This is a genomic window from Brevibacillus dissolubilis (assembly GCF_006170445.1).
Taxonomy (GTDB): domain Bacteria; phylum Bacillota; class Bacilli; order Brevibacillales; family Brevibacillaceae; genus Brevibacillus_B; species Brevibacillus_B dissolubilis.
The window spans coordinates 517642-575312 of sequence record NZ_VCNA01000003.1; the positions used below are offsets into that span (position 1 = coordinate 517642).

A 57671-nucleotide genomic window follows, 5' to 3' on the forward strand; every position below is an offset into this window, starting at 1 on the left:
ATGAACTCCGCTTCGGACAAGGCATCGACAGCATCGATGAGCTTTTGGCGGGTTTCTTTGAACTCGGCGATCAGCGCTTCCTTGGAGATCCCGGCGCGGGCGTATTCTGCGGCGCGGCGGTTGGTCTCCTGCTCATCTGAACTTACCTTGTGCAGGATTTCTCCCGGTTGGATATGCTGGATGCGCTCCTCACAGACGAAGCGGTCCCAGGCGATCAGGTGGGAGAGTACCTCGGCGATCGACCATTTGCCCGGCTTCATCGGGGTGAGCCATGTCTCGTCGTCGAGCTTGGCAAGGTCATCTTCGGCCCATGTGATCAGAGAGGTGTAGGTGGTGCTGAAGTGTTGTTTGGCGGTCATCGAATCGCTCCTTTTTGAAGATTCTTCGCTTTTTGTATCAAGCGGCTTATTTCATCCCCGCCGGTTACGGTTAGGGTTGCTTTACCGCCTTCCGGGTCATCTTGGTCATAGTAGTGTTGGTAGACGGTGGTACGCAGCTCTTTCACCAGCTGGAGCAGCTCCTTGTAGGTCTGCGCATCTTGTTGTGTCAGTTGTTTTTTGGCCGTGTATCTGTTCTCTAGCAAAAGGTTGACTTTTTCCAGCTCCTCCGCCAGCGTCTGCAGATGGTCTTGGCCTACGGCACTATCCACATTATAGGAATATTCTTTCATCTTGACCATGCTTTCTTTCACACGGTGGATGTGTTCAGACCCTACGGAATCGTTGTCGGTCTGGTTCATGATGTCCTCATACACCTGTGTCAGCAGGAACAGGTTATGTCCGGCGATCATTTCGAGTCTCATCTGTTGTTTGGCCTGTTGCTCATACTGGTTGAAGCACAAGAACCCTGTGGCGATGATCACCAGTACAAGTACCACTGGAACCCCTCTCTTATACATACGAACCCCTTCCGCAAAAAATCAATGTTTTTCGTGGTTGAACATGTCCTCTTTCCTCCGAGCAGACGCGCTTGACCTGCTATATGCATAAGGGATGAAAAAAGACGAACAACACTCGGTTGCTCGTCTATGTATTCTGACTCTGACTTCATCCCTACGCTTTCTTCGCGTACAAAATAATCCGTGGAGATTCCTTACAATCATACGGCCCAAACTCGTAGTTGCCGAACACCTGAATCTCAGAAAAACCAGCCTGGGTCAGCATCTCCATCATCTGCGGAAGCTCATATAGGCGCACCTGCTCCTGATAGCGGCGCGGTTCGTCTGACTCGGCGTCACGCACGATGATCTCTTTTTTGACGCAGCCATCCTCAATGCGGCGGTTCTCTTCGATTAATAGTCCGTTGCTCTCTCGCTCGGAGTGCGGGACGAGATTGGCGATGATATACGGCGGGTTGAGGTAATCGATCACTACTTCGCCGCCGGTACGGAGCGCCTTCGCCATATTGGCGATCACCTTGGCATTCTCCTCATCGGTGGAAAAGTAGCCGAAGCTGGTGAACAGATTCACCACGATGTCAAAATCGTCACGGAACGGAATCTCGCGCATGTCGTATTGATGAAACTGCAGATTCGGGTAGGTATTCTGCTCGTTGGCCAGCTGGAGCAGCACCGGGGACAGGTCAACGCCTACCACATCATAGCCGCGCTTGGCGAGAGCGCGGGAGTGACGGCCGCTGCCGCAGCACAGATCAAGCACCCGGCCCTCTCTTTTGATCGGGGAGCGATCCAGCAGGTTGGCGATCTCCGCATCAGCAGAAGCCTCGTCACGGTGCTGATAGACCAGCAGATAATCATCTAAAAAGCTTTTTTCAAACCAAGCGTCTCCCATGGGGTTCTCTCTCTCCTTCTTACGGTCACAGTTGATTTCAACTATTATACCATAGTTTGGTTGAGCGGGTTACGCTTTGAGACGGTTGCGTACGCCTGCGAGGAAAGAGAGAATCGTGTGGCACCCAGTCTTGACCGAGATCTGGGCGATGTCGCGGAACGGGTCCAGCTCCACTAGATCGAGTGCTTGGACTTTTGGCTCCAAGCCGAGATGATAGACGGCGTCGAACAACTCCCATGACATCATCCCACCCGGTGCGGCACCCGGAGAGCCTGGACAATGCGAGATATCCAGCACATCGATATCGACGGTGACATAGATGAGGTCGACACGCTTGGACAGCTCGGAGGCAGCCTGCTTGACCAGGGCTTCCGCACCCTTTTGCCGGACTTGGCGCATGGTGTAGGTCGTGATGCCCTGCTCACGCACATAATCACGGTACGGGGTCGCATTGGAGAAGCCGTGGATGCCGATCTGGACGATATTCTCTCCACGGATCACGCCGTCTTGCAGCAAGCCGCGAAACGGAGTGCCGTTGGAAGGTCCGCTGTCTTCGAGATTGCGCACGTCAAAATGGGTGTCAAACTGGATCAGTCCGATTGTCTTGCCCGGATTCGCGTTGGCAAATGCTTTGAGCGATGGACGGGTAATCGAGTGGTCACCACCGATGACGACTGGGATCATATCGGGGATATCCTGATACAGCTGGGTCAGGCCTGCTTCGATATTGGACTGGCATTGCAGGATGTCGGTGACGTGCATCTTGATGTCACCGATATCGCAGACGCGCAGGTCACACACATCGGTATCGTAATCAGCATACCAGGTGCCGAAGCCTTTCCACGCGAGGCGCATCGCATTGGGATTTTCACTGGCTGCTGATGCACTGATCGAGGAGCGGGAGAGCGGCACGCCGATCAATCCGACGTCAAAAGCCGCTCCTGCTGCATAAGGCTCGATCCACTGGCTGACTTTGCGGTCGAGCCGGTCTGCGCCCCCTGCCCGGTTGATGATGGAAGGCGCACTGATGTATGGGTTGGTCAGGTTATCGGCCATAGCAGAGCTGGCCTCCTTTTACGACGACCTCGCCTTTTTTGATCACGGTGTGAGCATGGTTGACACCGAAGTTGTAGGTGAGGAACTGGTAATTCGGCACATCCATGATCACGATGTCGGCTTGCTTGCCTACTTCGAGACTGCCTACACGGTCTGCCATTCCGATGGCGTGTGCGGCATTGATCGTGGTGGCGGTGATCACTTCGGTCGGGGTCATTTTCATATTGAGCACGGCGAGGTTCATGATCAGCTGCAGATTCTCCGTCGGGGAAGAGCCTGGGTTGCGGTCGGTGGAGAGTGCTACGGCTGCACCTGCGTCGATCATGTGACGGGCACGTGCATACTCAGCCATCAGGAAAAAGGCTGTACCCGGCAGCAGGGTCGCCACGACGCCTGCCTCTGCCATCGCGTGGATGCCTTCGTCAGAAGCTTTGAGCAGGTGGTCAGCGGAGATCGCACCTACTTTGGCCGCAAGCTCCGCGCCGCCCATCGGTTCGATCTCGTCCGCGTGGATTTTCGGGATCAGGCCGTGCTTTTTGCCTGCTTCGAGGATGCGTTCGGACTGCTCGACGGTAAATACTCCGTGTTCGCAGAAGACATCGTTGAAGACAGCCAGCTGCTCTTGAGCTACGCGCGGGAGCATCTCTTCGATGATCAGCGTGATGTAGGCTTCCGGATCTTCCTTATACTCAGGCGGTACAGCATGGGCCGCCATAAATGTTGAGACGATATCAACCGGATGCTTGGCATCGAGGCGCTTGGCGACACGCAATTGCTTCAGCTCATCTTCAAGCGTCAGGCCGTAGCCGCTTTTGGCTTCGACGGTGGTGACGCCATGCTTGAGGAACTTATCAAGGCGCTCAGTGGTTTGGCGGGCCAGCTCGTCTTCGCTGGCTTCACGGGTATGGCGGGTGCTGGAGAGGATGCCGCCGCCTTTTGCCAGGATTTCGAGGTAGGTCGCGCCGTTCATGCGCAGCTCCAGCTCATACTCGCGGGAGCCGCCGAACACGATGTGGGTATGAGGGTCGACGAGGCCGGGCATGACTGTCTTCCCGTCCGCGTCGATCACTTGCAGTTCTTCGATCTTGATGCCCGCTTCCTTGAGCATCTCTCTGATCTGGGTTTCCGTGCCGATTCCGGCGATGTTGCCGTCGATGACTGCGACGATCTGGCCTTTGCCTTCGATCAGGCCGATATCGCGCATCGCCTCACCTGTGCGGGGCTTTTCGTTGTTGCCGTGCATGGTGATGATCTGGCTGGCATTATGGATCAATAAAGATTTGGCTCGCATCACTCTACTCCTTCATCATCGGGATTCGGACGCCTTTTTCCTTGGCGGTCTTCACAGCGAGGTCATAGCCTGCATCGACGTGACGCACGACACCCATGCCTGGGTCAGAAGTGAGGACGCGCTCCAGTCGGCGTGCCGCATCTTCTGTACCGTCTGCGACGATGACCATCCCTGCGTGAAGCGAGAAGCCCATCCCTACACCGCCGCCGTGATGTACAGATACCCAGCTTGCACCGTTGACCGCATTGATCATCGCATTGAGGATCGGCCAGTCAGCTACGGCATCAGAGCCGTCTTTCATCGCTTCGGTCTCACGGTTCGGAGATGCGACAGAGCCGCAGTCGAGGTGGTCACGGCCGATGACGATTGGTGCTTTCAGCTCGCCTTTTGCCACCATCTCATTGATGATGCGGCCGAATTTGGCACGTTCCCCATAGCCGAGCCAGCAGATGCGGGACGGCAGACCTTGGAACGCGACACGCTCCTGCGCCATTTTAATCCAGCGTACCAGATGTTCATTGTCAGCGAATTCGCGCATGATCACTTCATCGGTTTTGTAGATGTCTTCTGGATCGCCGGAGAGTGCTACCCAGCGGAATGGCCCTTTGCCTTCGCAGAACAGCGGACGGATGAACGCAGGGACGAAGCCTGGGAAGTCAAATGCGTTGGTCACGCCTTCTTCGAGTGCCACTTGACGGATGTTGTTGCCATAGTCGAACGCAATCGCGCCTGCCTTTTGCATATCGAGGATCGCTTGGACGTGCACCGCCATGCTGGCACGGGAACGCTTTATGTATTCCTGTGGGTTTTCCTCGCGCAGCTTCGCGCCTTCTTCGAGCGTCATCCCTGCTGGCAGGTAACCGACGAGCGGGTCATGGGCAGAGGTCTGGTCGGTGACGAGATCAGGGATTTCCCCACGGCGTACCATCTCCGGCAGGATTTCCGCTGCATTGCCCAAGAGACCGATGGACAGGGCTTTACCTGCTGCCTTGGCTTCCTTCGCCAGTTGGAGCGCTTCGTCGAGTGTGTCTGCCTTGACATCGCAGTAGCGGGTCTCGATACGGCGCTGAATCCGCCATGGATCGCACTCGACCGCGATGACAACGCCTTCATTCATCGTGACAGCAAGCGGCTGTGCGCCACCCATCCCGCCAAGACCTGCGGTAACGGTCAGCGTGCCTTTGAGTGATCCGCCAAAATGCTGACGGCCCGCCTCCCCGAATGTCTCATACGTCCCTTGCAGAATCCCCTGTGTCCCGATATAAATCCAAGAACCAGCCGTCATCTGCCCGTACATCATCAGACCGCGCTTCTCCAGATCGCGGAACACATCCCAGTTCGCCCAATTCGGAACGAGATTGGAGTTGGCGAGCAGTACGCGTGGAGCATCCTTGTGTGACTTGAACACCGCTACAGGCTTACCGGATTGCACCAGCATGGTTTCATCATCTTCGAGATCTTTGAGCGTAGCCACAATCGCATCGAAGGACTCCCAGTTACGTGCTGCCTTCCCGATTCCGCCATAGACGACGAGGTCTTCCGGACGCTCAGCTACATCTGGATCGAGGTTGTTGTGAAGCATACGCAGGGCAGCTTCTTGTACCCAGCCTTTGCATTCTTTTTCGGTACCGTGTTTGGCGCGAAGTACTCTTGGTTGTACGTTGGTCATAAAAAAACCTCCCTTATTCTTCTTCCTACTAAGTACACCATAGTCTGCAAAAAACGGGCAAGTTCGCCTGCTACCACGTTAGTAATGTACCCATTTATTCGGATAAAGCTGTAAATTACGGGGTTTTCCCATACGTCCATCTCCGCCACAGCCATTCGATGGGGCCGAAGCGATGTCGGCTAAGCCAAAAGTTGCTCAACAGCACTTGATTCAGATAGATCAGCAGGCTCAATCCGAACACCACAAGCGGTGTCATCTCGTTGTACAGACCCAGCCCATAGTTGTAAAAAATCGTCGTCCCAATCAGCGACTGCATCAGATAGTTCGTAATGCTCATCCGCCCGACCGGCGCCAACCAACGAAAACGTTTTTGCCAATTCTCTCTTTGCAACAGCAGTGCAATCGACGCCAGATAGAACAAGCAGACAATCGGCCCGGACAACATGTGAAACATGATCAGCACATGATAAATCGACGGCACTTCCGGGTCAAAGCCCGCTATCCCTATGATATGAAGAATACTGAGCACAAGACCTGCCAGCAGAGTGTTGCGCCAGAGTTTTTTCAACCATGGTACATGCGGTTCAATATTTTGAAACACTTGGATTTTGGCCGCGTAGACACCGAACAGAAACATCGCCAGAATCTGTGGAAGCACCAAAACAAAGGCCGAATATTGCTCCCCCAGCTCAACTAGGCGCTGCTGGATCATCTCGACATACGTTCCTTCCCCGTACACTGCGATCTGCTGCTCGATTTGCAGCTCCCACTCTCGGGCAAAGCCCGCATTCGCCTCTGGGTCCACACCCGTTGCCAGCATGCCCATCACGGACAATACGAATAATAAGCCGGTCGGGATCAGCAAAAGCCCCCACGCCCAGCGAAGCACCGTCTCAGCAGGCTTGTTCCAGAACCAGATAAAGAAAAAGCCCGTAATGGCGTAAGTCAGCAGGATGTCGCCCGACCAGACGAGCACGGCATGGATCAAGCCAAATCCAAGCAAAATAAGCAGCCGACGCACGAGCAGGGTTACGGGATTGTATCCTTTTTGCTCTGCCCGCTGCATGAAGATGATCGTGCCTAAACCGAATAAGAAGGAAAAGATCGTGTAAAATTTCCCGCCGAAAAAAATTGCCGCAATCCACTCGATGGCGCGGTCTGAGGCATGGGGCCAGTCGTAGATGTCGCCCGTGGACATGTAGCTGTACGGCGAGCTGAAGTTACCCATGTTCATGATGAGAATGCCGAGGAGAGCGAAGCCACGGATGATGTCGATGGTGGCGATGCGCTCTTGGCGGGTGGTTGGGGTTGGTTGGTGGTTCGAAGTCAAGGTCGTTTCTCCTTTTTTTGTCTTTTTCCTATTATACATCGCATGGGTATGTATCACCCACCCCCAACAGGGTACAGTAATGAAAGCATCCCAGATGACTCTTCACCCCATATGGAGGTATGTCACCATGAGACGCATACACCCCCTCTTTCTCGCTTCCCTCCTGTTCTCGGCCACTCTCCTCTTCGGTTTTTCCGATGATGACGCCCCATCTCCCAAAAAACAAGTCGCTTTTGTCATAGATGATTTCGGCAACGGAATGGCGGGCACCAAGGAAATGATGGAGCTGCCGATCAGGCTGACCGTCGCAGTGATGCCTTTCCTGCCGACTACCAAGCGAGATGCTACCTGGGCTCATCAGAAGAACCACGATGTCTTCGTCCACATCCCCATGGAGCCTGTCAAAGGCAAGAAACGCTGGCTCGGCCCAGGCGCCATCACCACAGACCTGAGCAACGAAGAAATCGAAACCCGGATGCACGCCGCCATCGACGATGTCCCCTTTGCCATTGGGGTCAACAATCATATGGGGTCCAAAGTAACAGCCGACCGACGCGTCATGAACATCGTGCTCAAGGTCTGCCGCGAACGCGGTCTGATCTACCTCGACAGCCGGACGACCAACAAGAGCGTAGCCAAAGAAATGGCACAGAAATGGGACGTCCCTTATATCGCCAATGATATTTTCTTAGATGAAGTCTACAGCATGAAACATATCCTGAAGCAGATGAATACCGTGTGCAAAACCATCGCCAAAGAGGACTCCTGCATCGCCATCGGTCATGTCGGCCCTCCGGGGAAAAAGACAGCCGAGGTGCTGCGCAGATACATCCCCATCGTTGACGACACCGCAGTGATCGTCCCTGTATCCAAGCTGGTCAAGTCGCATTATCCGATCTCCACCTTCCCGCTTCCCTAACCCGATCCCCCCACTTCACCTGACAAAAAAAAGAGCCCGCCTTGAGGTCACAGCTGTGACACACCCCAAAGCGGACTCTTCTTTTTTTATCTACATCACGTCAAATAACGTCTAACGTCGCAGGTCACGCACCGTCTGAATCTTCTCCGACACACGCTGCAGGACAACCTCGACAGAACCCATATCTTCCATCAAATCGTACTCATTGATATTCACGCGAAGCACTGGACAAGCCGTGAACGCATTGATCCAGTTTTCATAACGACCAAACAGATCCTCCCAATACGCGACAGGGGTCTGCTGTTCCATCGGACGGCCGCGCTCCTTGACACGGTGCAGGACATCATCGAAGCCGCCTTCCAGATAGATGAGCACATCTGGGTGCGGGAAATACGGGGTCATCACCATCGCTTCGAACAGCTGCGTGTAGGTCTGGTAATCTTCCTCGGTCATATGCCCTTGTTCATACAGCATCTTGGCAAAAATACCGGTATCCTCATAGATCGAGCGGTCTTGCACGAACCCGCCGCCGTATTCAAACATACGCTTTTGCTCCTTGAAGCGCTCTGCCAAGAAGTAGACCTGCAGGTGGAAGCTCCAACGGGAAAAATCGTTGTAAAAACGGTTCAGATACGGGTTGTTGTCCACTTTTTCAAAGGATACGCGGAAACCCAACAGATCGGCAAGCGCACGGGTGAACGTAGATTTACCCACGCCTACCGTACCCGCAATCGTAATCACAGCGTCATGAGGTATCTGATACTTTTCACGTAAAGTTTGGTTTCGATTCGTTGTTGACATCATTGACTCCTTTATCATTCCTTTATTCCGTACTTCATCCTAGACCGGCTGCTTGAGAAACGGTTCAATCCGGCTCAAAACGTATTGGGTGTCTTCGCTGCGATGCACATAATCCAATTCGTCACACTCAATCGTCAGCACGGGGATGGACGGATGGGTGCGTTGGAACTCTTCCATGTACAGATCATAGTCTCTGATTAGGTTTTCCATATAACCACGATCCATATTGCGTTCGATATCCCGTCCGCGCATGGCAATTCGTTTCATCGCCGTCTCCACGGAACAGGAAAGATAAATGACCAGGTTGGCTTGCGGCATATCTTTTGTCAGAATATCGTAAATATTTAAGTATTTTTGTAGATTGTCACCTTCAATGGTTCGTTTTGCAAAGATGATATTTTTAAAAATATTATAATCGGATACCACTGAGCGTCCCTGTTGCAAGTAGTTCGTGCTGATATCCTGCAACTGCTTATATCGATTGCATAGGAAAAACATCTCGGTCTGGAAACTCCACTCGGCAATATTTTGATAGAAGTGTCCGAGGAACGGGTTTTCGTACACAATCTCCTGGAGCAGCTCCAGTCCGTAGGTTTTACTGATAATTTGGGAGAGTGAGGTCTTGCCCACTCCGATAGCCCCTTCAACCGTGATAAAAGTAGAATTCATGATAGCACTCGATCCCCCCCGCAAAATCCAAAAACGAACTTTATTTTACCACGCTCGTCTGAATTTGTCGAAAGACTTTATATAGAAAGTCGAGAAAAAGTTTTGGTACGTTTTTTGGTACACACATAATTCCGATATGATATGATGGATTTAGCTGTAAAACAAAAACCAAATCCCGTAATCAAGCAAGGAGCGTACCGATTATGCGAATTGTCTCTCATATAGCCGAGCTGATCGGCGAGACACCGGTCGTCAAGCTAAACCGCCTGGTCACCCCTGAGATGGCGGATGTCTATGTCAAGCTGGAAAAATTCAACCCAAGCGGCAGTGTCAAGGACCGCGCCGCCTACAATATGATTGTCACCGCTGAAGAACAAGGCCTGCTCAAGCCCGGTTCGACAATTATCGAGCCGACCAGCGGCAACACCGGAATCGGATTATGTATGGTCGCGGCCGCCAAGGGCTACAAGATCATCATCACCATGCCGGACAACGCCACCCGCGAGCGTTTTCTGTTGATGCAGGCTTATGGGGCAAAAGTCGTATTGACACCCCATGCTGAAAAAATGCCGGGTACGATCCGCAAAGCCGAGGAAATCCTCGCAGAGACCCCGGACGGCTTCATGCCGATGCAGTTCGAAAACAGTGCCAACCCAGATATCCACCGTGTCACCACGGCCCGTGAGATTCTGGAGCAGATGAATTATGATCTGGACGGCTTCGTCGCCACGTCCGGTACAGGCGGCACGATCACCGGTACAGGTGAGACGCTTCGGGAGCACCTGCCCAGCATCCATATCGCCGTTGTCGAACCGGCAGGCTCCCCTGTCTTGTCCGGTGGTGAACCAGGTCCGCATAAGATCGTCGGGACGAGCCCGGGATTTATCCCACCGATCCTCAATCAAGAGGTATATGATGAGATCATCCAGATTACAGACGAACAGGGTCTGGAGATGACCCGTCAGCTGGCCCGTCACGAAGCCATCCTGGTCGGCCCGTCTGCCGGTGCTGCCGTCTACGCCGCCCTTGAAGTAGCCAAGAAGCTTGGCCCGGGCAAAAAAGTGCTCGCCATCTGTGCAGACAGTGGCGAGCGGTATCTCTCGATGAGCGAGCTGTTTGGATTGTAATCCTACATGCGTGTTAGGGTATCTTCCCCCAGCACGTGTTCGAGATGATGCACATCGAATTCAAGCATCTGCAGCTGTTCTTTGAGCAGCTGCTCTGTTCCGAAATCTCCGCATTGCATGGACAGACGAATCATATCACGGTACCGCAAAATGATGTTTTGATACGCCCGCATGTCATGTAAGAGCATCGTGCGCAGATCAAACACACCCTCCTCCTCGATCGGAAACAACGCCATCTCCTGCTGTTTGCGCGGGGTGGAGATCGGGTAAGCGGCGAGTACCGTGATTCGTTCTGCCAACTGATCCCCCATCGTCAGACAGTGTGCAGCCAGCTCGTCCAACAACAGGTGCAGGTCACGGAAATCCGGTCCCTCGACCACCCAGTGATGCTTTTTCAACTGATGAAACAGCGTATAGACACTGCACAAGAGGACGTTACAGCCGTCACTTACCTGCTTGGCTACGCCCCGATCCAAAACCACCGGGTTCTCCTTCACTTCCCCCAGCTTATGAAGCAGCATGGTTTGCGTAATTCCCACCACGTTCGTTCACTCCTTTTGACTCACATACATACCCATAGCATGCACTTAGGTGAAATACTCAATGCGAGCCATTGGGAATAAGCGCTGGATTTCTTTTTCCATATGGGCTTTGAGCGCATGGGCCTTGAGGTCTGGATAGACGTATTTGCCTTTTCCGTATTTGCCCCATTTGTACTTACGCTCTTCTTCGTTCATCTCCAGCTTGGTTTTGGGATAGCGGGCGAGGATGAGGCTCTTGGCGATCTTGGTAAAACGGTGCTGGATCAGCTCAAAGGTCAGGTCTGACTTCGCTTCGTCACTCAGCTTGGAGCTAAGCCGCTCCAACAGATCGGTATAGCCCTCCTGCCAGCCTTCGAACCAGTACAGCGGAGCGAGGATAAAACCGAGCGGATAACCGGCCCGTGCTACTTTTTCCGCTGCTTCAATCCGCTGTTCGAAGGTGGACGTGCCCGGCTCGAAGTTCTTGATCACGTAGTCGGCGTTCATGCTGAAGCGAAAGCGCGTATGCTTGTTGTGCTTCGCATCGAGCAGTGAGTCAACATGGTGGAACTTGGTCACAAAACGCAGGCGTCCCAGCGGCTGCTCGCCCATGAATTCGATGGTTCGCTTCAGGTTGCCTGTGATGTGCTCGATCCCGATTGGGTCAGAGGTACAGGCGGCTTCGAAGCGGGTGATTTCGGGTTCGCGTTCTTTGATGTACTTTTGTGCTTGGGCGAGGATTTCATCCGTATTGACATAGACACGGATGTAGGGCTTGGTACCTACGTTGGTATTGAGGTAGCAGTAGTGGCAGTGGGCGGCACAGCCTGTTGCCAGTGGGATGGCATATTCGGCAGATGGTTTGCTCTGCTCGAATTTCATCGTTTTGCGGACGCCGACCACGAGTGTGCGCTTGGCGTTGCGGTATTGCTCGGTGTCGGTTTCGCCAGGGATACCGCGGACTTGGTTGTGACTGGTGGTCATTTTGATCGGGATGCCTTCTTGTTCATAGCGGGCGTAGAGTTCTTTGCCCAGAGGGTACTCCAATGCGCCGGGTTCGAAAAAAACCATGTCGGGGACGAACTTTTTGCTGCGCTGATCGGTTGCTTCGGCGGTCGCGTTGGTGATTTTGGTCACCGGATGATTGGCGGCGTCTTTGGTCGTTTCGACGGTGGGTCTTTCTAAGACGGCTGTAGGCATGTTGGTGTATCCCCCCTTAGGGTTTAGTATGACCTGCGGGCGGGAGACGGAGGCTTTTTTTCATTGGTGAAAAAGCCATCTGCTGGTGTGGAGTGGCGGCGGCTGGCAAGTGGCGCGCCTTGTTGAACCCCCTTCGTAAGAAGACTTGACTGGCCGCTGCGAGGAAGGAAAGGGCTTGTCGGGTCAAAAAGGGTTCGGCGAAGCAGATTCGAACGGAGGGGTTTGCCCCTGAGCTTATTCAGAGAAGCGGATACGCCCTTTCCTTCCTCTTCGCTGGGCAGGTGGTTCAAAGAGGCTTGCCTCTTGCCAGCCGCCGCCACTCCGACGTGCTTTTGCTGTTTGCCCACACTAAAAAAAGCAGACGTCGCTCCGCCTGCTTCGGAATACAAAAGATTGTCGAAAGCTACTCAGTCATTTTAACCATATTCAATCATTTGAGAACTTAACTCAATACAATCCAGCCTCACCTATGCCGATCCACCGCAGCCTAATCATCCCCACCCTACATCTCCCGCTTCTTATCCTTAAACTCCTCCAACAATCTCGCCGCATCATCCCGCTTATACGACGGGACCTGCACCTCATACGAATGGATCATCCCTTTTTTCTTCACCTTCAGTCGCACCCGTATGCCTTTATGCTCCAGCAGACGGCGGTACTCGTGGGCCACTCTTGGCAAACCATAGGACTTATGGACACTCACCCACCTGCTCCACAATCGGACCCGCTCCTTATCAAGGTTTCTTTACTAACCAAGATAAGCAAAAGCGGGGAAAATGGCACTGTTGACGGCCTACCCCACCAAAATAGATGCATGCAAAAAGCGGCCAGGCACAGACACCCTGTCCCAATCCATCGGGTGTCTGTTGCTTGACCGCTTTTTCATCCTGATCAAACCTTGGCCACGTATCTACATCTCCGCCCAATGATTCGTCGGCCCATGCCCTGCCCCAATCTCAGGCGCAGTCCGGATCGCTTCGATGATAAAAACCTTCGCCCGCTCGACCGCATGGATCAGCTCTGTGCCTTTTGCCAATTCGGCTGTGAGCGCTGCTGAGAACGTGCAGCCAGTCCCGTGGGTATGGCGTGTATCGAACCGCTTATGCGGGAAACGGTAAAATTCTTCGCCATCAAACAGCAGATCCACCAGCTCTTCGCTCTCCAGATGACCGCCTTTCATCATCACATGGCGAGGACCCATCTCGTGAATGCGTCGTGCAGCTTCCTCCATGTCCGTTTCAGAGCGGATCGTCATGCCTGTCAGCACCTCTGCTTCCGGCAGGTTAGGTGTGATCAGATAGCTGAGTGGCAGGAGGCTGTCTTGGAGGGCGGCGACTGCTTCGTCGAGCAGCAGCTTAGCCCCGCCTTTGGCGACCATCACGGGGTCGACCACCACTTTTTTGACCTGATGCTTCTTGATCACGGAGGCCACCGCGCGAATGATCTCGGCGTTGAACAGCATTCCTGTCTTCAGCGCATCTGTCCCGATGTCACGCAGCACCTCTTCCATCTGTTGCACGACAAAATCGGTCGGAACAGCATGCACGCCAGATACGCCCAAGGTATTTTGTGCAGTCAATGCCGTGATAGCACTGGTCCCAAACACGCCGAACTGATGAAATGTCTTCAAATCCGCCTGAATCCCTGCCCCGCCGCCGCTGTCCGAACCAGCCACTGTCATCGCGATTGCCCGTTTCTCCATGATAAAATCCCTCTCCTTGCGACTCAATCTTTTGCATGTTGAGTAAAGTATAACAAATCAAGTGTCACGTTGCCCAGATGCGACATATCGTAAGGCAGAGAATGTCGTGCTGCCTAATTGTTGCACAAGAGAAACTTTTTTAGGTAACCGAAAAACTGTTGCCTACAGGCACTTTTTTGTGTAAAATTTGCCCTAAGGCAAAACTTCTGCCTAAATAAAACTTAGTTGTGGAGGGACAACATTATGGCAACTTGGTGGAAAAGACCGTCGTGGCTCGTCTCAATGATCGGTATGCTGTTGGTATCAATGGTGGTCGCAGGTTGTGGAACCGGTACGACTCCAGCATCTCCAGCTGCAGCTACACCATCTGCTGACGGTGTGTGGCACGTAACCGTCACAACCGGGATGGTAGGCGATATCGTCAAGCAGGTAGGCGGAACCCATGTGGAAGTCACCCAGCTGATGGGCCCCGGTGTTGACCCGCACTTATACAAGGCGTCTCAAGGTGACATCAAGCGGATCGACGAGGCCGATCTCGTGTTTTACTCCGGTCTGCATCTGGAGGGCAAACTGGTTGATATTTTCGAAAAAATCGGCAGACAAAAGCCTGTGCTCAGCGTGACCGACTCCATCCCCAAAGAACTGCTGCACGCAAGCCCTGATGGTGTGACCAGCTATGACCCGCATGTCTGGTTTGACGTCACTCTCTGGATGAAAGCCACCGAGCGTGTCCGCGACGAGCTGATCAGGATCGACCCTGCGAATCAAGAGACCTATAAGCAAAACACAGATACCTATCTGAAAGAACTGGCCTCCCTGCACGAGTACGCCAAGGCACAGATCGCCACGATCCCAAAAGAACGCCGTGTGCTGGTCACCGCTCATGATGCTTTTGGCTATTTCGGCAAAGCATATGACATCGAGGTAATCGGTCTGCAAGGCATCAGCACGGCATCCGAGTACGGTCTCAAAGATGTACAACAGCTCGTCGATACACTCGTCTTACGCCAGATCAAAGCCGTATTCATCGAATCCTCTGTACCCAAACGCTCCATCGAGGCTGTCGTCGAGGGAACCAAGGCCAAAAACCATACGATCACCATCGGCGGTGAGCTGTTCTCCGATGCGATGGGTGAGCCAGGTACAGCAGAAGGCAACTATATCGGCATGGTGAGACACAACGTCGATACGATTGTGAAAGCACTGAAATAGATGTATCACCCACTTTTTTTCAAGAAGAGGAGGTATCCTTATGACAGATAAAAAGACGGCTCCCCCGCTGGCTGTACGTGACTTGACCGTCGCGTATCAGAAAAAGCCTGTCCTGCGCAACGTCAATCTGGAGATCCCCGAGGGCAGCCTGATTGGCATCGTCGGGCCCAATGGTGCGGGCAAGTCAACTTTTATCAAGGCGGTGCAAGGATTGATTCCCGTCGCCAGCGGGCAGGTAGAAATCTACGGCAAGCCATACCGTGCCCAACGAAAGCTGGTCGGCTATGTGCCGCAGCGGGAATCGGTCGACTGGGATTTTCCCACCGATGCGCTGGATGTGGTGCTGATGGGTACGTACGGCCGATTGGGCTGGTTTCGTCGCCCCGGCAAGCAGGATCGGGAATGGGCGCTAGAGTGCCTGCGAAAAGTGGGGATGGCTGATTACGCCACCCGGCAGATCAGCCAGCTATCCGGCGGGCAGCAGCAGCGTGTTTTTCTCGCCCGGGCACTGGCACAGGAAGCATCGCTCTACTTCATGGATGAACCGTTTGCCGGAGTGGATGCGGCGACCGAGAAAGCGATAATCCAGCTGCTCAATGAACTGAAAGCCCAGCAAAAGACCGTCCTCGTGGTGCACCATGACTTGCAGACGGTGCCAGAATATTTCGACTGGGTTGTGATGCTGAACCGCCGCGTGATCGAAAACGGGCCTACTCATGAGGTGTTCACTGCCGATAATCTCCAAAAAACGTATGGTGGTAGATTACAGACGCCAACCTCCCCCCATTTTGCAGCCATTAGTCCACGTTCAACGAGTGCTTCTAATAACCCAACTCCAACTGCCACAGGCATCACACTTGCCTCTAGCTTCTCAGGCACCAGCTGCACCACAAAGCAAGGTGATCAGCCATGACCGGGTGGGATGTGTTGCAAGACCCCAATACACAGTGGGTGTTGATCGGCTGCATGCTGCTTGGGATGTGCAGCGGGATGCTTGGCAGCTTCGCCTTTTTGCGCAACCGCTCACTGGTCGGCGACGCGCTGGCCCATGCCGCTCTGCCGGGAGTATGTGTGATGTTTTTGCTGACTGGCGCCAAGTCGATTGGGCTTTTCCTGATCGGAGCCGCAGTGGCGGGGTTACTCGCTATCTATTCGATTCAGGCGATTACCCGCTATACGCGGATCAAGGAAGACACGGCGCTGGCCCTGACTCTCTCTGTCTTTTTCGGTCTGGGGATTGTGCTGTTGACCTTCATCCAACACAGTGACAGCGGCAACCAGAGCGGATTGGATAAATTTCTGTTCGGTCAGGCGGCCTCGCTGATCGCAAGCGATGTGACAGCGATTGTCGTCGTGTCGGGCATTCTTCTCGCCGCTACCGGACTGTTGTTCAAAGAGTTTAAGCTGCTCGCCTTTGACCCTGGTTTTGGCCGTGGCTTGGGTTATCCGATGGGGCTGTTAGACGGTCTGTTGATGCTGATGCTTTTGCTCACGGTGGTGATCGGTCTGCAAGCCGTCGGGGTCGTGCTGATGGCCGCGATGCTGATCGCACCTGCTGTCACTGCCCGCTACTGGACGGATCGGCTCGGTCTGATGGTCATCCTCTCTGGTCTGTTCGGTGCGTTGAGCGGTGCGCTTGGGACATTGTTTAGCACCCAGATCGAAAACCTGCCGACCGGCCCGATGATCGTGCTTGCGGCTACGTCCTTCTTCCTCTTTTCTCTTCTGTTCTCACCTCGCCGCGGGCTATTGTCGAGAGTCATCCGGTTCCTTCGCCTGCGCCGCAAAGTCCTGCACGAGGATGTCCTGCAGGCTCTCTATGAACTGCACGAGCAACCACACGCACAGCTGACTGCCACCAGCTTCACCGCAGAGCATCTGTCCCAAAAAACCGGCAAACCACGCCGCCGTATCCAATCCGCCTTACGTGCACTGTGGCGACTGGGCTTACTGGACGGTTTGGAGTCCGACACGATCCGCTTTACCGCAGATGGACTGGTCGCGGCGCACCAGATCGTACTGAATCAGCGCCTGTGGGACATCTACCACATGAATGAGAATCAATACCAATCGGCAGGCATCGATAAAAACCTGGAAGAGATCACCCCACAGCTCTCCCCAGACACGCTCGCCCAGATGATGAAGCAGCTCGACGACTACGACCTCACCCCGACCCTTTTGCAAAAACCAAAACCAGCCGTGTCGGTTCCTTACACGAAAAAAGGGGGCTTCTCCTTATGAACAGCTTTTGGATCATCTTGACGGGTTCTTTGGTGGCGGCCTCATGCGGGTTTCTTGGCTGCTTTCTGATCCTGCGCCGGATGGCTATGCTCGGGGATGCGATCAGCCACTCGGTGTTACCAGGGATTGTGCTTGCGTTTCTATTAAGTGAAAGCCGTGATACCCTGCCGATGCTCATCGGGGCGACCGCGATTGGATTAATCACCGTATTTATCATCCAGACCTTACACGCAAGCGGGGTTAAGTCAGATGCGGCCATCGGCGTCACCTTTACCGCTTTATTCTCAGTCGGGGTCGTACTGGTCTCGATGTATACCGACAAGGTCGACTTGGATCTCGACTGCGTCCTCTACGGGGAGATCGCTTATGTACCGTGGGATACGCTCACCTTTGCAGGCATGGAGATCGGCCCGCGTGCCGTCTGGGGCATCGGCAGTGTGTTTTTGCTCAGCCTTGTCACCGTCTGGCTCTTTTTCAAGCAGTTCAAAATCTGCGCCTTCGATCCGGCGATGGCAGCGGCTGTCGGGATTCCGGTGATGCTGTTTCATTACATCCTGATGGGGCTGGTATCGCTGACGACAGTCGCTTCCTTTGAGAGTGTCGGGGCGATCCTCGTCGTCGCGATGCTGGTCGTGCCGAGTGCAACTGCTTATCTGCTGACCGATCGGCTCTCTGTGATGCTTGGCGTGAGTATGCTGATTGGCGTGCTATGCTCCGTGTTTGGGTATTGGTTGGCTACGTGGCTGGATACATCGATTGCAGGTGCGATGACCGTGGTCGCAGGAGGATTGTTCTTGCTGGCCCTGCTGTTCTCACCCAAATACGGTGTTGTCGCCAAGGTCATCAGCCAACGCAGACTGAGACGCGAGATAAAGGAGATCTAACAAACGCAAAAAAACCGTCAGCGATGTGGGTTTCCATCCACACCTTCCAGGCGGTTCTTTTTTTTCTCCTTAATACACGGGCCAAGTCGTGTCTTGGACTGACCGCGATACTGTCGCCAAAATTGCGCAGCTTGGCAGCAGAGAAGTTCGACACATGAAACAGCATCAATTTATCCGAAAACGGTGGGGTGGTTGAATTCGTCACCGTAAAGCCAAACGGAATCGCTGGCGGTATGTTTTCTTGCAGCATCATGTTTGACACTCTACCTATTTGGCTTTTGTTAATTTTGATCCCCTGATAAAAGTATTCCCGTATGGTTTGAGATTGAGCTACCTGACTAAACCCGGTTAAGAGAGCAATTTTAATCGTATTAAACTCCAGATTCGCAAACAATTGACCGATTTCCGCAGAGTTAAGCGGTCGCTTGCCACTGAAGAAGCCATTGAAAAAGGACGTCGTTTCCACAAACTCAGCATGCTCCGGATAGGGGATGACAGGTGGGCGTACGTAGACCCCCTTCTCCAGCATCACATCTGCCACTTCGTTAAACAGCTTCGCAGACACATGGATCGCATCCGTGATGAATCCCCGTACGTCCTCTCTGGCCATGGTAGGCAGGGCAATCGTATAGAAAATACTGCCCAGCCCGGTTATCATTTTTAAGTAATAGAGATAGTATGTATCGGAGAATAACCGTGGGGCATCCAGATGGACATCTTCGTCTGTAAAGCCGATCGGAATCGGAAAATGGTCTTTTTCGAATATCTCTTTGATCCGTGCCAGATTTACTTGGCATGCCTTTTGATTGTCTGAGATCACTTTCCCGATCTGCTCGTCCTCGACGTTGCGGTTAAAATAACTCAGTACCTTACAGCCCATGGAGTTAGCCATATAAGCCATCCAGAGGTTCCCTATTTCGGCAGATGTCATAGGCATCCTGGTCTTCTCCATTATTCCCTTCCTCTCTTCCCTGCACGTAATGGTTAGGGATATCATTTACCCCGTCATCCTTTTTATTCGACCTATCCGCATCAGAATAGCCCCAAAGCCGATCCCGATAAAACAGAAAAGCATCGGCAGCCATACCGGGCCAAGCAAGATCCCCATGATCCGCAGAGTCGGAGCATAGATCACACCCACCGTGGCAAAAAAAGCGGAAAAGACAAACGGCAAGGTAGAATAAGGTGCGTCTCCCCCTCCCGCGTTTCTATAGGCATCCCATATGCCAAACATATAGACACACGGGTAAAACATCAGCCATTGAAAATTGGTCTGCCCCAACGCCTTGGTGATATCTCCATGAAAGCTTGCAATGATCGCCAGATTGAGCTTCGATCCCATATTAATGATGACTTCCAGCACAATCAGAACAAATCCTTTCAGATACTGCTTATTTAGGAACTGCCCGAAACCCGGCAAGGCAACACACCAAAGAAGTGCCTGCAGTGGATCGGGAGTTGCATTTTGCTGTTTTGCCGGCACAGTTCCATCCCCTCCGTTTTTCTATAGGTTGCCATCAAGCAATCATATAAATTCATACTGTAATTCAAATTTATGTAAGAAATTGCGACCTGCAACGATCCTACCTTTATCATGACAAATCCAACAAAAAAAATCCCTCACAGAGCTGGTGTCTGCTTAGGATTTTAGCGACCACAATGGGACAAGGTATCCCTTCTTCTATTGCCCGAGGAGACCACCCTCTGCATTCTGGTAATACACGTACGGATTGCGCGGTGCTAGTACCTGGGTGACCTTCTCTGCCTGAAGCACAAGCAGCTTCGTGTCGCCTGCCTGACGCAACACCAACTCACCCCCTACCCTGACCCAGCTGTCCCGGGCCCCGCGCTTCATCCCCTCAGGCAGTTCTACCATGACTCCGAATACCCCTGCATCAGCGGTACAGCAGCTCACTGAAAAACGGGCAACGACGAACTCCCGCTCCGAAAAATGAGGCTCCGTATAGATGAAGCCCATCGTTTCCAGCTTTTTGCCGGCGAATTGCTTCTGATACAGCTCAAGCGTGGTCAACCCGTCTAAGAAGTTGTGATCATCGAGCACGATCACCGGCTGCTGGTACAAGCCTACGGCGAGATCGGTGTAAAAATCTCCGAAGCCTTCGCTGTTGAACATCTTACGGATTTCCTCGGTGGTTTTGGGGTAAGCTGTTTCGACCTTTTGCGGTTGAGTGACAGACTCTGGGCTACCAGCGCTTCCGTCGACTGCTCCTTTGGCAGCACCGATACCTCCCTTGCCCGCTTCCTCAGCACCACTTGTCCGATCAACGCCCCCGCTCCCTGATTCCCCGACTCCAGTTGCTTCCCCTCTCGCCACCGCCGCCAGCTTGGAATTCCCCGACAGCAGGTTCAGCCCCTTTTTCTCCGCCAGCTCACTTCCGAGAATCTTATCCGGCATGAACAAGCCCATCACGACTGGCAGAAGAAACAAACCGTACACGATTGACGACCTCCACAAGCCCTGGGGAATCCCATGCTCTCCCGGACAATCACAGACCTCCTCAGCAGGTCCCATGATCGCCTGACGCAGGCTGACGCCTGTAAGAAGTAGCATTATTACAAGAGTCACATATGCTAACCCATGCAGTCTGGGGGCCAGATATAGTCCGATAGTCCCTCCAGCGATAAGATCGATCAACCAAAAACAGAATCCAAGCAACAGAAAGCTCCGCACATAATAATGCCGCTTCACCCGCCGCACTTCACTGCTGCCGTACATCCTCTCCCCCCCTGTCATCCGATCGGTATCCACATCGTAGCTGCCAGCACCAGCACACTGACGACAGCGACTAACAGTACGACAAACCGAAACGTAAATACACTCATCAGCATCAGCGTATTTTTAAAATCAATCATCGGTCCAAACACGAGAAACGAGAGCAATGCCCCCGGCTGAAACGACCCCATAAACGAAGCCGCGATGAATGCATCCGCCTCCGAACACAGCGAAAAGACATAGGCAAGGCCCATCATCACCAGGTGAGAGGACAGTGGCGTCTGACCGATCTCCACCAGCGTCTCCCTCGCCACGAATGTCTGGATCACGCTACTTACCAGCGCACCGAACAACAGATATTTGCCCATATCAAAAAACTCGTCCACCGCATGTGTCAGCGTCGCCCCCCATTTCTTGGCTTGTCTCACCTGATGGGACATCTCATGTCTGGTCTTGCGCTCCACCCCGATCTTCAGCGGATTCCGTCTCACGAACAGCCACATGATCAAGCCGGCAAGCATGGCGACCAAGAGGGCCACTCCCGCCCGATAGAAGACCATCTCCGGCTGCCGTTGAAACGCGGTGTAAGTGGCCGTCAGCACAACAGGGTTGACAATCGGCCCCGCCAGCAAAAAGACGATCCCGACATAGACCGGCATCCCTTTTTGAATCAAGCGACGGATCACGGGAATGATCGCACACTCACAGAGCGGAAACAAAAACCCAAGCAAGGAGGCAAACGGGATCGCCACCACCGGAAGCTTCGGTGTCCAGCGGCGCACTTGATCCTCTGTCACAAATGTCTGAATCAGCCCTGAAAAAAACACACCCAAGAGCACAAAGGGGATGGCTTCCAAGACAATGCTCACAAACAGGGTCTTCACATCCAGCCATGCTCCAGCCCACGACATCCTCCATGAAAGCAACGGCGTGAGCCCACCAGTCGCAACCAGCACCATAGCCAGTCCGATCAGCAAGGCTCCCCCAGACTCCAACAGTAAGGCTCGTAATCGGTACACCACCCCTATTACCTCCATCAGAACCAATCTTTACCTTAATTGTATTCGGTTTATTAAGAAAGATTACGATTTACCTTACAAGGAAGTATCATCTGATCATTTTTCACATCGTTTGTCGTTTTTTGTCGAATGATAGATAGTTTCGACTTATTGTTTTCCAGCTTATAATAGGTCTAAAGCACCTGACCCTTTTATGAAAATCAGGATGTTTTTACTACCTTACTGGCAAAGGGGGACCAAAATGACTAGACCCATCGATTTCACCCCACCCGGTCAAGCCGCGAAAACGCCTGGCACCACCGGCAATGGAAAAGTAAATCCTGGGCAGGAGAAGCAAGAGCAGCGCAACCAGACGGGAACCACCACTCCGACCACCTCTCCTGTCACTCCACCGCAGGATACCGTGGTGATTAGTCCAGAGGCTGAACAGGCTTATCAAAACCAGCCACAGCCGACAACGCCTTCCACAGGCACCACTCCTGCTAATCCAACAACCGATCCGACAACAACACCTGGCCAAACCACGACACCTGCTACACCACCTGTTGACACGACAACACCTACGACACCTGCACAAACCCCAACCGCACCACCAGTCGATACATACCAACCGACACAGCCGACACCGACACCAGACGTACCGGCCACAACACCAGAGGGAAATGGCACGAAGCCGGAAGTGAACCCGACTTCACCGACAGCCCCAAGCACCCCTGCACCAACACCAGAGACTGAGACTGAGACTGAGACAGAGCAGGCAGGCGCCCAAATCACGCCGTACAACTTCCAAAAGGCTGTCTCCGCCTACAACCTCGCCAAACGGATGCTTGCTAAGACAGAGGCTGTGAGCAGCAACGGTCCGATCTTTGATTACAACAGCTACAAAATGAAAACACAACAAGCCTTGGTCAACCAGACCGTCTACAATGCTACCTTTAACAGAAGCACAGAGGCTGTCATCCAAGTGAAGGAATCAAAAGAAACCCGCGACCAGGCACAGAACACGCTGGATCAACCAACAACCGCAACCCAAGCAGCTACCAGCAAACCTGCAGAAGCGGTGAAGGAAACCAAACAAAGCGATAACCAAAAACAACAGACAGAGACAGTGGTCAAAACCAATGGGCAACCAACCCAACTAAACCAGGCCACGAATGAGAAAGAAAACGAACGAGTCACAACGTCTGCACCACTTACACAAACAGAGCCGAGCCAAAAAGAGCCGGCCACCAACACAGATACGAGCACTCATCCTAACCAAGATCCTTCCTCATCCGTATCAAACATCTTCGATCAAGCCGTATAAGCACCAAAAAGACCACACAGCCTGTGAACTGTGTGGTCTTTTGTATGTGATGCCAGTTGAGATGATTATGATGATTAGTCTTCCATCGTAGACAGGTCACCTGTCGGCAAGCCAAGCTCCCATGCTTTGAGCACGCGGCGCATGATTTTACCGGAGCGGGTTTTAGGGAGTTTGTCGCGGAATTCGATCTCGCGTGGTGCAGCGTGAGCAGCCAAGCCTACTTTGACGAACTTCTTGATCTCATCCATCAGCTCTTCGCTTGGCTCATAGCCTGCACGCAGCGCGATGAACGCTTTGATGATCTCGCCGCGCATCGGATCTGGTTTCCCGATGACACCTGCTTCTGCTACAGCCGGATGCTCGACCAGCTTGCTCTCTACTTCAAATGGACCTACGCGCTCACCGGAAGTGTTGATCACGTCGTCGATGCGGCCTTGGAACCAGAAGTAGCCGTCTTCGTCCTTGTAAGCTGAGTCGCCGGATACATACCAGCCTGGAATGCGCACATACTCTTCGAATTTTGCTGGGTTTTTCCAGATCTCACGCATCATGGACGGCCATGGTGTGCGGATTGCGAGATTCCCCATGCGGTTGGCTGGCAGCTCGTTGCCGCGGTCGTCGATGATCGCAGCATGGATGCCTGGGAATGGTTTGCCCATAGAGCCTGGCTTGATGTCCATACAGCGGTAGTTGGAGATGAGTTGACCGCCTGTTTCAGTCATCCACCAGTTGTCATGGATGCGGTGGTTGAACACTTTCAGACCCCAGTATACTACTTCTGGGTTGAGAGGCTCCCCTACGCTCAGTACGTGGCGCAGAGAAGAGAGGTCGAATTTTTTCACAGCCTCATCGCCTGCACCCATCAGCATGCGGAATGCGGTCGGAGCACTGTACCAGATGGAGACTTTATATTTTTCGATCGTTTGATACCAGTCTTCCGGTGTGAAACGGCCACCGCGGATGACGCTGGTTACACCGTTGAGCCATGGAGAGAAGATCCCGTAGGATGTACCGGTTACCCAGCCTGGGTCAGCTGTACACCAGTATACGTCCTCATCGGTAAAATCAAGCACCCAGCGGCCTGTTTGCAGGTGTTGGATCATGGCGTTGTGTACGTGCAGAACGCCTTTTGGTTTGCCGGTAGAACCGGATGTATAGTGGAGGATCATGCCGTCTTCACGGTCGACCCATTCGATTTCAAGCTCAGGAGAAGCTTCAGCCATCGCTTTGGAGAAGTCGATTTGGCCTTCCTGCAGGTCACCTTCAGCACCGAAGAGAATCACATGCTTGAGGTGTGGGAGATCTTGGACAGGTACACGTGGGAGCAGAGCAGGTGTGGTGATGATCGCTACCGCTTCACTGTCTTCCAGACGGTCGCGGACAGCCCCTTCCATGAATGCTTCGAACAGTGGACCTACAATTGCGCCAATTTTCAGTGTTCCGAGAACGCTTACATAAAGCTCTGGAGTGCGAGGCATGAAGACAAAGACGCGGTCCCCTTTTTTGATATCGAGGCTTTTGAGGACATTCCCGAATTTATTGGACAGTTGGCTGAATTGTGCGAACGTATATTGTTCCTCACGGGTATTATCGCTGTAGTAGAGGGCTACTTTGTTTTCACGGTGAGTGCCGATGTGACGGTCAATCGCTTCATGAGCCATGTTGACTTTACCGGTCTCGTACCAGGTGAATTCTTTCTCAACGTCAGCCCAATTAAAGGTTGCGTACGTTTCTTCGTAATTTTTCAGGTTTTGTTGTCCTTCTGCTGCTGGGATTCTTTCCACTTTCATACTTTCACTCTCCTTGTTCCCCAATGAAATATCATGCGCTTCTCTCTATGCTTCTTCTCCTATTACTACTTCTTCAAAGATGTACCAATTCCTCTTTGTTTTTCGATAATTCTATCAACACCCTTACCAGTAAAATACTACACCTTTTTAGCCTTTCGTCTCGTATAATCGTATGAGTATTGAAATTGACGGAACGAAATGCAAAAAACCAAACATGGAGGGTGATTGTTGATTATGCTATGGCTGATTGCCGTATTAGGTTTTGCTGCTATGTTGATGAGAGCCCACCGGAACACCCACCACCCCGAGATTAATAACGTCGCTGTAGCGGTCAAAGCGACAGGACGTGTTGATAAAAATGCGCTGTCTGATCTTCGTATTCTGCATCTGTCTGACTTGCATATGGAGAATCTCTCCGTATCTGCTGAGCGTGTCGTCGACGAGATGCGCGGCCAGGAGCTGGATCTGATCGCGATCACAGGCGACCTGCTTGACCGTGCACGGAATATCCCGCGTGCTGTAGCGTATGTGGAAGCACTGAAAAAGCTGAAGCCAAAACACGGAATCTACGTGACATTCGGTAACCATGACTACGTGCTGAAAGCCAACAAGCTCGCACATCTCAAAATCGGTCTGGAACGCATCGGTGCGCATGTGCTGGTCAACGAGACCATGACAGTGGATCACAACGGTGTGAAGCTGCACATCATCGGGATTGACGACTTTGCAACCCGCCACCACAATCTGGCGAAATCTTATAAAAAGGTCGACGATGAGGGCATCCGCCTCGTGCTTACCCATGACCCTAACATTGTATTGCATATGAAGGAGTATGATTACGACTATCTGCTCTCCGGTCACTTCCACGGGGGTCAGATTCACTGGCCGAAGCCGTTCCATCTGGCAAAAATGGGGAAGCTGCCGCGTATGAATATCATCAAAGGTCTGCACTTCCGTGACGGCCGTCCATTCTACATCAGTGAAGGCTTGGGACAGACAGGTGTGAATATCCGCCTGCGCTCCCGTCCGGAAATCACCTTGCATACGCTGGGTGCTGCGGGCGCAACAGAAGGTGCTTTGGGTACTGTTGCCGTTGCTTTTGAGCCGGTGAAGCAAGAGGCCGCTCCCACCCTGGCCGCGAGTGAGGTATAATAGAGCCATCACGAGCGACACGAAAGGCGGCTTTCCATGGAGATTGAACAAAAGTGGCGGGAAGAAGTCAATCGAATACAGCAAGCGACGAAGCTCAGAATTGAGCTTCTTTCTTGTATCCATAACGATTTTACAGACGTACGCATCCGCTATGAGGCGGCAGGCGGTGAGGTGATTCGCTCGCATGCTGTCAACGGTGTGGTATGGTACGTCGGCATACATACAGCAGAGTGGTCGGAGTCTGCGCGTGCGCTCCTGCCGCTCCTGCTAAGCGAAGCTAGAACAGATGCGCCGTCAGCGGGTGCCCTGACCTTGCAGGAAGAGGTCCTGCACTGGCTGGCAGCGGTCTATCAGGGGCAAGATGCTCCCCTGCCAAGCCGGTTAGAGCGTGAGTGGCATTGGACAGAGGGACGTGCCTGTTTTGTCATCGAACGGACTTCAGGGGTGAATGCGGTCGCGTGGAAGCAGCTGTTCGGTGATTTTTTCGGAGATACCAAGCGGATTGAGTGCTGGCAGGTGGCTGATCTAGTCTATCTGCTGCTGGTACCGCTCTCCCTGTTGCCGGATGAGAGCGGGGAGCCTGTGGATCTGGACACCACTTCGTCCCCAGTCTTGCTGGAGTGGGCAGCCAGTCTGCACGATCTGCTCTCCACCGAGGCAATGGAAAATGCAAAGGTGCTGGTGGCTCCCCCGCTGGAGCGTGCCCATGCACTGCCTGCTGCCCTTCGTCAGGTGAAGGGCTTGTCCCATGCTCTCTCTCACTTTTTCCCCCGTGTGATGGTGGCAGCCACCTGGCAGTACCCGCTGGAGCGCTGGGCGGCTACGCTTGATCTGGATACAGTGCGGGCGTTGCGCGCGAGTCTTCCCGTGCCTTCCTCCCTGCAGCTGACAGAGGAGCAGCTGGAATCACTTGAATCGTTTTGTGAGCATCATCTCAATGTGAGTGAGACGGCCCGGTCGCTGTTTTTACACCGAAACACGCTTTTGTACCGGCTGGACAAGATTCAGGAGCAGACAGGCCTTGAGCCGCGCAGGTTTGCCGATGCAATGCTATTGCGTCTTGCTACCCTTTTGGGCAAATTGGACAATTAGGTTTGTATACATTCACCATAGAGATCGAGGAAGCAATTGCCGTACAATGGGTACCATGATGAAAGCGCATTCGTCCGCTTACATAGATGATAGGGAGTGATTCAATATGGCACAGGTTAGATTGAACCATATCTTTAAAAAATATTCGAACGGTTTCGCAGCAGTAAACGATTTTCACTTGGACATTAAAGACCGTGAGTTCCTCGTCCTCGTAGGTCCATCCGGCTGCGGTAAATCCACCACCCTGCGTATGATTGCAGGTCTTGAAGATATCTCTGAGGGTGACCTCTACATCGGTGATCGCCGTGTAAACGATGTAGCGCCTAAAGACCGCGACATCGCGATGGTATTCCAAAGCTACGCCCTCTACCCGCACATGAACGTATACGACAACATGGCGTTCGGTCTGAAGCTTCGCAAATTCCCAAAAGACGAGATCGACAAACGCATCCAAGAAGCAGCACGTATCCTCGACATCACCCACCTCTTGGACCGCAAGCCAAAAGCACTCTCCGGCGGTCAGCGTCAGCGTGTGGCCCTGGGCCGTGCGATCGTCCGTGAACCACAGGTGTTCCTGATGGACGAACCGCTCTCCAACCTCGATGCCAAGCTTCGTGTACAGATGCGTACCGAGATCGCCAAGCTGCACAAGCGCCTCGAAACCACTGTGGTCTATGTAACGCATGACCAGACCGAAGCGATGACCATGGGTGACCGCATCGTGGTTATGAAAGACGGTATCGTGCAACAAGTAGCGACTCCGACCGAAATCTACAACCATCCTGCGAACCAGTTCGTAGCGAGCTTCATCGGTTCACCAGGAATGAACTTCATCAAAGGCTCTGTCAAAGAAGAAGGCGGCAAAGTGAAATTCACCGCTCCTGGCATGGACATCATCTTCCCAGATGACAAAGCATCCGCCCTGCGCTCTGCGGGCTACATCGGCAAAGATGTAACCTTCGGAATCCGTCCGGAGGATATCTACAGCGACAACCAATTCATCGAAGCCAATCCGTTCCAATCCAACATCAAAGCGGACATCGATGTCGTGGAAAACATGGGTTCTGAGCTGTACGTCTACTTCAACAACATCGGCGGCAACCAAATGATCGCTCGTGTAGACGCGCGTGAGGGTCTGAAGCATGGTATGAACGTAACACTTGGCATGGACCTCTCCAAATGCCATGTATTTGATGCCCAAACTGAATTATCCGTGTTTTAATCCTGTTTGTGGATTGCACATTAACTCACGGTTACACACAAGGAACTGACTCTCCTTTAACGGGGACCAGTTCCTTTTTTCGTATAGGGAATAATTAGGCGACAAAAAAAGCCATTGGAATGACAGCCTGTATAGCGGCGTCCTCCGAATGGCTTTTTGTGATTAAGCGCGGTCTTCGCTGTCCTGCAACTGTGCTGGCTGTCCCTGCAATTGTGCCTGCTCGCTGGACTTTTGGGTGATGACCTGGTCTGGCTTGTGGATCGTGCCGACTGCACCTACTGTTGCCATGGCGAGCATATCCTGCTCCTTGCTGTTGTTTTGCTGTTGGGTCATGATGATGTCATCCTCCCCTTATTTTTTGTTTGGAAAGACCCCTTCATATCCGTTGGTTGGGATCTCTTTGGCGGCATGACCGGCAAAAGCGTCTATTTTGCCACCGTTGTTGCCTTCATAATAGTCGTCCATGGTCATTTCGTGGGACAAGGCCAGACCTTTATCGACGGTGTTGGAGCTTTGGTAATCTTCTACGTGATACGTTTTTTCCGCGATCTCGCCGCTTGGGTATTGGTCAAGCGACGGATTTTTGGTGTTGTTCTTGGTCATGTGCATTCCCTCCCTGACAAGAATCATCTCCTAGTCTGATAAAAAGGAATGGTTTTTAGCCACGCTTGTGTGGCACGGCCCCCTCTATTTTTTACCGTAATAATCAAGCGGCGAACGTACACGCTATACCTATTCAGAATGGACAGGGAGTGAGATATAGTGAGAACCATCTCTGCTCTTGTCGTCACAGCGGTACTGGCGGTGGTGATGATCATCCCGCTGCAGCGCCAGACGCCTCCCCAACAGGCTCTGCCGCCTGCCCAGCCGCAGACGCAGCAAAAACAACAGCCGACCCAACGTATCCAAAGCAAAGTCGAACGACTGCGAACCGATCATCCAGAGGAAGACGGTATTCACATCGCCAAGATCAACTATGTTGAACAAGTGCGTGATATGCGCAGAAAGATGGAGAGTCGTCCACATATCATGACCATCCATCACAATCCGCGGGACCACAGCCACTTTGTCGAGCATGAGGTCGTAGTCAACTTCTCGCCTGAGCCGACTTCGGCCCAGCTGCAGAAGCTATTGAAGGAGACCAACTCCAAGATCAAGCGGGACAACACGACCGCGATGATCATCAAGTCAAAGACGATGACCACCAATCAGTTAATGAAGTATTTTGCCGAGCATCCAGACTCCGTGTACGCGGAACCAAACTACCTGCTTCTCCCCAACAATACACGACCGAACGACATTCTCTACAACCGCTATCAGTGGAATCTCCCGCTGATCGGCCTCGAACAGGCGTGGGATGTCAACCGGGGCAGCAAGGAAGTGACGGTCGCTGTCGTCGATACCGGTATTGACCTTACCCACCCAGAGTTCAGTGGCAAGCTGACCACAGGCTTTAACGTCCTGACCGGTGACGCTAAGCCGATGGATGACAACGGTCACGGCACACACTGTGCAGGTGTCATCGCGGCCCGTACCAACAACCGCGAAGGGATTGCCGGTATGTCGTGGAACAGCAAGATCATGCCGATCAAAGCAATCGGTGCGGACGGCTCTGGTACGGCTTTTGACATCGCAGAGGGAATCCGTTGGGCAACTGACCATGGTGCAGATGTCATCAGTCTGAGCGTGGGCAACTACACCGCATCTGCCGCGCTCAAGGAAGCCTGCTCCTATGCTTACAAGCACAATGTCGTACTCATCGCCGCCTCTGGTAACGATGCTACCAATCAACCAAGCTATCCGGCTGCCTATCCTGAGGTGATGAGTGTCGGTGCGGTGGATAATCACAGACAGATCGCCGACTTCTCCAACTATGGCAACTATATTGACGTGGTAGCTCCTGGCGTAGATATTCCAAGTACCTATATTTATAAGGATTATGCAGCTCTCTCCGGTACTTCCATGGCAACCCCTCACGTCGCTGCTTTGGCCTCCCTGCTCCGCTCTGTCAGCCCTGATATGAGCAATCGTAAGATCATGGAGATCATCAACCAGACGTCCACAGATCTCGGTCCTCGCGGCAAAGATATTCACTACGGAAACGGTCTGATCAACGTCAATGCAGCATTAAAAAAAATCCCGCCACATACCAACTCTTCCCCAGATGATGCATGGGATACAACCGTACCGGGAGAGCAAGATAATGTGGTGGAACCAGAACCAACTGACGAGACAGCCGATGAAACAACAGACGAAACAACGGCTCCAGAGAAAACCGGACAGAATGAGCCTGCTGACACCACCGAGCCCGAAGATACGCGCGGCCCTGCCGAAACGTTTCGAGAGCTGTTCCGCAGATGGTTCCCGAATCTCGGGTAAGAACACTACTTAAGGAGGAATACCCATGACCATGAGAGCCAATATCGTCTTCGCCCATCCCGGCCAAGAGAGCTTCAACCATGAAATCCTCGCCCAAGTACAAAAATCCTGCGATAAAGCAGGCATCAAATATGTCATCCGTGACCTGTATCAAATGAAATTCAGCCCTGTGCTGAGCAACGAAGACCTCACCAGCATCGAAGCAGGCCAAATCCCCGCTATGATCGAGGAGGAGCAATCCATCACTGCCGATGCAGACCTGCTCGTCATGATCTATCCGATCTGGTGGTGGTCCCAACCGGCCATCCTCAAAGGCTGGATCGACCGCGTCTTCCTCGACAAATTCGCTTTCGAATACACCAGCAACGGCCCGGTCGGCCTCTTCAAAAACAAACAAGCCGTCGTCTTCACCACCACCCGTGAGTCCGAAGCGGAGATGAAGGAAAAAGGCTACGATCAAGTGATCAAGACCCAGATCGTCGACGGTGTGCTCGAGTTCTCCGGCTTTGAAAATGTGGTCTTCCGCAATTTTGCCGAAGTACCGTATGTAAGCGATGAGCAGCGTATGGATTATCTGGATCAGGTAGATCAGATCATTACGTCTGTGCGTCAGCCGGCGAATGCAGGGAAGTAAAGAGGAATGAAGGAATAGGAAAGACAGGTAATCCAAAAAAGGCTAAGACCCTAGGTGGTCTGGCCTTTTTGTTTTCGTCAGTGTTATGAGTCCTGAACCTTTATTTGATTGATGAGTTGCTGTGTGAATTCAGTATCAAATCGTTTTAGTTTTAAGCTTGGGCACTTTTTGTTTTTATTGTTTTTGCTGTTTCCTTTATTCGTTTTTATGCATGTAGCTGCGCGGGAGAGGAGGCGGCTTTCAAGACGAGAGCCTCTTTGGAACCCCCTGCCCAGCGAAAAATGATCTACTGGGACCCTCTCCTTCGAATACGCTCCCAGGGCAAACTTCAATCATCTTCGAATAAGCCTTTTTTGCCCCTGCTCCCAGTAGATCATTCGCAGCGGCCAGCCTTTCCTTCTCACGAAGGGGTTTCAACAAGGCGACCGTCTTGAAAGCCGCCTCCTCTCCCTCCCCACGATCAAAAAAGAAAACAAAAAAGCAGGAGACCATCAAAGTCCCCTGCCTTCCAACACACTTTTCAACTATTTAACAGACTGCATACGCTTCTTCGTAATATAGTCTGTCTCATAATACTGAAGCTCTTCACGCATTTGCTCAAACACCCGGGACAGTGACAATGTCAGGTTTTGCAGCTCAGGCGTTACGGTTTTACGGAAAATGATGCAGTCTTGACCCGTATAGGAGTAACGACCATCTTCGTCGTACACTTCACCTTTTGGATAATAAAAATTGGTGATACAGGAATGGTACACCTTGTAAAGTGATTCTTCCGCGAACTCTGGATTGAAGCGGGCGCGGCGCAGGCATACCCCAAGCTTTTCATAAGCATTTTCACAGTAGACCAGCAGGTGACGGAAATCAGACAGGTAGTGGCGGTAGTAGGTTTCATACTCTTCCGGATCTCCCGATTGTTCGACCAGGGAAGACAACGTCACTTGGTTAAGGAATTTCTCCAGCTCCATGCTGACTTTTTTCAATCGGTTAAACGTATCTTCACACAACTGTTTCAGGTGAGCGTCTGACATGGGAAACCTCCTTTTTCGGGGCAAAAGAAATGTTATTCCCTATTGTAAAGAAACCAACATGTCGTGACAAGGTTTTTTTTGCATTTTTATGCGTTTTCCAGTGTTTTAGTGTAAGATTTCCTAACATGAATCAAATACGCCAGATACGAACCGAATAAACCTACCATCGCCATGAGAGTTAAGACGATCAAATCATGCTGGATGTAAGTAAATCCGTGACCTTTGCTCAACACTTCGCGAACGCCGTGTAAGAAGTATGTCAGCGGCATTGATTCCCCGATGGCGGCGATAACCGGCGGCATGGACATCAGCGGCCATGTATAGCCGGACAGCATAAATGACGGTACAGCGATCAGCATGGCAACCTGTGTAGCCTGCAGCTGGTTGGGAGAGAAGAACGAGATCGCAAAGCCGATGAACAGGATCGCCAGATTAAACACGAATCCGACCAACAGCAGATGCATTGGATTGCCGTAGTACGGGATACCGAATCCTTTTAGCAGGATCGTAAAGGTTAAGACCAGATTAAACGTGGAAATGATCAGATACGGCAGTAATTTGGCTGTTACCAGCTTGAAGAAGCTGTTGGAACGAAGTGTATCGCCCCACGTCCCCTCTTCTTTTTCCTTGGTAACCGCGAGCGCCACAGCGAGGAAGACGACCTGCTGAAGCACGGCAGCGCCCAGACCGAACACCATGAAGGACATATAGCTGAAAGTCGGGTTATACAGAACACGGTAGCGGTAGTCGATCCCGGTAAAGAAGGAAAGACCTTCGTTCCCCCACTCCCCTTTGGCTTCCAGCTTCTTGAGCGTGATTCCGGCGGAGATGGATTTGATGACACTGTTGGCAGCACGCACAGCGGTGTTGGAGATCATCAGGTTGCTACCGTCGACGATCGTGAGGACTTCGGAGTCTTTGCCTGCTTTGGCATTGGCGGTCAATCCGGCCGGCAGGATGATCTCGACAAATGCTTTTTCATGGTTGATCATGTCTTCGGCTTCTTTTTCCGACGGAGTAATCGCAGTGACGGCGAAGGATTGGTCATGATCGATCGCCCGGATGATCTCACGGGTCAGCTCGGTCTCGTCATGGTCCACGATGACGGTCGGGATATCCATGACCTTTTGCGTGCCGTACAGAAATCCGAACAGGCTAAAATACAGAACCGGGATGACAAACAGAATGTTGCGGATCGTCTTGTTGGTAAAAATCGTACGCCATTCCTTGGCAAAGAGTGCAGACCAGCTATTCACTTGCGCCATCCCCTTTGATCGACCACTCGACAGAGAAGCCTGGACGGAGGGTGTCACCCGCCACTTTGACCTTCACCATAAAGGCGCGGACATCACGGTCGCTCAATTCGGTGGTTGCTTTTTTCACGGCGAAGTCTGCGGCTGGGGCGATGATTTGGATGGTTCCATCGATTTCTTTTTGCAGGGCAGGTACGAACAGTTTGACGGTTTGGTTGACGGCGAGCTTGCCCAGTTGGGTTTCATCTACATAGAACTTCACGAATTGGTCATCCTGCTGTTGGATGGTTACCACGTTGGAGCCTTGGGCGACCAGCTCCCCTTTTTGCACGGAGACGGATTTGACGATCCCGCTTACAGGGGCAGTCAGCTTGGTGTTGTTGATGTACGCTTCGATCTCATCGAGTGCGCCTTTGGCTTGTTGGACACCGGCTTCGGCGGATTGGACGTCAGATTGGCGCAGACCTACCTGCCCGCGTCCTGCTACGGCGTTTTTGTAAGCAGCATTGGCTTGCTCCAATTGGGCGCGGGTCGCATCGATCTGCTCTTGACGGGCACCGGACTCAGCCATGTGAAGCTGTTCGACGGTCGCTTCATGCTCGGCTACCGCTTTGTCGTACTGGGCCTGCGCTTCCTCCAGCTTGGCGGCTGGGATCGCGCCTTCTGTGAGCAGCTGCTGCATCCGTTGCAGGTTTTTCAATGCGATATCTTTACCGGAGGCGGTTGCGGTCAGCTTGGATTTGAGCTGGGCGATTTCCTCCGGGCGGGCACCGTTTTTGTTGGCTTCATATTGAGCTTTGGCAGCAAGCACGGCTGCTTGCGCCTGCTCGACTTGGGCGGAACTGGAGTTGTCGGTTACGCTGACGCCTTTTTTCGCTTGATCGAGCTTGGCTTGGGCCAGCTTGTAGGAGGCAAGAGCCTGTTCGCGCTTTGCCAGAAGCTCTTCATTGGTGAGAGTGGCGAGCAGTTGACCTTCTTTGACGAACTCTCCTTCTTTTACCTGTAAATCCTTGATGGAGCCAGCCATTTTGAAGGCGAGGTCCACCTCAGACCCTTCGATCACACCGACCATCGGCTGGGTCGCATGTACGCCTGCTGCCCCAGATTGTTCTCCTGTCACCAGATAGCCCCCAAGCAGTGAAATCGCGGTGACAAATCCGATCACACTGGCAATTGTTTTCTTTTTGTTATTCATTGTCTCTCTTCTCCTTCTCCATGTTACATTCCGTAATGATGTTGGCAGATCCAATCCCTAAGGCACCCTTGCACATCGCCAAAAGTGTATTGCGCGTCTGTTCGGTGTAAATCTCTTCTCTGCGGTACAGCTTGCGCAGCACGGTGAACCCGATCATTCCAAACAAAGAGGAGGTCAAGGTGCGAATCTCCAGCTCTGGAGCAATCACGCCCTGCTTTTGCATCGAGTCAAAATACGTTTCCATCGTGATGAAATACGAGCTCAACAGCTGTCTCACCATCTCATCACGGCTATGGTCACCAGAACTGAAGCTGAGCAGGAGCAGGCAGAATTCTTCATGCTCAGCAAAAAAACGAAGATGTTCATCCAGTACGTAAAGCATGCGTTCGTAGACGGTATGGCTGGTATCATTCATCGCGGTCGTTACGGATTCGATGAGCATCTCCACGCCTTTCTGGTTCACATAAAAGAACAGTTCCTCTTTGGTCTTGAAATGGTAGTACAAGGTCCCCTTGGCCACATTCGCCACTTCAGCAATATTGTCCATCGTGGTGTCTGAATAGCCATATTGGGCAAAAGCTTGCAATGCGCTCTGGGAAATCAGATCCTTTTTCTTACTCATATTTTCCTCCATCTATCTTAAACTGACTGGTCAGTACAAAAACTAGTTTACCCTCCTCCACCCCTTTTGGTCAAGAATGTTTTTGGATCAATCCGCGCATATTTAAAATGTCAAATGTGAAGGAGGTACATCCCTATGTCGACGCGGGAGAATCTGATTGAATCCATCGTGTCTCTAATCAACAGCCACTTCGATCTCAACGTGGAGCTTGGCGAGGAGAATCTGCCTGTCGTAACCCAGGCGACCCCCAAGCAAGATCAGCCACTCACCCAGTTCGTCAATCAGTTCATCCAGCTGGTGGAGAACAGCGACTGCGACGGCAAGATGAACTATTACTTCGGCAACGAGCTTGATTTTGATTCGAATGAAGAGTTTCATCGTTGGTAAAAAAATACCCGTTTCTACTAGAGCGAAACCCGTTCTGACCTGACTTGAAGAAAAATAAAAAAAGCCCACCTGGGGCATATTATGGACAAATCAAATGGCACTCATAACGGAGGGGAACCCATGCCAACTTCTCAACCGAACAACCAAGAACAAACCCAGACCCAGGTGATGGAACAGACTGAAGTGGTTCAAAAGACGACGGTGGTCGAACAGACCCAAACACAGCAAACCCAGACGCAACCGCCATACCAGACACAAACATCCACTGATCAGCAGCAGAAGGGATCCAAGCCGTACTCATCGGTCGACGTGACCGTCACAGGTCAGGATGTCGGGGCTTTTTTAGCGATTTTGTTCGCGGACAATACGTTCAAGTATATTCAAAACCAAGCTGTCCTTACATACACCCCTGACAACTATGCAGAAGCGCGCGAGCTGATCAAAGCCAACAACGACAAGCAGTTCCAAATCACCGCCAATGGCCGGCCAATCAAGGAGCTTCGCGATGTCATGATCGAGCTGGTACGCAACATCCTCAAAGAAAACACCTCTGCACAAGACCGCGGTGGATTCGATCTGAACCGCATCGATGTGGAGCGGATGAGCGTAGCCGAGCTGGATTCGTTCCTGCACAACCCTGACAGGGGTATCGAGGATGCGGTCAATGCGATCAACTCCGTGGATAACTTTGACAACAAGTTCAGCAACGAACAGCAAGAGCGCTTGCATTAGACTTCTAGCCGTGTAAGTCAGTCGTGACGGGAACATCATAAAAAGACCGGGATTGGCCTGTAATAGGGATCTCGGTCTTTTTTACGTTGTGATATCAGGAATACCCTGGATCGATCTTAAACGCTTTGGAAAAAAGGTGCGTAAGATTATGTTGGGGACGCGTTTTTGCCAGTTTCGACTGTGTGGTGCTGGGAATCCGTACGGGGTGATCCGGAGGTTGACGGAGGAGTTGGCTCCCTAGCTCCGTTTCTCCTGGGGCTGTCTCCTCTCCCGTACATAATAGACCAGCCACACCACGATAAAATACAACGGAAACAGCACCAGCCCCGCTGCGCCGACCAGCATGATCAGCCCGATCTCACCATCAGCCAGCTCACTCGGGATCGTATTGAGCGCGTATAGCAGCCAAGCCAGCCAAACGATGACACCTGCCATTCCGAACCGATAGGCTAACCGCATCGAGATCCATCTCCTTTTTTCATCTGTCATGTAACGTCTGCTCTCAATCATGGATTAAGATAATAAAAAAACTCCCAACCCCGGCATCCCGGCAGTGGAAGTTTGATTCGTCATGTCATGTCTTGTAAAAAATATGTAAGTGGCGGAGGGAGAGGGATTCGAACCCCCGTGACGTTGCCGCCTAACGGTTTTCAAGACCGCCCCGTTATGACCACTTCGGTATCCCTCCGCATTCGTATAAGCGTCGAGTTGCCTCAACAAGATTTAGTATACAAAACTCTAGCAGAAAGATCAATCCCTTTTTTATCCAAACTGAAATTAGAAGAAAAGGCGGGTCAGCAGTAGATAGAGCCAGACGAGAACCGAGATCCATAATAGAATGATCAGCCCGCCGACCAGCCAGTTTTTCCGCTTGCCCTGACTCATCAGCTCCACCGCCTTTTCGCGGCAGTCGGCCATCACATCGGCAGGGATCAGCCGGACGGCGAGCAGGATGCCAAGCGGGACGAGGATGACATCGTCCAAGTAGCCGAGGATCGGAATAAAATCAGGAATCAGGTCAATCGGGCTGAATGCGTAGGCGACCACACAGACCGCTACCAGCTTAGCCAGTAAGGGTGTGCGCTCGTCCCGGTATGCAACGTATAACGCATAGACATCGCGTTTGATCGTACGGGCCCAGCTTTTTAGGCGTTGGATGGAGTTAGGTTGTACCATTTTCAGCCCTCTTTTCATATGATATACTTTTGAAATTGTCGTGTAATGGTTAGACTTGGGAGCATAAGGAGTGATGTTGCGTGGATCAATTGCTTGCGTTTGCCAAAGAATACTGGGTGATTCTGGCACTGGTGCTAGTCGCCGTGTTCGTCATTAATACGTTTCTCAAAGCGGTGTTCCGCATAGTTAATATCGGTCTGGTGATCGGCGCGATTCTGGTGCTTGGCTTCAACTACTCCCCGAGTGCCGTGGTGGAGATGGGGCGCGATGTGGTGAGCGGGGTCAACGAGGTGTTCGTCTCGACCGTCAAACCGCTGATCGAATCAGAGATCAAGGATGCCGACTACACGTTCCACGAAGACGGCTCGTACGAGATCAAGACCAAGAACATCCGCATCACCGCGAAAAAAGGCGATCCGACCGCTACTGTCTACTATAAAGATTTTAGCTTCAAGGTCAACATCGACGACCTGGGTGTGATTGCCAAGGAGCAGATGAAGCAGGCGGAAGCGACTCATTAGTTTTTGTACTTGTACCCGTTAAGAAAATCCCCGGTCTTGAGACTGCAAGCCTACGCCTGAATTCACCTGGCGTAGGCTTGTTTGATGCAGCCGGTCCACTGTTGAGATAGGAGCAGGAATCGAGTACTTCTACTTTTAAATGAGAAAAGAAGCTCTCGGCAGCTTCATTGTCATGGGGTCACTGCGGTGGGACATGCTCAGACCGTTCGGATATTGACTGTCTTCGAGTCGCCGGAGGTGTTGGTGGTGCAATGGTATGTACAGACGATTCTCTGCTCTTATCTGCTTCGTGGAAGTAATTGAGGGTATTGGAAAACACCCCGACGCATTCTCCGCTTTTTCCTGGATCAGGTCGTGGCGTTTCAGTTTTTTGGGGTGGCGTAGAATTGAGATTGGAGATCGGGCTTTCGTAGAGTTCGGTCAGTTTCTGGTAGATCGCATGCTTGATGGTCGATTCAATCTTCCCGCTCTCGGAGCAGATGACAAACAGCGTGGTAGCCAGACAGAGGTTGGTCTCGGTCACATGGTGGAACTGATACCTACGCCCGTCCTCCCTGATCAAGAAGGTCTCATACTTCCGGTCTAAATGGCGCTCGATGTTAAACAACTCATTCAAAAACGCGTCGCTCATCGCTATCGGCTTGGTCTGTCCCCCTGTTTGAGTCCCTTGATATTTTTAAAAATACGCAGTATGGTTCCACCTCCCCTGTCTGGTTGATTGGTTGGTTTGTGATTAGGGATTTTAACGGTCTTATTCTCTTCCAAAATAAAGCGTTAGTCCTTATCTTGGGACAGGATAAGATACCGACACATAGCCTGTTGATCCCTGTCGAATGGTATCTGTACAAGCATTCGAGTATGTTGGAAGGAATCAGGCAATATCGTACAAATGAATATTTTTTTGATTAAATTTGGTCTGAAAAATATTTTTCGACAAGAAGAAAAACGTGATTTCAACACCGAAAATGAGGTCAAAATGATTTATTCACGAAAGAAGTTGGTGAGTTTTATACAGGGGGAAAAACCTACCCTCTCACTCATATAAGAAATGGACAAAGCACCATGATATGTGCCTTGCCCATTTTTATGTTCCTTAATATCGGTAGTCTGTTATCGTTCCTGATTTATAAGCACGTATTCAATACGTTTCTCGTTCATAACCACTACCGGCGAAACACGATACACGGGGAATTGTTTGTGAAAATTCTGCATGTAGTTCACGATGTCGGGATGGTTGAGACACATTTTGATCAGTTCCTCGGCCAGCTTGGTTTTGGTCATGCCGCAGCTGATCGCGAGTATTTTTGGAGCTTGGTATCGGTATCGTTGCATAAGGACGGGTTGACTCGGTGCTTTTTATAGGAACGGTTGTGGTTGACGGACTCGTTCATGCTTCTCCCCCCGCTTTATAAAGAAATAGATTGTGTTTGTATGAGTTGGCTGATTTACGCTGCTACAGTGTTACTGTATGTCGAATGGAGGCTAAGTAGAACAAATTGACTTTAAAATTCTTGGAAGGCCTCTATTTTCCAAACCCTTCGTCCCGACAAAAAAGCGTGTAGAGCGAAGTACCTTTTCGGTACTTTGTCTACACGCTGTGACAACCATTTATTAAATGGTCATCTATATATACGATTAATGATGTAAGATATTTTTATTTTCAGCTACCCAAAGATCAATAATATTTTTTAGTTCACTTGTTTCAATACGCCCCTCGTCATCTGGAAAATCAGTGTATATTACAGTAATATCTTTGTTTATTTCCAGACTACAGATATTTCCTCCAATCCTTTCAAAAGCTGATTTACCGTCTAATACCCTGTTAATAAAATCGAGGAAAATTGGTGACCGAAAAGATTCCATATCGGATAGCACATACTCGACAATTGCTACTTCTCTAGGTAACTTTATTTTTTTGTATTCTCCGTCTTGAATAATAACAACGTTGTATTTCATTCCGTCCCACCATTCTTAGTATTTTGGAAATGCCGTATCAATTTGAGGCAATCCCCTTATTGAGTAAACTGGTAGGCCGTACTGTGAGGGGAGTGCAGCTCATGAACTTCGTAGGCTTGATACCGAAAACGAACAAATCAAGCAAAATCTTAGGGAAAAAGACTTTAGAAAACGGCATTCTCCGTGACTTCATAAAAAAGAAAAAACAAGGAGTAGCTAGCTTACCAATGAATCAAGCTGGGATACACTGTCCTAACCGTTTTACGTATTGACTATGTCTTTGAAGGCAGGTATTACGGCAATTGGAAAAATCGAAAAGCATCTGTCTAAACGTTGACCACTACATCGTCGACTGATCAAAGATTGATTGCTTGTTTCAGATGAAAAGATCAAGGAATGGATGTTTGGACTGATTTCAACGGAGTAAATCGGTTAATTTAAGTTCTACTGACCTTAAAATTTCTGTCTAGGAAAGTGTAGCCGTCCAATTCAATGCCTAAATAAAAAAAGAAACCTTAAAGGTGAGGTTAGTACCTTTAAGGCAGAAGTAGAGTAAGAAATGTTTAGTTATCTAGATTTAGATCGTTCCCATTTCTAAACAGATACACGGTTAAGACAATAGGCTTGTCTAGACCGAATTCTGTTGTTAGTAAGCTTTCTGCTACATCATTAAAACATACAGTAAGTTTCTCTAAATCTTGAGGAGCGCTGTATAACATATTGTTTATTTGTGTCCAAAGAATTGCAACTTTCTCAACACTAAGATTATCAATCCCACCCCATAGTGAATCAACGAATGCATCCAAATTAACTTGCCCACTCAACGGGGGGTCTTGAGGTAAGATATTAACTATTTGGTGAAAGAAAGTTTCAAGGTCATGGATGATTTCCCCGTTAATCTCAAAGATATCATAACCATTATCCCTAAGTGTTCTAATTAGCTCGGGTTTATTACTCTCGTTTTCCCATATTACATGTGGATGATTCATATGTTCCTCCTTACCTTATGCGAACAAATGGTACTCCATTATCGCCGTAATGAGACCATGTATAATACATTTCACCAGTTCGAGTGTTTGCTACAATCCTTCTTTCACCTGCGCCGTTGCTTCCAGGAGGAGGTGATACTCTGTATTCTTTATAAACACCCCTTTGCTCTATTGGCAGATGTCCTTGATAATTCCCGAATGTTGTTCCCCATTTTCTGTTAAGTTGTCCCCCTGGCCTAGTCCCTGAATCAATGTGTCTTAAAGTATTGAGTACCGCAGTTTCTTCCTCTCTAGACAGTGACCCTGAAGTAATCCAACTACATCTATTATGCGTCCAGATTCCAAGATTAGAAACAAAATACGTATGGAAATCCTTAACCTTGAAATTATATACGGTCCTGTGTTCCTTCTTAACCACAATTTTCTTAATGGCTAATATCTTGCCATCAGAGGTTGTAAGTACATCTCCGACTACTAGCTTTCTAGATTCTACCCATCCTTTGCCGACAATCCAGAATGGGTGCTCATCGGTGGTTGTAATGACTTCCTCTCCTACCGTAATGTTATAAGTTTCCTCCACTTCACGTTGGAAAAGCCATTCCACTTCCTTGTAAGCCATTTCGCCTGTTTCAACGTCTTTGGCTAGGACTTTGTCACCAACTTTAATTTCCTCGATGGATTTTTCCCCTTTGTTTGTTAAAACAATAGTGCCTGCAGTGAAACAATTACATTTTTTAGCGACATTTGTTGACGTCTTCGTTGCTGCCTTCGTTTTCGATACTGTCTTAGCAGTAGTTTTAGCACCTGCCTTGACAGCTTTACCCAACTTTCCAGCAGGAGCGACGTTCACAGCAGCACTACCTGCTGCACGAACATCCTGTTGATTCCATTTGCCGTCGGTTAACGTCTTTACATTTTCTTTGCCGATATGTTCGACTCCCGCTTTTTTGACGGCTCCTAGAAGTTCTTTCCCTGCTTTTGCAACCGATCCTGGCAGCTCCTTGGCTCCTTTGGACATCCCATTCCAAATGGCCGATACGGAAAAGATGTCCAGTTGGGTCGATATATTGGAGAGGATTGTTGAGGACATACGTGTATCGGTTCAGGCTCAGTGGATTGTCTACTTGCCCCTTGAGCGTATCCTCTGTAATAAACCGTCCGACGCTCGGATCATAGAACCTAGCACGCAGATAGTAGAACCCTGTCTCTCTGTCATACGGCTCTCCCGAATAGCGGAACGGGTTATTCATCTGTTCATTCGCCTGTACGTCCGGACTAGGGTTGCCCCATGCGTCATACTCATATTGGTTGAAGACGTCCCCGTGGCTGTTGTAGAGGTAATAGCCGGATTGGTTAGTCTGGGCATCTTAGCGCAAGATTAGGTCGTTCCCCCAGATAATGCGGGCACCCTGTTCCCATTTTTAGCGGAAGAGAAAACCTCTGGATACAGAGATATGTCTTTTAGTTATATATAAATAATTCACTATAAGAATACAAAAATAAAGCCGGAAATTAGAGCACCCAGGCAAGGTACAATTTCCGGCTGTAGTATTAATGAAATGATTTTATACAAAATGTTAGCCTGATAATTAAATATGGAACTAACACCCAACTCCTCTTAATTTTTATGAATACTACACACTAACGAATTAACTTCAACGTAAATTTATTTAATTAATTACAACTTAACTATAAATTATCGTTATACGATTAGCGATAAATATATCCCTAAGTTGTTGATAAAAAGATTCGTCTGCCCCTAAAACGAAGTTACTCTCATCACTACAGTCGATATTATTTTTTTTAATGTGTAAGTCAAAGGGTGGTACGGCACCGAACCCCCCACAAAAACAATTCTGAAGACTATTTAAATCAAACCCATAATAACCACCTGGGCCATTAATAGCTTCCCCTAACGCATAAAAGAAAGAAGTTGAATCTGTAACATAGGTTGCGTCTAAAAAGTATTCATCATTCTGTTGTTCTTGAGGAGCTAAAACTGGCTGAGACTTTAATCGTATTACTTCTAGCCATCCTTTCCGTTGTTCCTCTGATAATTGAGCCCACACATTTTTGGTCGTAGGTGGTGCCTCTCTCCATATATCCCATATCTCCAATGTTTCCTTTGATGCTACTGACAAAAGTGTCCCTATTAGTTCCGAATGAATCCATCCATCTCTATCCCCGTCCTTTTGAAAACAAACTGGGTCTTTTAAAGAAAAATAGTAAGCGCCTATTTGTTCTCCTTTCTGATTAGTTATGGATAAATCGATATTTGTAATACATACTTTGGATTTCATACAATGTTCGTTAAAAGCATCATTGATAACGAAATTAATTAAAGTTATTTTATGGTACGATTCATGGTTAAATTCAGTAATACAGTCACCACTCAGACCAACAATGTTTTTGCAACTCCCGATAATAATCCTGCTATCATCATCTATTAATGAAAATCTACTCATACTACCTCCAAATTATTTCTTTCCACCCTCCGGATACCACGGTCCTGGAAATAACCTAGGTTGAGAGTAGTCATGATTTAATACATATCCAAGCTTTCGGTCAGGCCTTTTTAATATCCTAATGATTTGTACCTGGGATGTCATATTCTAGCGAGCCGGCCCACACATTCGCATTACCTCCTGTTTTAGTTTTTAACTCCATTGCACCAAAAATCTTCTGCTTACCATTTGCATCTAGTCTTGGTGTCCCTCTTCCTAATAATATTTCTTCATATTGTTCACGTATTGCTTTAAGGATAGGATTTGGAGAGGATAGTTTCTTGTTGTCCACCTTAGCTGCACAATTATGAACCGAGATTCCAAGATTGGACACAAAATATGAATGGAAATCTGCTACCTCAAAATGGTATGCCGTTGCATGTCTAGTCTCTTTTACAATCTTATCTATAGATCGTTTTGCTTCCATCACTTGAAATAAGCCGGTCATTTACTCTTAGGTCTTTAACAAGTGTCCATCCTTTTCCATCCAACCAGAATGGATGCTCACCTGTGACCTCAATTAGTCGTACTAACGGTTGCGTTGCCAGTTACCTTACAATATTAAACCGTTATTTGCCGAGACTCTTTCTTGCCCTTGTCAATAGACAGTTTGTTTCCATTATTTGAAATGAACACGTCATAAAGTTTAAGTCTTAATTGGAGTTGCGTGTTGTAATTCAGTTAAATCCAAGCCTTCTATGCTTTCGTCCTCCAAATAGTCGGATTTGTCAAAAAGCTAAATGAGTTCTTGGCACTTGCCGTCTCAGAAATAGAAAGTGTTGTGTGCTGCATTCTATAGGAATACTGCTAAAGAATATGTTTACTCTCTTTAATACTCTAACGAAATAAACCCGAATGATGAACAGATCTAATTTATTCATCATTCGGGTTATGGGATAATAATTAACCAATTAGTTATTCAATTTGTACTTTTAAATGGCTACCAATCAATGTGAAATTATAGTAATAATTGTTCCTACATCTTAAATATATAGGTTTATTTTTCAGTAGCACTAAAGCAACCTGCGTTGTTTTTCTTCTTGGGTTGGAGGACGCACAAACTTAAGAAATTCCGAAGATATCGCACCTATTCTGATGTAATTTTCTCTAGCCTCATTTAAACTAATCCCATTAGCGCCTCCAGTACGGTTCGGATCTTGAAATTGAAGATTATCGTCTTCCCAGTAACATACTGGACAAATATCAAAACTTCCAGGCGGTTTTTCATCCAATGTATTGTTGCCACAACATGGACAATTATATTTTTTCAATAAATTCACCCATCCTACTTACCTCCATATTGTTTTACTTGATCACGCCAATAATTCATTCCATCATCAGGGCGGAACAATGTTTCAATAGTACCGTCAGGCTTTGCAGTTGCAAATTCATTAGTAGCCTTATTGTATCTAAATACAAAGCCGTTCTTATTTGTAAACCCAAGTATATTGCCACCAACATTACTATTCAACAAATTACTTGCTCGTTTTATATAGCCTTCCTTTGTTAGCGAATATCCGAGACTTGCCCATTCTTGTTTTTGAACAACGTGCTTATTAAAGTGTTTAGTAAATAATTTATCAGATGCAAACTGGGTTGCTTTCCAGCAACTATTATGCGTCCAGATTCCCAAATTAGAAACAAAGTACGTGTGGAAATCTTTAACCATAAAATTATAAACAGTTTTATGTTCCTTCTTAACGTCTATTATCTTAATGGCTAAAACCTTGCCATCGGAGGTTGTCAGTACATCTCCTACTACTAGGTTTTTGGTTTCTACCCACCCTTTGCCGACAATCCAAAACGGATGCTCGTCAGTAGTCGTTATGACTTCGTCGCCAACGAATATATTATACGTTTCCTCAACGTCACGTTGGAAGAGCCATTCGACTTCCTTATAGGCAATCTCACCTGTCTCATCATCTTTAGCGAGAACCTTATCACCGACCTCAATATCCTCGATCGGCTTCTCCCCTTTATCTGTTAACACAAGTGTTCCCGCTGTAAAGCAATTACATTTTTTCGCTACAGCTGCAGTCTTCGCTACCACTTTTTTTGTCGTCTTAGCCCCTGATTTTGCAACTTGCCCCAACTTTCCTGCTGGAGCGACGTTCACAGCGGCACTACCTGCTGCATGAACATCCTGTCGATTCCATTTGCCGTCGGTTAACGTCTTTACATTTTCTTTGCCAATATGTTCGATTCCCGCTTTTTTGACGGCTCCTGGAAGTTCTTTCCCTGCTTTTGAAACCGCTCCTGGTAGCTCCTTGGCTCCTTTGGACATCCCATTCCAAATGGCCGATACGGAAAACTCTAGATGTCCAGTTGGGTCGATATATTGGAGAGGATTGTTGAGGACATACGTGTATCGGTTCAGGCTCAGTGGATTGTCTACTTGCCCCTTGAGCGTATCCTCTGTAATAAACCGTCCTACGCTTGGATCATAGAACCTTGCTCGCAGATAGTAGAACCCTGTCTCACTGTCATACGGCTCTCCCGAATAGCGGAACGGGTTATTCATCTGTTCGTCCGCCTGTACGTCCGGACTAGGGTTGCCCCATGCGTCATATTCGTATTGATTAAGGACTTCACCTGTCTTTTTGTCGATGACTTTTACAACGTCCCCGTGGCTGTTGTAGAGGTAATAGACGGATTGGTTAGTCTGGGCGTCATGGCGCAGGATGAGGTCGTTCCCCCAGATGTTGCGGGCGGTTACGTTACCTTTTTCGTCTAACTCCTCTAGGATCAGACCATCCATATAGATGTATTGCGTGGTTTTCCCGTCAACGGTCTTGGAGGCGCGAAGGTTACCAGGGTAGTAGGTGTAGGTGGCTTCGGTTTCTCCCACCTGGGCCTTCGTCAGGCGGTTGAGGGCGTCGTATTCGTAGCTTCTGATCTCTGTTGGAAGATTAAATGGACCAAAGGTGTGCTGCTGACGGTTGCCTAGGCCGTCGTATTTGTAGGTTTTCGGTCTGTTTTTGGGGATAGGAACAGATACAGTGGTGGCTGGTAAGACTCCAGACTGTATGCTATCTGGGACAGTGACCTGTTGAGGGATAGAGGTCTGTTCTGAGCCTGAGTTGATCCCCTCAGACGTAGCAGCAGAGTCTGCCGCAGTTGTAGCGACTATTGGATCGCCTGTTTTACTGGTTACGTACTCTGCGGCAAATGCTGGTTCATCTTTTGACATGGATGCTGGTGTTGGCGCTGTTACTTGTGAAAGGATAGTTGTCTGATCGGTTGTTGCAATTCCCTGGGATGTTATAGATGGCTGTCCAGTCGTTGGTAGAGACAAATAAAGTGGTGAAGGTGCATTCGCTGATGGTATTGCTGTTGCTCCCACTCCCACACTGTCCCACGGGTTCTTTTCGTAAACCAATCGGTCAATCTTGTCATATTCGTAGTTCCACGTCTTGTTGTTATGACTGTGCAGTACCCGGGAGATATTGCCAAAAGCATCGTAGGTATTGCTTTCTGCCCAGCCGTCTGAATGGGTCGTAGTCTGGATCTGTCCCAAAGAGTTGGCTCGTTGGGTCATGCTGGGTCCGTCTGGATAACTGACTGTCGTGGAGTCGCCGGATGAACCGGTAGTGTAGCTATACTTGACTTCTCCACCCAGCAGATCGAATCCTGTGGTGGAAAGTGATTGGAGACGCTCCAACTGGTCATACGAGTACTTGATCGTGGTAATCTCTTCGGTCGGAGATGCTGTCATCCCCGGATACGTGAAGGAATCGATCGCATCGTCCAAGTTGTCGATTTCCGTGTACTTCTTTTCATCGGAGGTGACAGGAACAGCTTCATAAGACAACTTATACTCCCGTGCCGGCATGTTTTTCCCAGACACGGTGTAGGACGTCATGCGGTTGAACGCGTCATAACCGTAACCCAAGGTATACTGGCCATTCGTCTGGCTCGTGAGCTGGCGGGTTTTCTCGTCGTAGTTAGATTCTTCCGTATAGACGGTAGCTCCTGCCTTGTTGGAGACGGTCAGCTTCTCCAGCTCATAGTATGGGCTGTACTGGTAGCTGTGCTGGTTGCCTGTTTTATCTGTAAAGGTCGCGACATCACCGTTTGATGTGTAGCTGTAGCGCTCGACCTTGTTATCTAGCAGATAATCCTCTTGCAGCTTCCAAGAAAGCGCATTGTAGTGGTAGCGTGTGGTCGGTTGCCCGTTCTGGATCACTTCGACAAGGTTGCCTAGAGCGTCGTAGGTGTAGTTGTATTCGTTTTTCTCCGGGTCTTGGAGATAAATAAGATCTCCCCGGTTGTCGTACGCGAAGTTGGTGACGCGCTGCTTGTTCTGGTCGTCGCTTTTTTCCCATTTCTGCGTGATGTTGCCGAAGCCGTCGTAGGTGAAACGGGTGGTGAATACGAGTTTGTTCCCCCATTCTTTTAAAACCTTTTTGTTTACGGTGTTACTGTATGTCGAACTGAGACTATGCAACCATAATGTACGTTTTAGTATTGAAATTAATAATTTCTGATACCAGATAAACGATTGAGCTTGAACAATCACATAAATTCAAAACAAAAAGATCAGCCAGTTATTTTCTGGCTGATCACCACATTATACGGATTACTCTATGGACCGATAGGAGTATTTTTTATAAGGTACTCAGCTTTCTAAGTAAAATCTCTAGTGTTTCAAAATACTCTTCCTCTGCTCCATCATATAACCACTCAAAATCATCAGGAAAGTCTATTTCTGAACTCTTTATTGCGTCAATTAATTCGGCTACTTTGTTTTTTATGTCACTATGATTTAGCCAGAAGCTATCATCAATCTCATTTAGGGAATTTATTAATTCCCCATCATATTTTTCACCAGAAACAGGATTTTCCCACAAGCGAGAGACAGCTTCATCGATAACATAGTTTAAATGCAATTCTTGTCTAATTAATTTTGCAACATCACCATCCGCTAATTCAGGCAAGCTTTTAGACAGAATTTTATTATACCAGATCGATAGTGAAGAATTCATGTATACCACTGTGTTTTCTGCATAACCCTCTTCTGATCTTATCTCTCCCATTGTTTTGTCTCTCTTCAATGAACTTTTCACCTACTAGTCTTTATTTTTTTATTTGTGCCATTTAATAATTTATCTACTCTGTCTAAATAACGATTGGTCTTATCAAGGGCATCTTGGAGTTTTTTTCTAATTGTATTATCAAGATTAGGATTTTTTAAACTTCCTTCAAGACTCTTTCTAACTTTTTCTAGTCCTGTAGCAGCATCTTTAACTTCTTTTAAATGATCAAAGAATCCACCTTTACCATTTGGAACTGGATCTCCCCTCATATCTCTTTCTGCCCCTGAAAAATCTTGTTCAGTTAAATGGTCATTGATAATATTGTCAAGATCCTTTAATACTCTTTCCTGAGATCTTGTAAGTTCTGTGACCTTTTTCTGTTCCTTCAGTTTTCGTTCCAGCTCAGCTTTTTCAGCTGGGGTTAAATCACCACCAGCGGGTGTCGGATTAGCTGCCCAAAAAACTCCAGCAACAGCAGCTGGTATGACAGCTATTGCTTCGACTCCTGTTGCTACCCATCCACCTACTGCAACAGCTATTCCATCATTACCGCTCGGGTCAACAAATTTCAATGGATTATTATACGTATAGGTATATCTGTTTAAGGAGAGAGGATTATCAATCTGACCTGTAAATGTATCTTCTGTAATAAACCGTCCTACACTTGGGTCATAGAACCTGGCTCGCAGATAGTAGAATCCCGTTTCATCATCGTAAGATTCCCCGGCGTACCTGAATGGGTTGTTCATTTGTTCCTTCACTTGTAGATCTGGACTCGAATTGCCCCATGCATCGTACTCGTATTGGTTGAGGACTTCGCGAGTCTCTTTGTCGATGACTTTTACGACATCTCCGTTTGGCGTGTAGCTATAGCGCACGGACAGAAAAAAAACCAAGAGAATTTTATCTATTCCCTTGGGCTACCGTAAAACCACAGTTTATTCTTCTAATAATACCTTGAAATAAGTATCAAGAACTAAATCAAAATCAGCTTTATCATCTAACTTTTCAATATACTTATTTACCAAACACTCCCCTGTCTCATAACTTGCAATAGTATATTCCATTTGCTTTGACTCCCAGACAATAATTCTCCCCAATAATGTGGTTGTCTCATGGTCAACTACAATCGACTTGTCTATACTATCATCGTCAGGTATATCATTCCGTTTTATAACCTCTGTGATTATTCCTAGTTCTTTTAATTGTTCTGACTTTATTAATGCCCACTTAAGAAATTGTTGTTGAATCATTCTTTCCTCCTAATTAATTGAATATTTTCAGCATAAGGCATATCTGGAATTGGTAAACCCTTCTTCGCCCAGACTTTAGCTTCCCATGAATCTTTACCAATCATGTAGGCCCATTCGTCCGAAGATCGAACAAGTGCATCTCTGGGAACGTCAAATTCAACATATACGGTTCCTACCTTTGCTTGTTTATAATAGGATTCTTCATCTGCAGGATACGCAACATAGGTATGACCACCAGCACCTTCTTGCACCTTACCTGTTTTTAACATCTTATTATATTCATCTGTTCCCATCCACCTACCAACTCGAACCATTTCCGGCTTAAAATCTTTACCCTTTATCTTCGGTTTCTTACCACCTCCTCCTCTACCTCCTCCACCGCTAGGAGGATCTTCAACTAGTGCCATAAATGCAACATGTCTTTGTAAAGCTGTAGGTTTGTTAGGTACTTCTATTAATCCTTTTTTATATAAGTCAACCAGTTCATTTAGATCTCTTTTGTAAGCTTCGGGATTTCTTTCGTAATAACCCCAATTTACAAATCCATCCGCGTTAATAAAAGCATTTCCTGATGGATCTATATACCTCAAAGGATTATTAGCGGTGTATACATACCTACTCAATGCTAGAGGATTTTCCACCTGTCCCTTATACGTATCCTCCGTAATAAACCGTCCTACGCTTGGGTCATAGAATCTCGCGCGCAGATAATAGAACCCGGTCTCATCATCGTAAGATTCCCCAGCATACCTGAACGGGTTGTTCATTCGATCTTTTACTTGTACCTCTGAACTTGAATTCCCCCACGCATCATACTCATATTGATTGAGGACTTCGCGGGTATCTTTGTCGATGACTTTGACGACATCTCCGTGGCTATTGTAGAGGTAATAACCAGATTGGTCTGTTGAAACGTCATGGCGAAGAATGAGATTCTCACCCCAGATATTACGGGCAGTGACATCTCCTTTTTCGTTCAGTTCCTCGATAATCTTTCCATTGAGATAGATGTACTGCGTCGTTTGGCCGTCGACAGTCTTGGAGGCGCGGAGGTTGCCGGGGTAGTAAGTGTAGGCCGCTTCCCTTTCCCCTATTTTGGCTTTGGTCAAACGATTTAGGGCATCGTACTCGTAGCTTGTGGTTTCCGTCGGCAGGTTGAATAGGCCAAACATATGCTGTTGGCGGTTACCCAGTTTATCGTATTTGTAGGTTTTGGGTCTGTTTTTGGAGACTGGTACCGATACGGTTGTGGTTACAGCTTGAGTTGGCTGGATTTCTGTTGAGCTGCTTTTCGTGGGCAAATCTGGTTGGGCAGCTGAATCAGTATCATCTGGAGTTGTAGTGTCCGCATCAGATGGATTGCTAGCCGGAACAGCTTCCTCTTGTTGCAGTGTTCCCTGTTCAGGAGTGGTTGCTTGGAGGTTAGCAGCTTTTTCTAGTGGGTTCTCTAATGAGTTTAATAGAGATGGCTGGATCGTGCTGTTTGTTCTAGCAATTGCACCAACGGATACAGATGATGGAACAAAAGTAGAAGTGGGTATTGCTGTTGTCGCAGGTGTTGCAGAATTATTTGCTAATCCACTGGTCGTTCCTGATGTAATAACACTGTCCCACGGATTCTTTTCGTAAACCAATCGATCAATCTTGTCATATTCGTAGTTCCACGTCTTGTTGTTATGACTGTGCAGTACCCGGGATATGTTGCCAAAAGCATCGTAGGTGTTGCTTTCTGACCAGCCATCTGAATGGGTCGTAGTCTGGACCTGTCCCAAAGAGTTGGCTCGCTGGGTCATGCTGGATCCGTCTGGATAGCTGACGGTCGTGGAGTCGCCGGAGGTGTTGGTAGTGTAGCTGTACTTGACTTCTCCACCCAGCAGATCGAATCCTGTGGTGGAAAGTGATTGGAGACGCTCCAGCTGGTCATACGAGTACTTGATCGTGGTGGTTTCTCTTTGAAGATGTAGATGCAGTCATTCCCGGATAGGTAAAGGAATCGATTGCATCATCCAGGTTGTCGATTTCCGTGTACTTCTTTTCATCGGAGGTGACCGGTACGGCCTCATAAGACAGCTTATACTCCCGTGCTGGCATGGTTTTCCCAGACACGGTGTAGGACGTCATGCGGTTGAACGCATCATAACCGTAGCCCAAGGTATACTGTCCGTTGGTCTGGCTCGTCCACCCAGTAGCCTGGTTTGTCAAAAGGTTGGACGCGCTCGAAGCTCTCCCCGTCTTCGAAGTGGAAACAATGATGCGGGAAGCTGTCTTTGATTAATCGGAATCACATCCCATATGATATAAAATCAGGAATTTGATTAATTGTACAAAATTAATATTCATTTAAATTATTGATTAAATTAAAAGAATGAAAAATTCAATTTTAGGATCAAAGTTTAGGTTATGGATAAGCTAGGATTCATGGGGAAACATACCAATACTTCAAATTCTCATATAACTTCCGTCGTGTATCGAGTCAATCTTTCCACAAATAAAACAGAAAGTTAATTGCTGAATTAATGAGGGGATCAGTAACATAAAAGAACGTTTTCAGAAAAAATTAGGCGACACACCCCGATGAAGAATCGATAAGTGGTCGCCGCTTAATGAACGCTTTTTTTACAATCTACATGACGGGGGTATAACCTTATCGTCCTCTCAGAATAATAACTGTAATAAAATAATCCATTCTATGGAACTATCCATTGGACATCCTTGGCTTGAAATAAAAGTATTTTCACATCGTTAATGGTATCATAAAGAACGATTTTACACTTTTCATCTTCACATTCCTCTGTTGGTAACAGTTCGAATACTAAAATTTCATCACTGTTTATTAGGATGGGGTCAGGATCTATTTTATAATTACTCACCCCAGAAAATATAAGCCTACCTAATTGCATTTCTGGTTCTCCCTCCTGAAAGAAGGTCTGTTGCCATCGACACATCTCAACTGCTAGTTCTAATTGTTGTTCACTTTGACAGAATGTTAACTTTTCTACTATGCTATCATGAAGATAGTAGGTCTTAATAAATTCCAATATTTTCATATATATCCTCCTTACGGCAGAACGTGTGAAGGTCCTGAACCTTTATTTGTTGGATTTCCGTTCTTGTCGAGATATAAATCAGAATTCCCCGTGCTCTTTGGGTTATAGATATGATAATGATCTTTTCCTTCATATCCAGGAGCTCCAGGTGTTTTAGGATCAAATCTCACCTTCATACCTGTCTCTGGGTTTTGATATTCTCTCATTTTTGTGTTTACTTTCATTTTTGGGTGTGTTACATCTTTCCATCCATTTCTAATTAATTCATTTGGGTCTTTAGGTAGATTATTATACGTAAAGTTAATTTTAGTTTGAGTTGTTGTTTTGTTGGTTACTCCAGGTGACTTTTTAACTGGAGTGCTTTTCACCGGCATTTTGACTCTTCCTGACCCCCCCCTACCTCCTCCTCCCGCTACTGGGTTTCTTTTCAACACTTCATATTGGAACTGGCGTTGCAAGTGTGAGGGAGCTACAGTGTCATCAAATTCTATTTTACCTTTCTCATACATATCCAAAAGCTCTGTTAAATCTCTTTGATATGCTTCCGGGTGCCTTTCATAATAGCCCCAGTTAACTGTACCGTCTGCATTAAGGTAAGCATATCCTGATGGATCTATAAATCTTATTGGGTTATTAGCGGTATAGCTATACCTATTCAAGCTAAGTGGATTATCCACCTGCCCTTTATACGTATCCTCCGTAATAAACCGTCCCACACTCGGATCGTAAAACCTCGCGCGTAGATAGTAGAACCCGGTCTCATCATCGTAAGACTCCCCTGCATACCGGAACGGGTTGTTCATTTTTTCTTTTGCTTGGACATCTGGACTCGGATTCCCCCAAGCGTCATACTCGTATTGGTTGAAGACTTCTCGGTTATCTTTGTCGATAACTTTTACGACATCTCCGTGGCTGTTGTAAAGATAATAGCCGGATTGGTTAGTTGGAACGTCGTGGCGAAGGATGAGATTGTTGCCCCAGATGTTGCGGGCAGTGACATCGCCTTTTGCGTCCAGTTCCTCGATGATCTTACCGTTGAGATAGATATATTGCGTTGTTTTGCCGTCGACAGTTTTAGAAGCACGGAGGTTGCCGGGATAGTAGGTGTAGGTTACTTCCTTTTCCCCTATGTTTGCTTGGATTAAACGATTTAACGCGTCATACTCGTAGCGTCTGGTTTCCATCGGCAGGTTGAATGAGCCGAACAAATGCTGTTGGCGGTTGCCTAGATTATCGTATTTGTAGGTTTTCGGTTTATTTTTAGGGACAGGAACCGATACTATGGTGATTGTGGAGTGAGCAGGTTGGAATTCCGCCGAACTGTTTTTCGTTGGTAAATTTTCTGGTTGGGCAGTTGAAACTAAATAGCCTGAACCTGTGGTTTCCACATTAGTTTGGCTACTAGTCGAAACAGCTTCCTGTTCCAGCATTGTTGCCTGCTCAGGAGTAGTTTCGTCGCCTTTTTCCAATGGGATTAATGGAAATGAATTGATAAAGTTGTTCGTATTGGCATATGCATCCACTGCCTCAGATGTTGGAACAAAAGCGGAAAACGGTGCAGTTGCAAGTCCACTAGTCACTCCAGTGGTACTTACACTGTCCCACGGATTCTTTTCGTAAACCAATCGGTTAATCTTGTCATATTCGTAGTTCCACGTCTTATTGTTATGACTGTGCAGTACTCGAGAGATGTTGCCAAAAGCATCATAAGTATTGCTTTCTGACCAACCGTCTGAATGGGTCGTAGTCTGGATCTGCCCTAAGGAGTTGGCATGCTGGGTCATATTGATTCCGTTTGGATAGGAGACAGTCGTCAAGTCACCGGATGAATCGGTCCGGTAGTTGTACTTCACCTCTCCACCTAGCAAATCCTTCCCGGCAGGCGTAGATACCGTTTGGAGACGATTAAGCTGGTCATAAGAATAGATGACCTTGGTCATTTCGTCAGCAGATGTTTTTGTCGCGGCTGTCAAGCCCGGATAAATGAAGGAATCAACCAGATCATCCAAATTGTTGATGTGTTTGACCTGATCTTTCTCGTCGGTTACATTCACAGCCTGATAAGACATTTGGTACGTACGCGAGGAGAGACTCTTTCCTGACACGGTGTAGGACGTCATCCGATTGAACACATCATAACCGTAGCCCAAGGTATACTGGCCGTTCGTCTGGTTTGTGAGCTGGCGGGTTTTCTCGTCGTAGTTAGATTCCTCCGTATAGACGGTAGTTCCTGCCTTGTTGGTAACGGTAAGCTTCTCCAGCTCATAGTACGGGCTGTACTGGTAGCGATGCCGGTTGCCAGTTTTATCCGTAAAAGTCGCGACATCACCGTTTGATGTGTAGCTGTACCGCTCGACCTTGTTGTCCAGCAGATAATCCTCCTGCAGCTTCCAGGAGAGCGCATTGTAGTGGTAGCGCGTAGTCGGCTGGTCGTTCTGGATGACTTCGACGAGGTTGCCGAGAGCGTCGTAGGTGTAGTTGTATTCGTTTTTCTCCGGGTCTTGGAGATAAATCAGATCTCCCCGGTTGTCGTACGCGAAGTTGGTGACGCGCTGCTTGTTCTGGTCATCGCTTTTTTCCCATTTCTGCGTGATGTTGCCGAAGCCGTCGTAGGTGAAACGGGTGGTGTTTTGGACACTGCCTGTTTTTTCTTTTTCGACGATCCGTTCCAACTGGCCGAAGCGGTCTTGATAGGAGATGGTAACCAGGCCGTTTGGCTCGATGACCTCATCCACATCGACTGGCAGACGGCTGCCTGGGGTGGTCAGGGTGTTGGTCTGATTGTGGTAGGTAGCGAGCCCACGTGGATCGATCCCCATTTTCGGTGTTCCGTCTCGGTGATACAAAACCGTGGTGCGTCGATCTGACAGGGCATGCGGGTAGGTCGTAACCGGTTGGCGCCCATCTTTGCTGTAGCTTTGGAACACCAGTGGACGCATCGTTTTGCTTTCCAGATAGGTGCTGGGCATCGGTGAGCAGGTCGATTGCGGGCTTCGCGGCGTGCCGACGTATTCCGCCTGATACTCCACATCGCCAAACGGGGTCAGCGCGGTGACAATAATCCGACCGTCTGGCAGGTGGGCGTACATGGTGCGCTTGTTGAAGGTGTCATCGAAACCGTAGCAGGTGGTTCGCGGTGTGCCTGTTCCGTTCGCTGGAATAAAGGTCTGTCCCGTCAAGCGATCGAGCATGTCGTAGGTGTTGGTGACTTTGCTGCCATCTGGATAGGTCTGTTCCTTCAGCAGGCCACGGTCGTCGTATTGGAACGTCATGTCCAGCGTCTTAGTTTCGGTCTTGCTGGTCGCAACGTCCATGGTGGTACGGATGACATCTATGCCTTTCGGGTCATAGGTAAAATTCTGGGTGAGCGACTTGCTCTGTGCACCGTAGATGTTCTCTTGGATGGAAGACGGCAGGGTCGGAAAAAGACCTTCGTAGCGGTACACGCGCTCGATGCGGTCGTTGCCGTCGCCTTTTGGATAGTGGTCGGAGATGCTTTCGGTGGAGATCAGCTCCCCTTGATAGGTGTAGCGCTCCTCGTGCGAAAGGCCGTCGCGGGACTTTTTGCTTAGGTAGGTGATTTTGGGGTTAAAAGCGGGACCGTAGTGGTACTGCCAGATGGAGATGTTGCCTTTTGGGTCGGTCTCCTGCACTTTGTCGCCGTGTTCGTTGTAGGTCGTAGTCGTGATGTTGGCGTAGTTGGCCAGACGTGGTTCGACGGTGGCGCGGTTGCTTATTTCAGGTTGTTTCAGAAAGCTAAACACTTCCTGATCCGGGATGCCGTCCACAAACTCGTACGTCCGCACCGGATTTGGTTTACCTGGCTCATACTCATAGCTGATAAACGTATTCTGCGTATAGCTGTAGTTGTCTTCCGTCACGGTGGACAGACCCGAATCCGTATTGCCGTTGATCTTGGCTAGACGCAGGACATGCAAGCCTTGGTCGGATTTTGGGTCGATGTTGATGACGTAGGTCTTCTCCAGCTTGCGGTACTTATAGAAACCCGTATCGAAATCTTCGCAGGAAAAAATCTTGTCCCCGTTCCGTTTGGTGACGCCCGCGAGACGTTCGATATAGGATTTCGGAACCTTCCATACTTCCGGTGCCAGCGGTTGTTCTTCCGGCAGAAGCGGTTTGGCTTCGCAGCTGCTGTTGCCGAGTTTGTATTCTTTTCGGAAGGTTTTGAGCTCGGTAGATGACGGGTCGGTGCTGTTGCGTCGCATCGTCTG

The 57671-nt window shown here is 49.3% G+C and carries 56 protein-coding genes, 1 tRNA gene and 2 pseudogenes (2 of these 59 only partly in view); 15 read left to right on the forward strand and 44 right to left on the reverse strand.

Annotation, left to right across the window (positions count from 1 at the left end; all coding sequences use genetic code 11):
• The 7 genes from FGI41_RS08565 to FGI41_RS08595 form a co-directional block, all read right to left on the reverse strand.
• Positions 1-359, reverse strand: partial view of a DinB family protein gene (locus FGI41_RS08565; protein ID WP_139489530.1) — the 5' portion only. 115 nt of this gene lie to the left of the window's left edge; 359 of the gene's 474 nt are visible here — the first part of the coding sequence; its start codon is at positions 357-359; the stop codon falls past the left edge of the window.
• Entirely contained in the window at positions 356-898 is a 543-nt protein-coding gene (locus tag FGI41_RS08570; RefSeq protein WP_139489531.1) for a hypothetical protein, read from the reverse strand. Before FGI41_RS08570 ends, FGI41_RS08565 begins: the two co-directional genes overlap by 4 nt.
• A 154-nt stretch (positions 899-1052) precedes the next feature.
• Positions 1053-1790 (reverse strand): class I SAM-dependent methyltransferase, encoded by a 738-nt coding sequence (locus tag FGI41_RS08575; RefSeq protein WP_139489532.1) that lies wholly within the window; start codon positions 1788-1790, stop codon positions 1053-1055.
• 69 nt (positions 1791-1859) lie between these two features.
• Positions 1860-2846 carry an agmatinase family protein gene (locus tag FGI41_RS08580; RefSeq protein ID WP_139489533.1) on the reverse strand — a complete coding sequence of 329 codons (987 nt, stop codon included), beginning with the start codon at positions 2844-2846 and terminating at the stop codon, positions 1860-1862.
• Positions 2836-4137: an imidazolonepropionase gene (gene hutI / locus FGI41_RS08585; protein WP_139489534.1), complete on the reverse strand. Its 1302-nt coding sequence runs from the start codon at positions 4135-4137 to the stop codon at positions 2836-2838. The genes FGI41_RS08580 and hutI overlap by 11 nt, the downstream gene beginning before the upstream one ends.
• Positions 4138-4141: 4 nt before the next feature.
• Positions 4142-5806: a urocanate hydratase gene (hutU, locus tag FGI41_RS08590; protein WP_139489535.1), complete on the reverse strand. Its 1665-nt coding sequence runs from the start codon at positions 5804-5806 to the stop codon at positions 4142-4144.
• A gap of 115 nt (positions 5807-5921) precedes the next feature.
• Positions 5922-7136 carry a DUF418 domain-containing protein gene (locus tag FGI41_RS08595; RefSeq protein WP_176560190.1) on the reverse strand — a complete coding sequence of 405 codons (1215 nt, stop codon included), beginning with the start codon at positions 7134-7136 and terminating at the stop codon, positions 5922-5924.
• Positions 7137-7263: 127 nt separating this feature from the next.
• Between FGI41_RS08595 and FGI41_RS08600 the strand changes: the two genes are divergently transcribed.
• On the forward strand, positions 7264-8055 hold the full coding sequence (locus tag FGI41_RS08600; protein WP_139489539.1) for a divergent polysaccharide deacetylase family protein: 792 nt from the start codon (positions 7264-7266) through the stop codon (positions 8053-8055).
• Positions 8056-8166: 111 nt separating this feature from the next.
• Here the strand turns inward: FGI41_RS08600 and FGI41_RS08605 are convergent, their stop codons facing one another.
• Entirely contained in the window at positions 8167-8856 is a 690-nt protein-coding gene (locus tag FGI41_RS08605) for a deoxynucleoside kinase (RefSeq protein ID WP_139489540.1), read from the reverse strand.
• A gap of 39 nt (positions 8857-8895) precedes the next feature.
• A complete protein-coding gene (locus tag FGI41_RS08610) occupies positions 8896-9525 on the reverse strand; it encodes a deoxynucleoside kinase (protein WP_139489542.1) in 630 nt (209 codons plus the stop codon).
• Positions 9526-9728: 203 nt separating this feature from the next.
• On the opposite strand from FGI41_RS08610, the gene cysK reads away from it, so the two are divergent.
• The gene (cysK, locus tag FGI41_RS08615; RefSeq protein ID WP_139489544.1) at positions 9729-10652 is read left to right on the forward strand and encodes a cysteine synthase A; all 924 of its coding nucleotides are present in this window, start codon (positions 9729-9731) and stop codon (positions 10650-10652) included.
• A gap of 2 nt (positions 10653-10654) precedes the next feature.
• Here the strand turns inward: cysK and dpsA are convergent, their stop codons facing one another.
• The 4 genes from dpsA to thiD form a co-directional block, all read right to left on the reverse strand.
• Positions 10655-11191 (reverse strand): DNA starvation/stationary phase protection protein DpsA, encoded by a 537-nt coding sequence (gene dpsA / locus FGI41_RS08620; protein ID WP_139489546.1) that lies wholly within the window; start codon positions 11189-11191, stop codon positions 10655-10657.
• Positions 11192-11239: 48 nt separating this feature from the next.
• Positions 11240-12244: a spore photoproduct lyase gene (splB, locus tag FGI41_RS08625; protein ID WP_255298392.1), complete on the reverse strand. Its 1005-nt coding sequence runs from the start codon at positions 12242-12244 to the stop codon at positions 11240-11242.
• 631 nt (positions 12245-12875) lie between these two features.
• On the reverse strand, positions 12876-13076 hold the full coding sequence (locus FGI41_RS08630) for a hypothetical protein (RefSeq protein ID WP_255298379.1): 201 nt from the start codon (positions 13074-13076) through the stop codon (positions 12876-12878).
• Positions 13077-13283: 207 nt separating this feature from the next.
• Complete coding sequence (gene thiD / locus FGI41_RS08635; RefSeq protein WP_139489552.1) at positions 13284-14075, reverse strand: bifunctional hydroxymethylpyrimidine kinase/phosphomethylpyrimidine kinase; 792 nt, start codon at positions 14073-14075, stop codon at positions 13284-13286.
• A gap of 243 nt (positions 14076-14318) precedes the next feature.
• Between thiD and FGI41_RS08640 the strand changes: the two genes are divergently transcribed.
• Genes FGI41_RS08640 through FGI41_RS08655 form a run of 4 tightly spaced genes read left to right on the forward strand, consistent with a single transcriptional unit; the run spans position 14319 to position 18412 of the window.
• Entirely contained in the window at positions 14319-15287 is a 969-nt protein-coding gene (locus FGI41_RS08640; RefSeq protein WP_255298380.1) for a metal ABC transporter solute-binding protein, Zn/Mn family, read from the forward strand.
• Positions 15288-15327: 40 nt separating this feature from the next.
• A complete protein-coding gene (locus FGI41_RS08645; RefSeq protein WP_139489554.1) occupies positions 15328-16200 on the forward strand; it encodes a metal ABC transporter ATP-binding protein in 873 nt (290 codons plus the stop codon).
• The gene (locus FGI41_RS08650) at positions 16197-17528 is read left to right on the forward strand and encodes a metal ABC transporter permease (protein WP_139489556.1); all 1332 of its coding nucleotides are present in this window, start codon (positions 16197-16199) and stop codon (positions 17526-17528) included. The genes FGI41_RS08645 and FGI41_RS08650 overlap by 4 nt, the downstream gene beginning before the upstream one ends.
• Positions 17525-18412 (forward strand): metal ABC transporter permease, encoded by an 888-nt coding sequence (locus tag FGI41_RS08655; RefSeq protein WP_139489559.1) that lies wholly within the window; start codon positions 17525-17527, stop codon positions 18410-18412. The genes FGI41_RS08650 and FGI41_RS08655 overlap by 4 nt, the downstream gene beginning before the upstream one ends.
• Here the strand turns inward: FGI41_RS08655 and FGI41_RS08660 are convergent.
• The 4 genes from FGI41_RS08660 to FGI41_RS08675 form a co-directional block, all read right to left on the reverse strand.
• On the reverse strand, positions 18372-19349 hold the full coding sequence (locus FGI41_RS08660; protein ID WP_176560191.1) for a DUF3231 family protein: 978 nt from the start codon (positions 19347-19349) through the stop codon (positions 18372-18374). The genes FGI41_RS08655 and FGI41_RS08660 overlap by 41 nt on opposite strands.
• 60 nt (positions 19350-19409) lie before the next feature.
• Positions 19410-19895 carry a hypothetical protein gene (locus FGI41_RS08665; protein ID WP_255298381.1) on the reverse strand — a complete coding sequence of 162 codons (486 nt, stop codon included), beginning with the start codon at positions 19893-19895 and terminating at the stop codon, positions 19410-19412.
• A 198-nt stretch (positions 19896-20093) separates the two neighbouring features.
• The gene (locus FGI41_RS08670; protein ID WP_368656649.1) at positions 20094-21167 is read right to left on the reverse strand and encodes a TIGR03943 family putative permease subunit; all 1074 of its coding nucleotides are present in this window, start codon (positions 21165-21167) and stop codon (positions 20094-20096) included.
• Positions 21164-22057: a permease gene (locus tag FGI41_RS08675; protein WP_304364766.1), complete on the reverse strand. Its 894-nt coding sequence runs from the start codon at positions 22055-22057 to the stop codon at positions 21164-21166. The genes FGI41_RS08670 and FGI41_RS08675 overlap by 4 nt, the downstream gene beginning before the upstream one ends.
• 349 nt (positions 22058-22406) lie before the next feature.
• On the opposite strand from FGI41_RS08675, the gene FGI41_RS08680 reads away from it, so the two are divergent.
• Entirely contained in the window at positions 22407-23471 is a 1065-nt protein-coding gene (locus FGI41_RS08680) for a hypothetical protein (RefSeq protein ID WP_139489567.1), read from the forward strand.
• A gap of 74 nt (positions 23472-23545) precedes the next feature.
• Here the strand turns inward: FGI41_RS08680 and acsA are convergent, their stop codons facing one another.
• Entirely contained in the window at positions 23546-25261 is a 1716-nt protein-coding gene (gene acsA / locus FGI41_RS08685; protein WP_139489568.1) for an acetate--CoA ligase, read from the reverse strand.
• A 234-nt stretch (positions 25262-25495) separates the two neighbouring features.
• Between acsA and FGI41_RS08690 the strand changes: the two genes are divergently transcribed.
• From FGI41_RS08690 to FGI41_RS08700, 3 genes are all read left to right on the forward strand, one after another.
• The gene (locus tag FGI41_RS08690; protein ID WP_139489722.1) at positions 25496-26413 is read left to right on the forward strand and encodes a metallophosphoesterase; all 918 of its coding nucleotides are present in this window, start codon (positions 25496-25498) and stop codon (positions 26411-26413) included.
• A gap of 36 nt (positions 26414-26449) precedes the next feature.
• The gene (locus tag FGI41_RS08695; RefSeq protein WP_139489570.1) at positions 26450-27505 is read left to right on the forward strand and encodes a PucR family transcriptional regulator; all 1056 of its coding nucleotides are present in this window, start codon (positions 26450-26452) and stop codon (positions 27503-27505) included.
• Between the two features lie 106 nt (positions 27506-27611).
• Positions 27612-28727: an ABC transporter ATP-binding protein gene (locus FGI41_RS08700; RefSeq protein WP_139489572.1), complete on the forward strand. Its 1116-nt coding sequence runs from the start codon at positions 27612-27614 to the stop codon at positions 28725-28727.
• A gap of 162 nt (positions 28728-28889) precedes the next feature.
• Here the strand turns inward: FGI41_RS08700 and FGI41_RS24845 are convergent, their stop codons facing one another.
• Together FGI41_RS24845 and FGI41_RS08705 are read right to left on the reverse strand one after the other, a co-directional pair.
• A complete protein-coding gene (locus FGI41_RS24845; RefSeq protein WP_176560192.1) occupies positions 28890-29060 on the reverse strand; it encodes a hypothetical protein in 171 nt (56 codons plus the stop codon).
• Between the two features lie 18 nt (positions 29061-29078).
• Positions 29079-29330 (reverse strand): YozQ family protein, encoded by a 252-nt coding sequence (locus FGI41_RS08705; RefSeq protein ID WP_139489574.1) that lies wholly within the window; start codon positions 29328-29330, stop codon positions 29079-29081.
• Between the two features lie 159 nt (positions 29331-29489).
• Between FGI41_RS08705 and FGI41_RS08710 the strand changes: the two genes are divergently transcribed.
• Both FGI41_RS08710 and FGI41_RS08715 read left to right on the forward strand, forming a co-directional pair.
• On the forward strand, positions 29490-31106 hold the full coding sequence (locus FGI41_RS08710; protein WP_255298382.1) for a S8 family serine peptidase: 1617 nt from the start codon (positions 29490-29492) through the stop codon (positions 31104-31106).
• Positions 31107-31131: 25 nt separating this feature from the next.
• On the forward strand, positions 31132-31740 hold the full coding sequence (locus tag FGI41_RS08715) for an NAD(P)H-dependent oxidoreductase (protein WP_255298383.1): 609 nt from the start codon (positions 31132-31134) through the stop codon (positions 31738-31740).
• A 524-nt stretch (positions 31741-32264) separates the two neighbouring features.
• Here the strand turns inward: FGI41_RS08715 and FGI41_RS08720 are convergent.
• The 4 genes from FGI41_RS08720 to FGI41_RS08735 form a co-directional block, all read right to left on the reverse strand.
• Complete coding sequence (locus FGI41_RS08720; protein ID WP_139489576.1) at positions 32265-32768, reverse strand: DUF3907 family protein; 504 nt, start codon at positions 32766-32768, stop codon at positions 32265-32267.
• 86 nt (positions 32769-32854) lie between these two features.
• On the reverse strand, positions 32855-34024 hold the full coding sequence (locus FGI41_RS08725) for an ABC transporter permease (RefSeq protein ID WP_139489577.1): 1170 nt from the start codon (positions 34022-34024) through the stop codon (positions 32855-32857).
• A complete protein-coding gene (locus FGI41_RS08730; RefSeq protein ID WP_139489579.1) occupies positions 34017-35216 on the reverse strand; it encodes an HlyD family secretion protein in 1200 nt (399 codons plus the stop codon). The genes FGI41_RS08725 and FGI41_RS08730 overlap by 8 nt, the downstream gene beginning before the upstream one ends.
• The gene (locus tag FGI41_RS08735) at positions 35209-35838 is read right to left on the reverse strand and encodes a TetR/AcrR family transcriptional regulator (RefSeq protein ID WP_139489581.1); all 630 of its coding nucleotides are present in this window, start codon (positions 35836-35838) and stop codon (positions 35209-35211) included. The genes FGI41_RS08730 and FGI41_RS08735 overlap by 8 nt, the downstream gene beginning before the upstream one ends.
• A gap of 135 nt (positions 35839-35973) precedes the next feature.
• On the opposite strand from FGI41_RS08735, the gene FGI41_RS08740 reads away from it, so the two are divergent.
• Both FGI41_RS08740 and FGI41_RS08745 read left to right on the forward strand, forming a co-directional pair.
• Positions 35974-36225, forward strand: a complete 252-nt coding sequence (locus tag FGI41_RS08740; RefSeq protein ID WP_139489583.1) for a hypothetical protein — start codon at positions 35974-35976, stop codon at positions 36223-36225.
• 120 nt (positions 36226-36345) lie between these two features.
• Positions 36346-36957 carry a hypothetical protein gene (locus tag FGI41_RS08745; RefSeq protein WP_139489585.1) on the forward strand — a complete coding sequence of 204 codons (612 nt, stop codon included), beginning with the start codon at positions 36346-36348 and terminating at the stop codon, positions 36955-36957.
• A gap of 237 nt (positions 36958-37194) precedes the next feature.
• On the opposite strand, the gene FGI41_RS08750 is transcribed toward FGI41_RS08745, so the two are convergent.
• The 3 genes from FGI41_RS08750 to FGI41_RS08760 all read right to left on the reverse strand — a co-directional run bounded on the left by FGI41_RS08750 (position 37195) and on the right by FGI41_RS08760 (position 38133).
• Positions 37195-37416, reverse strand: a complete 222-nt coding sequence (locus FGI41_RS08750; RefSeq protein ID WP_139489586.1) for a hypothetical protein — start codon at positions 37414-37416, stop codon at positions 37195-37197.
• A gap of 140 nt (positions 37417-37556) precedes the next feature.
• Positions 37557-37645: transfer RNA gene (locus FGI41_RS08755), tRNA-Ser, on the reverse strand.
• Positions 37646-37734: 89 nt separating this feature from the next.
• A complete protein-coding gene (locus tag FGI41_RS08760) occupies positions 37735-38133 on the reverse strand; it encodes a YkvA family protein (protein WP_139489588.1) in 399 nt (132 codons plus the stop codon).
• Positions 38134-38213: 80 nt separating this feature from the next.
• Here FGI41_RS08760 and FGI41_RS08765 point away from each other — a divergent pair, with 80 nt between their 5' ends.
• Positions 38214-38654 (forward strand): hypothetical protein, encoded by a 441-nt coding sequence (locus FGI41_RS08765; RefSeq protein ID WP_139489589.1) that lies wholly within the window; start codon positions 38214-38216, stop codon positions 38652-38654.
• Between the two features lie 178 nt (positions 38655-38832).
• Here the strand turns inward: FGI41_RS08765 and FGI41_RS08770 are convergent, their stop codons facing one another.
• The 17 genes and pseudogenes from FGI41_RS08770 to FGI41_RS08845 form a co-directional block, all read right to left on the reverse strand.
• The gene (locus FGI41_RS08770) at positions 38833-39270 is read right to left on the reverse strand and encodes a hypothetical protein (RefSeq protein ID WP_139489591.1); all 438 of its coding nucleotides are present in this window, start codon (positions 39268-39270) and stop codon (positions 38833-38835) included.
• Positions 39271-40289: 1019 nt separating this feature from the next.
• A complete protein-coding gene (locus FGI41_RS08775; protein ID WP_139489593.1) occupies positions 40290-40610 on the reverse strand; it encodes a hypothetical protein in 321 nt (106 codons plus the stop codon).
• Between the two features lie 563 nt (positions 40611-41173).
• Complete coding sequence (locus tag FGI41_RS08780) at positions 41174-41599, reverse strand: barstar family protein (RefSeq protein WP_139489595.1); 426 nt, start codon at positions 41597-41599, stop codon at positions 41174-41176.
• 10 nt (positions 41600-41609) lie between these two features.
• Positions 41610-42617 carry a polymorphic toxin-type HINT domain-containing protein gene (locus FGI41_RS25260; RefSeq protein WP_218015222.1) on the reverse strand — a complete coding sequence of 336 codons (1008 nt, stop codon included), beginning with the start codon at positions 42615-42617 and terminating at the stop codon, positions 41610-41612.
• A gap of 28 nt (positions 42618-42645) precedes the next feature.
• Positions 42646-43005 (reverse strand): annotated as a pseudogene (locus tag FGI41_RS25765) (RHS repeat-associated core domain-containing protein); the annotation flags it as partial.
• A 279-nt stretch (positions 43006-43284) separates the two neighbouring features.
• Positions 43285-44064, reverse strand: a complete 780-nt coding sequence (locus tag FGI41_RS08795; protein WP_139489597.1) for a barstar family protein — start codon at positions 44062-44064, stop codon at positions 43285-43287.
• A gap of 118 nt (positions 44065-44182) precedes the next feature.
• Positions 44183-44551: a hypothetical protein gene (locus FGI41_RS08800; protein ID WP_139489599.1), complete on the reverse strand. Its 369-nt coding sequence runs from the start codon at positions 44549-44551 to the stop codon at positions 44183-44185.
• A 565-nt stretch (positions 44552-45116) separates the two neighbouring features.
• On the reverse strand, positions 45117-45383 hold the full coding sequence (locus FGI41_RS08805) for a CPCC family cysteine-rich protein (RefSeq protein WP_438358008.1): 267 nt from the start codon (positions 45381-45383) through the stop codon (positions 45117-45119).
• Positions 45384-45388: 5 nt separating this feature from the next.
• Positions 45389-48550: a polymorphic toxin-type HINT domain-containing protein gene (locus FGI41_RS08810; protein ID WP_139489601.1), complete on the reverse strand. Its 3162-nt coding sequence runs from the start codon at positions 48548-48550 to the stop codon at positions 45389-45391.
• Between the two features lie 160 nt (positions 48551-48710).
• Positions 48711-49157 carry a contact-dependent growth inhibition system immunity protein gene (locus FGI41_RS08815; protein ID WP_139489603.1) on the reverse strand — a complete coding sequence of 149 codons (447 nt, stop codon included), beginning with the start codon at positions 49155-49157 and terminating at the stop codon, positions 48711-48713.
• A gap of 8 nt (positions 49158-49165) precedes the next feature.
• Positions 49166-49711: a polymorphic toxin type 28 domain-containing protein gene (locus FGI41_RS25770; RefSeq protein ID WP_438358013.1), complete on the reverse strand. Its 546-nt coding sequence runs from the start codon at positions 49709-49711 to the stop codon at positions 49166-49168.
• Positions 49685-50011: pseudogene (locus FGI41_RS25775) on the reverse strand (RHS repeat-associated core domain-containing protein); the annotation flags it as partial. The pseudogene FGI41_RS25775 and the gene FGI41_RS25770, both read right to left, overlap by 27 nt.
• 66 nt (positions 50012-50077) lie before the next feature.
• The gene (locus FGI41_RS08825; protein ID WP_139489607.1) at positions 50078-50392 is read right to left on the reverse strand and encodes an immunity protein TriTu family protein; all 315 of its coding nucleotides are present in this window, start codon (positions 50390-50392) and stop codon (positions 50078-50080) included.
• On the reverse strand, positions 50389-52185 hold the full coding sequence (locus tag FGI41_RS08830) for an RHS repeat domain-containing protein (protein WP_139489609.1): 1797 nt from the start codon (positions 52183-52185) through the stop codon (positions 50389-50391). Before FGI41_RS08830 ends, FGI41_RS08825 begins: the two co-directional genes overlap by 4 nt.
• Positions 52186-52312: 127 nt before the next feature.
• The gene (locus tag FGI41_RS08835; protein WP_139489611.1) at positions 52313-52594 is read right to left on the reverse strand and encodes a hypothetical protein; all 282 of its coding nucleotides are present in this window, start codon (positions 52592-52594) and stop codon (positions 52313-52315) included.
• A gap of 485 nt (positions 52595-53079) precedes the next feature.
• Positions 53080-53439: a hypothetical protein gene (locus tag FGI41_RS08840; RefSeq protein ID WP_139489613.1), complete on the reverse strand. Its 360-nt coding sequence runs from the start codon at positions 53437-53439 to the stop codon at positions 53080-53082.
• 11 nt (positions 53440-53450) lie between these two features.
• Positions 53451-57671, reverse strand: partial view of an RHS repeat domain-containing protein gene (locus FGI41_RS08845; protein ID WP_139489615.1) — the 3' portion only. The gene runs 2688 nt beyond the window's last position; the window shows 4221 of its 6909 coding nt (coding positions 2689-6909); its start codon lies off the right edge, out of view; it ends in the stop codon at positions 53451-53453.

What these genes read in the sequence shown, in the direction of transcription:
- FGI41_RS08570 (WP_139489531.1), bottom strand. Translation starts at nt 898, where the DNA reads ATGTATAAGAGAGGGGTTCCAGTGGTACTTGTACTGGTGATCATCGCC.
- FGI41_RS08575 (WP_139489532.1), bottom strand. Translation starts at nt 1,790, where the DNA reads ATGGGAGACGCTTGGTTTGAAAAAAGCTTTTTAGATGATTATCTGCTG.
- FGI41_RS08580 (WP_139489533.1), bottom strand. Translation starts at nt 2,846, where the DNA reads ATGGCCGATAACCTGACCAACCCATACATCAGTGCGCCTTCCATCATC.
- hutI (WP_139489534.1), bottom strand. Translation starts at nt 4,137, where the DNA reads ATGCGAGCCAAATCTTTATTGATCCATAATGCCAGCCAGATCATCACC.
- hutU (WP_139489535.1), bottom strand. Translation starts at nt 5,806, where the DNA reads ATGACCAACGTACAACCAAGAGTACTTCGCGCCAAACACGGTACCGAA.
- FGI41_RS08600 (WP_139489539.1), top strand. Translation starts at nt 7,264, where the DNA reads ATGAGACGCATACACCCCCTCTTTCTCGCTTCCCTCCTGTTCTCGGCC.
- FGI41_RS08605 (WP_139489540.1), bottom strand. Translation starts at nt 8,856, where the DNA reads ATGTCAACAACGAATCGAAACCAAACTTTACGTGAAAAGTATCAGATA.
- FGI41_RS08610 (WP_139489542.1), bottom strand. Translation starts at nt 9,525, where the DNA reads ATGAATTCTACTTTTATCACGGTTGAAGGGGCTATCGGAGTGGGCAAG.
- cysK (WP_139489544.1), top strand. Translation starts at nt 9,729, where the DNA reads ATGCGAATTGTCTCTCATATAGCCGAGCTGATCGGCGAGACACCGGTC.
- splB (WP_255298392.1), bottom strand. Translation starts at nt 12,244, where the DNA reads ATGGTTTTTTTCGAACCCGGCGCATTGGAGTACCCTCTGGGCAAAGAA.
- thiD (WP_139489552.1), bottom strand. Translation starts at nt 14,075, where the DNA reads ATGGAGAAACGGGCAATCGCGATGACAGTGGCTGGTTCGGACAGCGGC.
- FGI41_RS08640 (WP_255298380.1), top strand. Translation starts at nt 14,319, where the DNA reads ATGGCAACTTGGTGGAAAAGACCGTCGTGGCTCGTCTCAATGATCGGT.
- FGI41_RS08645 (WP_139489554.1), top strand. Translation starts at nt 15,328, where the DNA reads ATGACAGATAAAAAGACGGCTCCCCCGCTGGCTGTACGTGACTTGACC.
- FGI41_RS08650 (WP_139489556.1), top strand. Translation starts at nt 16,197, where the DNA reads ATGACCGGGTGGGATGTGTTGCAAGACCCCAATACACAGTGGGTGTTG.
- FGI41_RS08655 (WP_139489559.1), top strand. Translation starts at nt 17,525, where the DNA reads ATGAACAGCTTTTGGATCATCTTGACGGGTTCTTTGGTGGCGGCCTCA.
- FGI41_RS08660 (WP_176560191.1), bottom strand. Translation starts at nt 19,349, where the DNA reads ATGCCTATGACATCTGCCGAAATAGGGAACCTCTGGATGGCTTATATG.
- FGI41_RS08670 (WP_368656649.1), bottom strand. Translation starts at nt 21,167, where the DNA reads ATGACAGGGGGGGAGAGGATGTACGGCAGCAGTGAAGTGCGGCGGGTG.
- FGI41_RS08675 (WP_304364766.1), bottom strand. Translation starts at nt 22,057, where the DNA reads ATGTCGTGGGCTGGAGCATGGCTGGATGTGAAGACCCTGTTTGTGAGC.
- FGI41_RS08680 (WP_139489567.1), top strand. Translation starts at nt 22,407, where the DNA reads ATGACTAGACCCATCGATTTCACCCCACCCGGTCAAGCCGCGAAAACG.
- acsA (WP_139489568.1), bottom strand. Translation starts at nt 25,261, where the DNA reads ATGAAAGTGGAAAGAATCCCAGCAGCAGAAGGACAACAAAACCTGAAA.
- FGI41_RS08690 (WP_139489722.1), top strand. Translation starts at nt 25,496, where the DNA reads ATGCTATGGCTGATTGCCGTATTAGGTTTTGCTGCTATGTTGATGAGA.
- FGI41_RS08695 (WP_139489570.1), top strand. Translation starts at nt 26,450, where the DNA reads ATGGAGATTGAACAAAAGTGGCGGGAAGAAGTCAATCGAATACAGCAA.
- FGI41_RS08700 (WP_139489572.1), top strand. Translation starts at nt 27,612, where the DNA reads ATGGCACAGGTTAGATTGAACCATATCTTTAAAAAATATTCGAACGGT.
- FGI41_RS24845 (WP_176560192.1), bottom strand. Translation starts at nt 29,060, where the DNA reads ATGACCCAACAGCAAAACAACAGCAAGGAGCAGGATATGCTCGCCATG.
- FGI41_RS08705 (WP_139489574.1), bottom strand. Translation starts at nt 29,330, where the DNA reads ATGACCAAGAACAACACCAAAAATCCGTCGCTTGACCAATACCCAAGC.
- FGI41_RS08715 (WP_255298383.1), top strand. Translation starts at nt 31,132, where the DNA reads ATGACCATGAGAGCCAATATCGTCTTCGCCCATCCCGGCCAAGAGAGC.
- FGI41_RS08720 (WP_139489576.1), bottom strand. Translation starts at nt 32,768, where the DNA reads ATGTCAGACGCTCACCTGAAACAGTTGTGTGAAGATACGTTTAACCGA.
- FGI41_RS08730 (WP_139489579.1), bottom strand. Translation starts at nt 35,216, where the DNA reads ATGAATAACAAAAAGAAAACAATTGCCAGTGTGATCGGATTTGTCACC.
- FGI41_RS08735 (WP_139489581.1), bottom strand. Translation starts at nt 35,838, where the DNA reads ATGAGTAAGAAAAAGGATCTGATTTCCCAGAGCGCATTGCAAGCTTTT.
- FGI41_RS08740 (WP_139489583.1), top strand. Translation starts at nt 35,974, where the DNA reads ATGTCGACGCGGGAGAATCTGATTGAATCCATCGTGTCTCTAATCAAC.
- FGI41_RS08745 (WP_139489585.1), top strand. Translation starts at nt 36,346, where the DNA reads ATGCCAACTTCTCAACCGAACAACCAAGAACAAACCCAGACCCAGGTG.
- FGI41_RS08750 (WP_139489586.1), bottom strand. Translation starts at nt 37,416, where the DNA reads ATGCGGTTAGCCTATCGGTTCGGAATGGCAGGTGTCATCGTTTGGCTG.
- FGI41_RS08760 (WP_139489588.1), bottom strand. Translation starts at nt 38,133, where the DNA reads ATGGTACAACCTAACTCCATCCAACGCCTAAAAAGCTGGGCCCGTACG.
- FGI41_RS08775 (WP_139489593.1), bottom strand. Translation starts at nt 40,610, where the DNA reads ATGAAATACAACGTTGTTATTATTCAAGACGGAGAATACAAAAAAATA.
- FGI41_RS08780 (WP_139489595.1), bottom strand. Translation starts at nt 41,599, where the DNA reads ATGAATCATCCACATGTAATATGGGAAAACGAGAGTAATAAACCCGAG.
- FGI41_RS25260 (WP_218015222.1), bottom strand. Translation starts at nt 42,617, where the DNA reads ATGTCCAAAGGAGCCAAGGAGCTGCCAGGATCGGTTGCAAAAGCAGGG.
- FGI41_RS08795 (WP_139489597.1), bottom strand. Translation starts at nt 44,064, where the DNA reads ATGAGTAGATTTTCATTAATAGATGATGATAGCAGGATTATTATCGGG.
- FGI41_RS08800 (WP_139489599.1), bottom strand. Translation starts at nt 44,551, where the DNA reads ATGACCGGCTTATTTCAAGTGATGGAAGCAAAACGATCTATAGATAAG.
- FGI41_RS08825 (WP_139489607.1), bottom strand. Translation starts at nt 50,392, where the DNA reads ATGATTCAACAACAATTTCTTAAGTGGGCATTAATAAAGTCAGAACAA.
- FGI41_RS08830 (WP_139489609.1), bottom strand. Translation starts at nt 52,185, where the DNA reads ATGACCCAGCGAGCCAACTCTTTGGGACAGGTCCAGACTACGACCCAT.
- FGI41_RS08840 (WP_139489613.1), bottom strand. Translation starts at nt 53,439, where the DNA reads ATGAAAATATTGGAATTTATTAAGACCTACTATCTTCATGATAGCATA.